We start from the raw sequence: 53,059 nt of genomic DNA on the forward strand, positions 1-53,059 counted from the left end.
GATTCACGACTTCAAGGCGCTTTTCGAAGGGGTATTTTGGCTTTGACATATCAGGGACTATTCCATTTCATCGTCCAACAAAATGGGTGCAGTACAGGTTAATTTGAAAAAATTACTCGGGGCTTTCTGCTTTTTACCACAGTCAAACAGTGATTCTGCTGGCTGGGGCAAAAGCCTCCAGCACCGAAGCCATTATACCACCCAGCCCCCTTCAAACGAACAGGTCGACCGCCTAAATATTTAATAAGTAAGTATTTCAGGTTTTGCTGCCTCGCAGGCCGTAACAGCGGACGGCTGACGTAATCGCTGACGAAACAGACGGATGCAAATCTCTACACTCAACGCCGCCAGCCCGTCCGGTCCCCCGCTTCTTTCCGGCTGTAATCAGTCAGTCTTCGAACCCGCGATCAGTGACAAACGGTGAGCACGAACACAACTGTGCATTAGGCTATCCGGGTAATGGGCGATTTTCTCCAGTTTCTCATCGAGGCGGGTATACGTCAGTCGCCTGATTTTCGTTAGTTCCTCGTGAAGCCAGCGTTTGATAAAGGGATTGCTGGAAAGCAGCACCAAATCGGAGTCCTCCACTTCATCAAAAAGCCAGACGGGTTTTGCCGGAGTAAGACGATAGAGCCAGGGACGCGAATAGTCCCCCGTCGCAATCAGGAACCAGACAACAATGCCAAGTGCGAGCTCCATGACCAGCATCAGGGTAAACTGAATATCCCGGACGTCAGGCTCTCCGGTAAAGCTCATCAGTCGGTCGCCAGTTGCCACACGCTGGATAATACATACCAGCATCAGCAGAGCAAGCAAAAGCCCCATGAGCAGCCCGCCATTCACCTCAAAAGTAGCTTTCTGGACGCGATCAGGCGGTACCTGTCTACGGTAGCGGCCGACCACTTCGCCGATCAGTTCCCTGATGGCCATGCGTTCTTCATCGACCGTTGTTGCGGTATATCCGGACGGGTCCGATTCAGTTTGGTTCATGTACCCTCTCCTCACTCTGAAAATTAATGGTCACAGACACGCTGATCATACCCGGTGAACGGGAGCTAGTTTGCGGGTTAAGGGCTCGAAAAAAACGGGATTAAAGAGGGAAATGACAGCAGGAAGGTGGGATGCAATGAGCTGTTTTGTTTCCCTACAGTTAAGTGGGGGGGGGAAACTGCCATCACCGGAATACGCTGAGAACGGAACGGGCCAAACCGATAAGATGGACGGGCGCTATTTTGATTCCAATATTCGGGATTTTTCTTCCCGCGTCGCCAAACGGGCACTTCCGGAACGGTCGCGGATGAGTAGCGGCTTATCTTTTTTCCAGCTACTTATCGCCGTTTCCCCGAACCGACGCGGCGCATTGCGGTTCCAGCTGGCGATAACGTGGTTATCGTAAACCTCCTGAATAACGACAGAATGAAGAGTTACTGTCTTAATGGTGGTATTGCCCATTTTGGTTCGGAAGAGTGACCAAACGGTCATCCCCGCCTCCAACTGACTGAGTTTCATCTTTGCTCCGGTGATATCGGGGAAGTCGACGTGGTGACGTATTTAATCATAATCACTCACAGCGGATAATGCCGCCAGGTAACAGGGTACTGTCAGCCCAGGCATGAGCAGTCCTTACGGCTATCGTGATTCGGCCAGTGTGCGGGTAATAGTCGCACGCTGACGCTGACGCTCAGCCTTACGCTGGCTGCGGCGGTAAAGCGGTTTCGCAGCAGCATAACGGCAATCCTCCGGGTAGTACCAGCAGCAGCCACAGGGCTCAGGCTGCGGTTTTCCGGCAAGTCCAAATGGTTTCATAATGTCACCTTTAAATGGAAATATTGTTCAGTTCCCGGCCTTCAGACACGGGTTCATTAATGAAGCGGCGTTGCATAAACAGGTACAGATAACCCTCTGTCGAGAACATACAAAGATTCTCAGTAATACAGGCATCGAGATATTCTGTGTCGCTCTGGAGTCGTTTAATGACGCTCATCTGGTTAGCCGCCGACTGAATCAGCGGATAGCCATTAACAGCACGATGAATACCTGAGCGGAATAACGAACGAGCCTTTCCAATCTTTTCCCGGGCAGCGGTCATTTCCATCTCGATAACCGACTGTCGCGCAAGATTAATAGCATCGCCGGATAATTCCGCAAAGCTGACCAGAGACTTATTCATCTAAAACTCCTTTCAGAAATGTGAACTCATTATATCAATACGGCCTCTGGCCCAAATAACCCGTGGTGAAATATTTTGACGAATATCTGAAAAGTGAAAATGGCAACCGGGAAAAGGACGGGTTTTATTTTAAGTGTGCCGATGACGTCTGACAGGGGAATTAAATTTGACGGTCTTTGATTTAAAAAAAGGTAGAAGGAGGTCACCTGGACACCTCCTTCTCCGGCGCTCAGTTTGAGAATACGTTAACGCTGTAGCGTCTACCGAGCACCTCGGCAGTGGTATCCACAATTTTCTGAATATCATCGGTAATCGCGGGTTTACTGAATGCGACAGTATGCAGTTCGCCAGCTTGTTCCGCCGTCGCGCCATCATGAAAGCGGCTGGCATCGTACAGCTGGACCCGGAGCGTCCGGGTGTGATCAACATGGGGCAATGTTCTTCTCCTGTTCAGCCAGTCGCCATAAGCGTTAATAATCACTTTCTTCCGGTTGCGGCTGAGTGACAAACTGGTACTTTACTCCATTAGGGACACCAACGGCTTTTGCTACGGATTCACACAGCAGCGACAGGTCATTCAGCGTCATCGGATATTCGATGTCGACTGAATATAGGGCCCCGGCATTCTCGGCGTCTTCGATGTTTTTAAACTGGGCGCTGAAAATGGCGACGGTAGAAATTTCAATGTTGTGCATGAGTCAGTCCTTATGAAAAAAAAGCCACCGAAAGGTGGCTGAGTAAAAGTTACTGCGCCTGGCTGGCCTTGTCCGCATTTTTGGTGTAACCAACTCGGGCAATGACGACGGCAATTGCAAGGAGAGCAGCGAGACCGCCGTAGAATACAGATCGGGAAACATCGGCGAACATATCGCTCAAGTTATCAACGCCGAGGAGAAATACACAGATAATGACGATAAAGCGAACTGGTTTGCTATAAAACAATTTCATCAGTAGCTATCCTTCTGGGGTGAAATGACAACAGCATTACACCACATCAGATACCGTTTTTTTTTCGCTAACGGGCCTATTTTGACCAGAAAAAAATAGCGCCTCAGGGTTGGCAATGGCGAGGTTCTTTTCGAGGTACCTGTGGTCATCCCGTCCTGATATCAGAGAGAAAAACGGTTCCAATTGAAAAATTTAGTCGCGTTCGATGGACCTCAGGAGATCACTCCCAGTGGCGCTCAGCTTGACCTGATAATAACTTCCCGGTAAAGGCCGCTGGGACGGATTGGCCAGCTCAACCAACCCAAGCCGAAAGAGGACCGGGGTGCTACGGCATCGCACATCATCCGATGCCCCCCTATACATCCGGCATTCCCGGGCCCGACGAAATTCACCGCAGATCTCATACTGCGTTCCGCTTGCCAGACGATGCAACACATAGATTTGGGCCTGTGTAAGCGGGGAAATAGGTCGCTTTGTGTCAGCCATAATACTCCTTTTAAGGTGGGTCTGTTCGGCTGGCTGAAAGATCAGGGACAGACCATGTTAGACCGATACAGCCTGTGACTCGTTTATCCATTCACCAGCGTTATTTTTGTAGGGGATACTTTGAGACTAAAAGCCTTAAGTTTCTTTTCGATTGCGAGTTCAAACCACTCAAGCGGTACTGTAACTGTACTATCATCTCCTCCCATAATCTGATCAGACTCATAATTCCAATCTTCATCAAGCGACGGATTCATTCCACGGGCATAGATAGCTGTATCTCGGGAGACAGGACTTCCATCCAGAGAAGCATTGGTAATCAGACAGACGCCATGGCCTTTTACCAGAGTAATCTGAGGGGTCAGACGGGTCTGAACCATATGCTTTGGCGATGGCCAGAAAACTTCCCCTGCCAGGCAAGCTTCTTTTTCCGTCTTACCAGCTTCGTTAAGAGGCACCCCCCCCGGATAATTTGTTGGCTCAAAAAGCTGATCAACGGTTGCAAGGAATTGATCCGCTGACTGGATTTCTTTAAGCAGTTTTTTTACCCCTGAAATCTCGAATGTTAATCTGCTCATCTGATTATTCTCCGCAATCCGGCGCTAGCATCAAATGCTTGGTTGCCAAGAGCAGCTCTTTGACGTCAGCAGGAGAAACCTCCCCATTGCCTTCGACAGCGTCCTGTAAACGCTGACGCGTCGCCTGAATCGTATCAGACGACAGAGATGCAAGTTTGCTCAATACCGCGTTAGCTTTTTCCACTGCGGGATACAGGGCTTCTGAGGTGGTATTGTCTACATCATTATCGAAGACCAGCTCAGACTCCATATTAATATTGTCTTCAAGCCAGCTAGAAAGAATATCAAGAAAAGACATGACTTTATTAATCTGCATTTTTTTGCCCTCGGTTGGTGTAAACCCAATATAACAAACCGACTCTCCCGGCTAATAACCCAAAGAGCAAAAAAAAAAAATAGATAAATTAGATAGGACAGAATTTAGTTTAAAAAGGTGTAAAGACAGACCCGCTATAAATAAACTCAGCACTGAAGGAAAAAACCTTCCATATCGGAAGGCTTATGGTGCATCAGGTAAAAAATACTGCTGCTTCTGGAACGCGACGAACGTCGCGAAAACAGCTATCAACACTGCCATGAAGTAAACCAGGTATGAGCCGGATTGCCAGATATTTACGCCGAAAAAAGAAAGTAACTTTCCGTCCGGGATAATAGAAAAAGCCAGGTTCCATAATCCGGTCAGTACAACCTGAGCGATAATCATTTTTCCCAGCGCACCCAGTTCCTGAGTTGCATACATTGCAGCCATTACAAATGTCAGAACTACCACAAGGAGAGCAGACAAAGCCACAACCGAAATGCTCAGTCCGACGGACGTAAATATAATGGCTTCTTTAAAAGCCAGACCTGTAAACCCCCAGATCAGAATGACTAAAATGAAAAACAACAGGATAAATTTCATTAAAATTGCGTCCCTCTTTCAGTGGTAGAATCTGGCTACGATGTCAAAGGCCAGCCTACCACTCGCAGAATGTATAACATGAGGTTAAATACAAATCCGTTCACAGGCCCGTTTCAGTGTTTCTTTGGTATGACATTGTGTGGCCTGATTTAACTGTGTCCGGATATGCTGCTCATCATGGCCGTCAGCAACAAAGAGTTTGATTTTACTTTCAAGACGGCTCATTGCTTCGTACAATTTTGCTTCTTTATTGTTCTTCATGAAGCGAAGAACGTAATCCGCAATAATATGCACAGGCGGTGTTTTTATTTCACGGGAGCGATTGCTGGTCATGATTCTTTCCAATTTTTTGTATTGAAAATACCGTTATACGGTGCCACCACATTTAAGCCAACCTTTTCCGGTTGTATAAGAAATGCGACCGTCCTTAATTAGCGATTGCAAACGGCGGTCAAGAATCCGCAATGGTTGCGGATTGCTTTCCCTAGCGGCAATCCTGTGACACTCTGCTTTGATTTCTCCGGCAAATAATGTCGCGAACGGCTTAGGAACCGGGGTTAGAACTTCGATGAGTGCCTTGTCCAGCGCCAGATATTCATCCATGTTTATGTCCTTACACATAATAAACTAACTATGATTTAACTAATTATACCGAATCGGGGTACGAACCGAATAACCTACAGGTTGGAAAATCAACTTCCCCGGTATATCCATTGAGAGTCTGTCAGCCTGTGCAACGACATCAGGCTGATCGCCACTCACCCGCTAATAACAATGGCCTGCTCCGGTTGTGGCTGGCGATCCCCCCGCAGTGCCTCAGACTCCCTGAGACGGGCTGATGGCATCGTCATTGCCTTAAACCCCTCTTCCCGCGTACGCACCAGCATCCCCCACGAATAGGTTTCACAGACATCGTTCTCTAAATTGGGTTCGGTCGACAGCAGGGACTCCATCTTCGGTTCGATGTGTACCGGCGCAATGTTTTTATAGACAGGGTGAACACGATACTCTTCAGACGCCTGTGCCCGGTAGCTCCCTTGCGCCAGCAGCACGTCATGGGAAACCAGGTCATATTCCGTATCTTCGACAAAGGTCTTCAGGGTGTGCGTTATTTTGCCGTATCCTTCAATATTCCAGACGGAGACCATCGTAAACTCTTCTAACGCTCGGGGAATTTTGACCAGAAATCCATTCAATGCCTTGCGACCCTTCAGCATACCCACCAGGTATTGCTTGTTCGGATAAGGGCGCATCGCAACCAGGTCATTTCCTGTCAGGTGAAGCGACAGTTCCGTGACGCTCACGGAATCCAGCGTGCAGAGATTTCCCATCGGATGCAGGATTTTAGGTACCAGGTGTAAAAACATCGTCATTATCCTCGTTTATTATGGTTTCAATTATTTCGGTGTCGCTTGATACATTTCGAACCAGAAGACAATCGGCTTCTCCGTGACTTCAATTAATCCAAATCGCTCTGCGGTCCTGAAGTTGACGCTGTATGCCCTGGCGCGTTCTACCTGGCGGCTTATTTCTTTCCGCATTCCTTCAACACTCAATGCACCTTTAAAGAGATTGCAGGGGGCGCAAGCCGGAAAAAGATTTTCGATTGCATGCAGTTCAGGATGCATGACCTTACCGGTACTTCGAGCCTGGTGTGTCACTCGACTTCCAGCGGGGGCTCTGACCATTTCAAAATCCCGCCTCACCGGTTCAACATGATCGGCATGCCAGCCTTTTTCCGGCAGAGTACAGCCGCAATAGGCACACCGACCACCAAATTTCAAACGCAGTTCGGCTCGTTGCTCTTTGGATATTTTATTTTTGGGCTTTGAAAATCGCCCATCATCAGATTTAACCTTCGGGAGGAGTTCTGAAAAATTGGGTAATTCGATTACTGAGCCTTTGTTATTTAGAACTTTCACCGGACCTCCCAACCATATTAAGACGGTTTTTTATTAAATTTCCTGAATTAGTTTTCGGATTTTAATCAGGTGTGGTCGGCTTAATTTACATAGCTGTTCGGTCGCGGCATCCAGAGTGGGGAATACATGGGCCTCATTAATATCCACTGTCCAGTATTTCGCCTTCCCTTCCCCCAGATCAGATTCAAAATAATTTCGCTTTACTCCGACCTGCTTTGGTCTTCCATTTATCCTGATAATCTCGTGCCGCTCATCGAAGATAAAACCATCACCGACTAACGTCAGAAGAACAAAAGGACCTTCGGGTTTTTCCGTACCCAGCGAACTCACCTCATTATTCATGCGACTTCCCCAGCAATGCGCTCAAAATTGATTACCCACACCCACGGGTTGGCCTGCCAACTGTCTTCTCCATAGGTGTCTTTCCAAAGGCTGCGGAAGCCAAGAAAATGCTTATCGCCAATAACACAACATTCGGTTGGGGCTCCTTCAGCTTTCGCATCCTCTTCGCTGATGCTGTTTAACCGCTCTACTCGCAAATCGGTGATTTCCAGTACTATACGGCTGGCCCAGCGAGGCATATGGATAGAAGGTGTCCACGCACCTTCGAACTTCATATTTTCTGTACGGGGCTTCCAGTCGGCCTCATCAGGGATCGACCACAGCCCATAATCCCCCGAACGCTGTTCACAGCTCGCACGGTAAATGCGGGCTGCTTCAGATCTGTCCATCACAATGTTGTCATTCCAGTCCACCGCGCACGCATCTTCATTCCCGAGCAAGGAAAACGCTTCACGTACAGTAATACGGTCGCCAACTACACCGTACGGACAGGCGCGAAGCGCCGAATTTGGCTGAGTTCCTGTTGGAAGCCACCAGTCATGCGTATGCCCACGATGTCGCGGTGTTTGCGCAGGCCTTACCGACCATTCAGGTGAACTGTACTGAGGCTCTATAATCCGCCGCGTCTGTGTTTTCTGGTTTGCCAGAATTGCCCTGACCATTTCATCTTTAAAAAGCATTCCACGTGTCTTCACTGTGGTTTCTCCTTTCACACATGGTTCACACATTGAGAAGCCTATCCATCTTTATTCGCCCATCCCTGGAAACGACAGTCGTTACACGGTCGCGGGACTCTACATCCCTTCCTGAAAACGTGGTGTACACACCCCGAATTAATCTTCATCCGCTTCCACTACCGGCTCGGTCGTAATTTCATATTTCACGCAACCAGGTGCATCCAACGCTTTCGCGACAGACTCACACAGCAATGACAAATCATTCAGGGTCATCGGATATTCAACTTCCAGGCTGTAAAGTGCATTGGCGCTGGAGGCAGTGGCCTTGTCAGCGTGGCAGGCATTAAAAATGAAAACGGTATTTTTTTCTTGAATAGTCATAGTGCAATCCTCTGGATAATTAGCCCTGTTTTCAGGACGGTTTTCGATTAAAATTATCTATTCTTTTTTATTACTTACTGAAATCTGTTGAACAGGTTCTGACTGATCATTTTCTCCGACCGGTGTTTTGTCGACAAATGACCATTCTTGTTTGGGTTCTTTATATAAAGCACTAGCCTCAGTATTCATCCATGATTCAAAAGCAACATAAGTCATGCCTTCCTCACTAACGCGGGCCTTAAAAACCTCCCAAGCTTGCAGATCAAGCGGCTGGTACTCTTTCAGCGACTGGTCAAGCCATCCCTTCCAGATTTCCTTACGATGTTTAAAATGAGGTATAGCCAGGTATGCATAACTACCCGCAACACAAATTAAATACAGGAAGCCGCTCCATAGAGAGGAATTGAAAAAAATCTGACTAGGGAAAATACATGCCACTATGGCAATAATTAATAGCAGGTGTTCCTTACCAGTGGGCTTATTAAATTCCCAGTTGATTGAAATGCCCCTTATCTTCCTTAAGTTCCTTTTTTTATCCTCTTTATCGGTCATATATCAGTCCCTAATAGTTTTAAAATGGATGTTGTTAGTCTGATGAAAAAAGTTACTTTTCAAACCCGCACCGTAACGGACTTCACCCCTGCGAGCATTACACCACACACATTTCATCTATTTTTCCGTTAACGGGGCTATTTTCACGCTTTTTTAGGTCTGTCTGATTGTGCTAATTGCCTCACGCCAGCAGGCGGACCAGACGATTCAGCAGAGGCCTTAACAGTGCCGCAGTACTCTCCCGGCAATCATCCACATGCCGGAATCCCGTCTTTTTCGAAGACTGGGGACCGGACAGCATCCTCAGCGCCCAAATAACCTCCCGTAAGGTTTCGTCGTACTCCTGGGAAATACACCTGGCTAACGTCGTCAGAAAGCGTTTTCTGACAGCCCGGTAATACAACCGTTCCTCCGGTTGCATTGATTGAGGCTTAATCCGCAGGTTACAGAGAGTCAGTACAGCGTCGAGCAGACCGGCTTTCAGTTCGTCACCCGTCCGGGCCAGATGTTGCTGGCGTTCGTTCTCCAGTTGCGTCGTGATCCATGCCCCAAGAGGCGTTCGGTTGTGGGTGTGCAGCGCCACACAGGCCGCAACACAGCACCAGAAGCGCAGTTTCTGCCGCTGCCCCCGCAGTTTACGGGCAACGAGCAGGCGGTAATCGCAGTCGGTCAGGATCTTGAAACGGTGGCTGACGAGCAGGGACGGCAGCGGCGTCTGGTCGTTAATGCCAAGACGTGAAAAGGCCTGCCCGCGTTGAGCGAGGCGGTGGTACACCGCACCTTTCCCCCGGGAAATTCGGACGGCGCCGTATCTAAGCAGGTACTGTGCCGCCGCCACGGGGGTAAACTCACCGTCAGACACACGCTGGCGTAATCCGTCATATTCATGCCAGATAATCCAGGACGCAGTGTCTTCATCGACCGTCAGCTCATCCTCTTCTTCGAATGCAACGATGTTCAGGCTTTCCCCGCTGCTCAGCAGGCTGCGGGAAGCACGGTCATCCTCCCGACCGTCAAAATAGGCCATTTCGGCAGACGGATCAGACAGCCCGTCAAATGACGTCCCGATACGGCCTTCCGGCAACTTCATCCAGCGTGGTGCTGGCATCGGCGTGCGGGGTACGGGTTGCATAGCTGGCTCATCGTCGAGCAGATCCAGTGCCCCCCCTTCCCACACCTGGCGGTAAAGTTCGATGGCGCGAAATGGTCGCGGGTTAAAGCAATGCAGTGACCAGAGAAAGTCGATATGCAGCACGTTGGCTTCCTGCACCAGTCGAAACTGCGGCTCCGCCATGCGGCGGTTATGCGCCGTATCTTCGACCTCGCCAGAAAGTAACTTTTCCCGCACCGCTGCGGCCCGCTGGGCCTCCACGTAATCGAGGCTGCAACAGATATGGAACAGTCGTTCGGTCAGGGACGACGAGAAAACATTGGGCTGAAGACGCACATACCCGCCCTCAAACACTTTGCGGCCGATATAATCCCGAAGGCTCCAGTCGTACTGGATTTTGGTCAGGAAACGCTGAAGGCGGTTTAGACCAGCCTGGTAGCCGTACTTCTCAGGATCAGTGCGGAGTAAGGTTTCCATCGAGTGGTCAATGCCGACGGCGCAGCATAGCGAGCATCCATAGCGAGCGCCGCAGGCAGAAGACCGGGCCGTGTATTTCTCCGGCGTCCAGATACATTCCCCGGTCGCGTCTTTGTAAAGCGTGGCGAGGCTGAAGTTGTCCGGCAAAAAGCTTGGCAGCGGAAATCGCGCCAGCGAACCACAGGCCATCAGAAATGACCAGATATCCTGTGTCCGCCACTCTTTCACCGGGTACAGTTCGCCGCCGAGCTCCGTGAGCGAGACGCTGTCCGACTGCCCGCCCATTCTGAGGATGTTGCCTGCCCGACGGGCGCTCTCATCATCGCGGGAACCCAGCATCAGGCACACTTTGTTGCGGACGGAAGCTGGTGCATTTTTTAAATAACGGGCTTTGGCCTGGCGCAGTGGAGAGCGTTTGAGATCTGTAGAGCATTGACGCGTATTGGAATTTGTCCAGGTCGGAAGTCCGCGCCCGGTCAGAATGCGTCCGACCCAGCTCTGGGTCATGGACGGGTGGGCCACCAGGACGGTCACGGGCAGTTGCTGTTCGGCAATAAAGGCTCGGAGCTGGCTGAGAACCTGCGTGGACTGATGATGCATCTCAGGGTTTTCAATCAGGGTGTTGGAGATCTGAATGAAGTGGTGCTGGCTGACGTTCGACCCGTTCCGTACGGCACGGATCAGGGCCATGAGGAACAGGTGCAGTAGCGAGTGGGAGTCTTTCCCGCCGCTGTAGCCGACGCACATGGTCCAGCCTTCGGTAATCGCATGATAAATGGCACTGGTTGCCGTCGTCACGCGCGATGCGAGACTGACCGGCTCACCGGCATCGGTATAATTCAGATCCGCATCGGTCTTCAGTGTTTGCCAGACATCGCCCCATTTATCCTGCGTCAGAATGGCAGCGTTAGCCGCCTCAGAAAATTGAATTTCTGAGGGTAATTCAAGGAATGTTTCTTTTATTTCGATATACATATTATTTCCTGAATTTTGGCTTTCGCTGCATTATCGCGTTATTTATTAAACCCATCTAATATCTTCAGTGCAATATGTGAAGATAAATTTAGTTAAATTGGAATTATGCCAATTTAACTAAATAGCACTGAATAAATAGAATTACGCGGCAATAAATATATTATCTTTACCACGCTCTCACGAATACTGCTGGGTAATTAAAACCGTCGTATTTGATTCCAGCTCTGCCAACGGAATTCTGGGGGTATTGAGCATCATGTCATCACCGCAATGGCGGGGTACAGCCGTCAGTTGAAATGATTCTTTCATGACCCGGATGGAAGTTGTTTCCGTGCGAGAGGACGGCATGACGTCCCGGAGCATGGTTTCCTGCCCGTTACTGTCACTTTCAATAAATGCAGCCTTCGCCATGAGTTCCTCAATGTCCTCTTCCGATGTTTCGGACCAGAGGCAGTCATAGAAGAAAAACTCTGCAACGTACAAATCATTCTCTTTCACGTATGCCGCCAGTTCACGGATACGCTGAGCCAGCGATGTATCAATGGAAAAGAAGACGCTTTGCGGGACTTCACTCGCAAATTCATTGATGCAGCTAGCGGACGCAATCAAAAGTTTATTGAACATTTCAGCTCTCCATGCCACCGGCTGTCCCGGTGGCAATCTAGGGTTATCAGGCAGTCACGGGGCACAATACGTCCAGCGAAGGCAGCAATTTGCTCAGGCTGTCGTACACGACGGGCGTCAGTTCGGTGACGCTGTGAAGCGCCATGCTGGTGTTGTCTTCTTCGCTGAGAATGATGACTCCATCCTCATCAGGATCGTCAGAAGTACTCTCGTCCGAGGCCAGGCGGTGGCGTGCAACGTCATAAGGCGATTCAGACGCTTTGCAGCTCATCAGATAGCATTCTGTGTATGTGTTTTCGTGGTTATACTGGTTCACTTTCACCAACGCATACTGAACACCGGCATCATGGGCTTCGTTCATCAGGCGGGAAAAATTAAAGCCTTCCTCATAGTGGTGTGTATCTTTAGTCACCACGATTGTCGCACCGCCGAACTCGTTTTCGCGTGGTCGGTCGCAGACGAAAGCGGCATTGATTGTGACCATTTCAGGCAGGTTAAACACCGACAACACGGCAGTTGTTACCGCGATTGCGTGGTCGAGGTTAATGCTTTCATCATGGCTGATTGCCAGACCGCTACCGGTGATTTCCGCTTTGAGTTCCAGCTCGTAATTGTCTTCTGGTGACTCCGGCTGACCAAAAGTCGGCTCAAACGGATCGCACTCCGGGTGGTTCTGAATAATACCCAGGACCAGCAGTTCAGTGAGGGAACACTCTGAAGCAGGTTTAGACAGCAGGTGATCACCTTCCGACACATCCGTGTCCGTAACATACGCAATCGCGTCCAGAGCCATCTGAGCCTGTTCCTGTGAACAGAGAATTGTGAAGGATGCCTGAGTGTAATTATTTGCCATTGCATAACTCCTTATTTAATTAAGTGTGATTGCTGTCTGTGAATAGATAATATCAAAACAGATACCCGCACCTAATAACCCGAAATGAAATATTTTCGAAGTTTTTATAGAGAAGACAGGCGCCATATTTATTAATCCAGCCATTATTTAGAGGGCGGCATTAAGTAATTATGCGGAAAAAATAAAAAACCGCCACAAGGGCGGCATTTATTAAATGGGAAAGATTCAGTTATAAGGTATGTGTCAGGGCGGAAACAATGATCCGGTCTGGTAACAGTGATTGAAGGGACGCCGACGAAATGACAAGTGCCTTTTCAATGTGTGCCTCTCTGTCGGCGATATGTCGCCGGAATGCCGCTTCTGCTTCACCGGAGGAGTCGGCTTCAACCAGCATCACTTCTTCCTCATCATCAAACATCATGCGGCCTGAGATAATATACAGTCGGCTTAAGTCCGGGAGATTTACAGCGTTGCCCTGTTTGTTAATCATCATTTTTCTCCGTCTGCAATTTTTAAATTTGTCAGTTCTGCTACGGGTAAAATACACCATCAGCCCTGTAAACCCGGACAGGTATCAACGTAGCTCATCGGTTTGCCAATCGCGGCGCTTAGGCGAAGGATTTCGCCGATGGAGACGTACCGCAGCATTTCAGAACGCCCGTGTTTCTGGTATTCATCCACCGACATGGTGCGCCAGTCCTTGTGCGGTGTGTTTTTGCACAACTGCCAGTTGTCGACAGTGGTCGGGCGACGCAGGACATACACACCCAGCGAAGGCGTGAGGCCTAAGCCAAATGACTGCTGCACCACAATACGCACTTCAGAGCCGTCGGGGCGTTTCAGTGTCTGAGTAATTTTAGTGATGAGCTGTTCGGATTCCATACTATTAACCTCGACCGTCAGTTGGGTTGCTGTAGGGATATTTTAGCAAAGTCGGTTCACTGGCTAATAAGTACAAAGCGAAATTTTTAAAAATAGAGGAATAAAACAGGAAGAGAACAAATCTGGAAACAGCAAAATCACATTATCCGATTGCAATTCATTTCACATTTGACATATTCGGAATTAAGTACGCAACGAACCTGCATCGTCTGGTATAAAAGTATATTTCAAATATTCAGGTTATTATCTGAAGTAAAATACTCTCTGCCCCGGTTGCAATACCAGACGGAACACAAGACGTTATGAAGAGCCTGTCCCGGTTCAAAAGCTGCGGCTAATTTTTTCTGACCCACTTAACGAGAATGCCAGCCAGAGTCACAGTCAGCATCAATGCCCATACTGAAGAAATAAAGTTAAGCAATGGAATACGCTCAGAATAATCACAGGTACTGGATGGGTCACTGGCAAATTTACAGATAAATTCGGGATCAAGCCCCCAGTAAACGAAAGAAAATAACACAACGAGCGATACACTGATTTTAAAGATTTTTTCGCTTGTCATCATTTATCATCTCAATCCAGGAGGTTATATAAACCTGAAACTATTTCAGCCGTGTGTCGTACTGGTAAGGAATTTTCTGGACGGTTTTCATCAGATCAAAAATCGCCGGATGAGCCGGATTTAAAAGGTAGTTAAACTCCACCGGAGATAATGCACTGGGAATACGCAGGGCAACAGAAGAGCCACTTTCAGCCCAGTTATCGCCATACAGGGCAAGTTCTGCGGGCGCATCTTCACTTGCCCAGCCCGGCGGCAGCAGGTTCAAGTCAAAGGCCTGGATCTGGTCATCCGGGACATCAATGCTCAGCAGCGTGTAAGCGTCCAGAAGCTGCGGGGCATTGATATGCACCAGCGTCTCCAGCATGGTCAGAGAGGCCGTCTCGGACAGATAGACAAGTGCTGTGCCGACACTGTTCCAGCGGCCTCCCGCTTCTTTCGCACCTAATCCCGACCATGCAGTCGTAATATAGCGGGTCTTGGTCATCCGATACAGGATCACGAATAGACTCCGTGTTCAATACGGGTGATCAGGCGCATCACTTCGAGTGCGCCGGTTTCCGAAGAGACAACATCTGCCGGAGTCTTCCAGCTCAAGCCACGGTTTGGCTCGTTCATCCATTTCTGTGCTGCCTCTTTGTCGCCTTCGAACAGCTCTACAGCCCGTTCAATGACGCGAATAATACGCACCAGACGTTCGCTCTGATCCGCAGTGAAACGGGCTTTTACGCTGCGATTGAAGGTGGTGTTCGGAATGCCGGACATTTTGCGCAGTTCCGACGGCGTGATGTTCGCCCATTCAGAAATGGAATGAGCGACTTTACCTTCCAGTCCGTGGCTAATTTTGTCCATCAGCGCAATGCCGTCATTATCCAGACCCACCACCTGCCATAAGCCGTGCGGGTTCATTTTGGATAAATCTGGAGAAAAAACTTTCATAGTCATAACCGACCCTCCCATTTGGTATGTCAATTATACCATATGGGTGACTACTGGCAATATTTTCACCTTTCTCATAACGTCAGTTCGTCACCCGGCTGACTCTGGCATGGGCATTGCCCTGAATGTTCCAGTACAGCCCAGCCGGAAGCTCTGCGGCCCAGGTTGCCCCCCGTTCCGACATTTGTTCGGGCGTTTCCAGCCATCCACGCGGAATAGTACCGGTGGTGTCACCGATAACCCGCGAGACGCAGGCGGCAACGCGGACGCCGCCGGGGACATCACAGCCGGATTCAACGATGTGCATCACTTCCATTAATGCGCCGTACGCTTCAACACGGTCGCCCTTTTGCAGTTCAATGGGGGAAACCTGTTCAGTCAAATTCTTCATGCTCACACTCCCTTCAGTGATTAAAATTGTCGCCGTCGTTTTTAAGGCATCCGGGAGAAGAATCCTGGTGGCCATTACGCCGGTATGTTGCTGAATCATTTTCTGTCAGCGCCGTCGCCGCAGGACATCCCCGCTGGCGTCACTTCCGGCTGCTGGCCAGGCTAAACCGCCCAGCTCATCCCCCTTCCCGCAGTTCATCACGGTAAAGGGCAACCAGGTCATCGAGTATCGGGCTGCTCTGGTATCCCGGCATTTCTGTAAACAGGCTGCGCGAGATCCCGAGCCATTCCATTATTTTGTCCGTTGCATACCAACGTCTGCCGAGCCGCTCAGCGGCAACCGGTACTTTGTGCAGACCGGCAAATGGCTCAACTACCAGATCACCAGGCCTGGTGAGGAACTCGATCAGGAATGCGGCGAGTCGAGTGGGTGACGTTGCACCGTGCAGCGGAAACCCCAGTTCGCGGGCGATGCGATGGCAGAGCCGCGTATCCGGGCAGGCATTGCCAAACATAAGCGTATTTTTGGAGATAGTCCCTTCTGTCTTATTGCCGAAGGCGCCATTTTTAAGCTGGTAAGCGCCATCCCCGTAAAATGTAGTGCGGTTTTCGCCGCCGGACGCCTGCAATTTCTGATGCTGCTCTGAATGAGGCTGGAGAACGCGCATGTTGTTCGAACGAACCTTTTGCGCGTCATTAGTAAACCACAGCACCGGCTCGTAAGACGAACAGAGCTGAACACGCTGTTTACACGCCCAGTGAGTCGGCGACGGGGGTTTCGCTCGGTTCACCCAGTTCAGTCTGTCCATCAGCTCAAGACCCAGCTTATCGCACAGCGCCAGTGTCAGTCTTTCCAGATACAGAGAGCGCGATGGCCTGCCTGGATTAAAGCTGTCCTGCGTCACATTGAGCGCCACGCTGCCCCCCGGCACGAGCTGCTTCACGATAGGCTCAAGAATCCGCAGCAGCCAGTCAATATACGCCTGCTCACCGCGTCCGCCGCCGTGCCCGTAATTTCGGGCATTACGCAGCAGGAACGGGGGCGACGTAAGGCAGAGATGGATTTGCTCATTGATGTTGCTGAAGAACGCGTACGCATTCCCGAAGACCGATGCCCCGAGCGAAGTTGAGAAGCCAACGACGCACAGTTTGTCCCAGGACTCATGCAGCTTCTTGTCATTTTTGAAGGCATAGCGCCAGACGCCCCGCTTTTCCGGGACACGCTCGATCACCCCGGCCTGCCGCAGCGTCTGCTGATACCAGCGAACCTGATGCTTGACGCCGCTGGTTCGCATTTTGTCCGAGCCGAACGCCTTCATTTTCTGTAGTTCTGCATCCGACATCCCCGTTTCGCGTTGTACCTCGCGATACAGCTCTTCGTTCGTTAACGGGGTGTCTGACGCGGCATAGATCCGCGCAATCAAATCGCTGTTAAGGTTGCTCATCAGCCATCCTTGAAAAACGGACCAGGGCGGCTTCACACTGCTCTTTACCCCACGAGTCCTGCCAGTCGCACAGGTGGAGATATTTGCGTTCGAGTGCTTCCATTTCATCGAGATTTGAACTCGATAATCCCGCCCAGACGTCGTGCCAGCACACATCGTAAGTAACGCCTGCCGGTGGGCAGTATTCCAGAGCATCCGCATGGATGATTTCAACACGGGGATCGTGGGCAAAGGCCTCGGCAACTAGGTTAATCACATCCTGCGACTTCTCAATGACAGTCACGTTGTTAACTTCCGGCTTCTGAAGAATGGCGTGCAGCACCATCCCCAGCCCCAGTCCGTTGATCAGGACGTGCCCTGTCGCTCGCTTTATGAACTCCTGACAGAGTTGGATTTCGTATGGCAAATTGGTCATCACCACATTTCTGCCATTTGAAAGGCGGCGATAGTTACCGGGCTGTAAAACCGCGTCGATATCCTCCGTAGCGGCACGGAGGAAAAGGCTAACCGCCTTATCTTTGGAGATTTCGAAGCTGTCCAGTGTCCAGGCACCGGATGTTCCATCTTTAACAGGTAAATTAGAAAAGCAACTCTTCATCAGTCATCCTTAAAATGGATTCAGTTCAACGTAAGTGGGCGCAGGAAGACGGTGAAGCAGGTCACTTCCCTTTCTGCATCAGGGACTCCAGTGACGATTCCAGCGCCGCGAAACGAATCAGGGCAGCTTCACACTGCTCTTTACCCCACGAGTCCTGCCAGTCGCACAGGTGGAGATATTTGCGTTCGAGCGCTTCCATTTCATCAAGATTTGATCTCGAAAAATCTGGCCAGATATCATGCCAGCACACATTGAAGGTAACGCCTGCCGGTGGGCAGTATTTCAGAGCATCCGCAAGGATAATTTCAACGCGGGGATCGTGAGCAAATGCTTTGGAAACCAGGTTCATCACATCCTGAGACTTCTCAATGACGGTCACGTGGGTCACGTCAGGCTTCTGAAGAATGGCGTGCAGCACCATTCCCAGCCCCAGTCCGTTAATCAGGATGCGTCCAGTTGCTCGCTCAATGAAAGCTTCACAGGTACGGATCTCCATCGGCGTATTGGACATCACCACTTCGTTATCACAGGACAAACGCCGGTAGACGCCTGCCGGGATATATTCATCCTGATCCTTTGTATATTCGGCGCGAAGCTTCAGGGTCTGCGCTTTTTCTGGCGTAATCACAAAGGAGTCCAGCGTCCAGTTACCGGATTTCCCGTTTTTCACCGGCAGCTCAGCAAATTTACTTTTCATACTGATAACCTTAATTTCGAATCATTCTGTTGCCGGGAAATTACCACATAACCCTCGGGCTGGGCAGGCAAGATCGCGTTACAACGGACGGCGGCTGACGCAACCGTCCACGGGTTCACAGGTAACGAAGTAGGATCTCCGCATCCTCCGGTGGCAGCTGTTGGCAGCTCTTCACTTGATAGAAGAATTCCCCGCCAAGATCATACACTCCGCCGTCTTCAAAACTCAGTGCTTCGACCTCGTCGCGACACTCATTCAGTAATGCCGTCTGGCTGGCGTTTGCCTCAGTATCGCTGGCGACAAGCTTCACGCTGGAATGCTCATACTCGCCATTCCGGCATACAATTTTGACAATGAAGTTTTTTTCAGGCATCTGCGCCTCCCGGCTGGTTAGGGGTTTATTCAGCGTTGCCCCGGCGTCCGGGGCAAGACTCAATCAACCCTTGATGAAACTCTGGCCGAAAGAAGGATTGGCTTTAAACTGGTGCTCCTTTATGATTTTTTTCATCATCTGAGAGCATTTCTTGATCGATTTGGTGCTGGCATCCGTGACTTCAGCCATCTTGCGGATAAAGCGATTCACCTGATACTGCGCCTCAGCATCTTGGCTGAGGGCTTCACTGTGGATGCGGTCTTCATGCTGCGCAATCAACAGCACATAGCAGCGGAGACCTGTGGCGGTGCTCACGCGCTGGCTGATCGTGATTTCCGCCGAGCGGGTAGACTGGACGACAGAGAGAGAGACTCTCGATAATTCGCCGTCCCGGAAAATAGCCGGAGTAAGACCATTAATATCCTCGCGGGAATAATTCAGAGAGTCCAGAATGGAAAATAAATCACAGGTGGTAAAATCGAATTCCTGAATGCTCATATCGCCTCCGACGCTTCATTATTTGTTGGCATTGCCTGTAGATATATAATACCAGGTTGGGTTCAAAACCTAATAACCCGGAAGAGAATATTTTGAAGAAAATCTCAGGCATCCATGCCGTGAATTAAGCTGGCACTATTCTGAAATAATATCACCAAGGCTGGTGGTAAATTCTCTTTTGACGGATTCAGTAAACGGCACTCGCTCAATATATTTATAATTCGTGGCATAGGTGTTGGTGTCTAAAGTCCGGGAGATCTCATCATCAATCGGGTCTTCAAACATATCAATGCGCACATCGATATGCTGCGTGCCTTCTGCGGTAGGATGTGACAGGCTGCACGACACTTCGATATAGCGATCTTTCTGCTCCGCGACAAACGTCCAGAAACCTGCATTAAAGTCGGTTGATGCACCGTGACGTTTAAATACAACATCAGATACGGAATAACCGACAGCATTAAGAAGGGAAATGAAATTAAGCTGACTGGAAATGATATCTAATTTATTCATGATGTCTCCTGTTGGTATGTGGCAATTATACCAGGACGCGCTCGACGGCTAATAACCTGCGGCAAAATTTTTCCGAATAGTTGATGATGTGATTGATAGCTTTAAAAATTAGGAGGATTGTTTATAAGAAGGAATATAACCAGAGGATTTGAAATTTAATACACCATGCCGACTGACCACGTCTAATTTTTCAAAAGTTACTTTTCCCGGCTGCCCTGATCCCACGTCGCTAAGACCCGGTATACTCAGGCATTCTGCCCGGAAGGCAATTGGCTTCGGTGATCGGGTATTAAAATAGGGCCAGTCTGTTTTTCTGCGAGTTTCGCGCTCTGTTGATGGCGTGAAATCACCTTTTCCGGATGCCCTCCCTGGCTGTCCGGTGCGCTGGCGCTACGCCCAGCGGTATGGGGTAAAATAGGTCTCGTTAACTTCAAGAAATTCGGTCAGGGAATTCATCGCTCTCGTGTCGTATGCAGTCACAATAAAACGGTAACCGTCCACCGTTTCGATGTAACTGATCCCCCGTGGCGTGCTGCTGGCATTCACCACTTCCGCCGTCATCATAAACTGGCCTTGCGGGAATTCCTGTGACAGGTAGATAAATCCGGTGGTTGCTGATGACGGGGTGGCATTCATCAGCACACCGTTAAATTGCTGGCCGTGTCGCGCCGGGATCAATGTGCTGTCCGCCGTCGCCTGATTCAGCAGCTGCCGGATCAGGGTTTCCTCTTTATATGAGCTGTAAGCGCGGACATCGTCTTCAGCCCCGGAGCGTGAGCAAACACCTACATGTGCAAGCCGCCGGTATTCGTTACGCATGTAGGCATGACAGGATGCACCCGCTCGCCCCTGAAGGGTGACACCAAAATCTTCACACAGCATCAGAACCTGGCGCAGATTGTTGTCATATACCGTCGCAGTAAGGGCCAGGTTATAACTGACGAATGTCAGCTCAAAAACCCGTGTATGCATGTCACTAACGTGTGCCTCCATCCGGATCAGCGGCTTTTCAGTCAGCGGATATGGAGTGCCGTTCACGCAGTACGGGGTAACGCCGCTAAAACACTCGCCGATCACGCTTGCAATGACTACGTCGGCGTCAATGACAGCCGGTGCCGGGACATAGATCTGAAACTGTCCTTCCGTGCCAGATTGGGTAAGGACGGGGAACAAACGCGGGGAATTAAGCTGCTCAAGGTCAGCATTGATCAGTTCTGTCCAGCTGGGTTTCCCGGTGGGTGCATCGAGGCGCAGGCCCAGGTTATCGCAGAAGTCGACGATCTGCCGGGAGTGTTCCACCATCACTGCCCCGGAGAGAGTCAGACCGTGCGTCGTCATCTTCAGCTCACTCGTCCGTGTCTGGGTATTCTGGGACCAGGGCTGTAAAGAAAGTGTCGTCCGGCTTAGTGAAGGTATAATTGTTTCATTCAGTGGGTCGATCAGTTGGCAATGCGCATTCAGCCGGGGGACAAGGGCATCAAATATGAAGCTTGCCTGTTGTTTAGTGCTGGTCTGAATATAAAACATCGCATCCGTGCCTGCATCCCTGGATAAAATACCGAAAAGTTTCATTTTTTACCTTAATGGATTAGCGATTTATAATCATGCGCCGACAGGTGAACGTTATGTACGCCATCATTCCACACAAAGAATAACCGATATTTTGAATTAACTCGAATGGAAGAGTACCGGTTTGCGGTCATCCTTAAGCGTTCGTAACGCAAACTACTTGATAACAATTCGCGTTCGTTTTTTACATTATTTAACGTTTTCAGTCTGCATGAAATCGCATTTAACAGATCAGCAGGAATACCTGCTGTGGACTTTCCATTACGGAAAAAGCTTTCCAGCCGTCTGTCTTTAAATGAATGGATCATATCTTCCTCCGTAATGGAATGAGTAAAATTAAATAAGAATTATAAAAGCCTGAAGCTGATTTATTAAATCCCGAGAATTCTGGCTGCGACCGTTAGTTGTTTATCACTTAATGGATATTTCCGTGATAACGTCGATTTCAGACTGTTCAGAAAGCTGTTCTCCCCGTCTTGCTGTGTGATGGCGTCAACCAGTTCCTGATTGCTCTTACACCACAGATTGAACGCGGAAGTCTTTGATTGTACAGCACGCTGACGCACTACTGCCTGAGCTGCTGAAATCTTGCGTGCCGCTTCCGGGTATGTGCGATATAACGCGGAAAGGGTGTAACATGTACGGGTTGTGACCAGGCTATAGCCCGTACCATTACATGCCATGCAGCGGCTCCTATAAAAGTGTTTACGCTCACCACGGCCTTTGCATTTATTGCAAGTGACCCGATAAATATATTCCCCGGTGCCTTTTACTGAATCAATACACTGAATCTTAGCGTTGTCGATTTCAATTCCGCTCTGGTCAAAGTATTTATCCATTTTTGATTCCTCAGGTTTGGTCTGAAGTAATCATGACAGATTGGTCTCGCTGGCTAATAACCTGAATGAAAGATTTTTAAAAATAATTTTGCAGCACTGCTAAAGGCAGTTTATATATGCAGGATTCAATTTTACTGAGAAATATTTTCGGAATTGTCTGTTTACAAATACCAAAAAAAAACCAATGAGGTCTTAATTACATCCTTAATGGGCATGGTTATTTTACATCCTTATGAGTAGCAATGCTTATGTGTTAATTTAAAAACACCATATGCGTCTAAGGAACTTCCTATCCGCCTTCATGAAGCTTTTTTCCGGTTACCAGTAAGGGCCATATGACTGGCAAATATTCCGCTCGCGGTATACCGAAGTTCCGAGAGGATGGCGAAACGGCAGAATGCTACAGTAAAGGAGAAATGTTAGCTATAAAACGGTGGCACAGGGTCGGGATACTCGCGGGCTGAAATGGCAGATTCAGTTTGTCTTCCGGCTGTAGCGTCCCTTCCCCACTCACAAGACCCATCTTAACCGAAGGTGTCGCAGCCTTTCTCCCAGACGCTCGACGATTCCTGGGTTTAAGGTCACGAAACAATGGTCATGCACACCGGCTTTCAACTGGCACAAATGTGATTACGAAACACTCGTTAATGCCCTCCCGGTAAGCCTTTAGAAAAGTTACTTTTCTGAGATTAAAATGGACTATTTTAATTATAGTTTGGATATGAATTTTTAAAAAAATAAATGCCTTCAACTTATTTGGAAAATAAGCCGGAATGTTAGAGTGTTCTCATTCAAAAAAGAGGAGAACCAACCATGCCAAAATGTCTATTACCTGCCGAGCTTGCGGAAATTGTCTGTGGATTACTGGTGCAACCCACATTAATGAATGAATTAAAAACACCGGAGTCGCATAAAGCATTTATGCAGGATATCGCTGAGCTGGTGGCGAAACATTGCGGAGGAGAGATTGACGGTGTGATCATGCCGGTGGATCGCGATGAATCAAGCCAGGCCGATTATCTGACCTCTCCGGATGTAACCCCTTATCTCGTCGTATCTCCCGGCGCGGACATGCACTCCCTCACCGATAATGTCTGGCGTCACCATGCCCGAGATGGCTGGCTTGACCATATCAAAGGCAGCGACGAAGAAAGCCCTGATGAATTGCCGACGCATAAAGAGTGCTCAGTTCGCCGCTACGCCCTCCAGCGGATGCTCCTTCAGACACAAACCAACCATGCTAATCTTCCCTCGCAGGTGGTACGAATGCGTGATTACTGCAACCTCGACGACGAACAGCCCGGGTCTTCAGCAGAGTTTATCGTTACTATGGCGCTCGGCGGTCATGCCCAGCTGGCAGTACAGGATGTGGAATCACGCCTGGTAATGGCCCTGACGTTGTTAATTGAAAATGGTGTTCCCTCGGTCCATGTAAACGCGGGTGACACTGATCCTTCAGTTCTGCACGTCCAGGCTGCTCACGGCGGCATGGTCCTTTCAACTGACTCCCTGAATCATGAATTCGGTATTTCGCCGCCTGACAGGTATACCAACGGTCGCCCTGGCTTATTAGTTAAAGCAGCCTCCTGATTCATTAATTACAAATTTGTCCTTTTTTAATTCCATTGTTCGCTCTTTGTTTAAAGGGCGAATATATTTTTAAAAAACTTCACGCCGGGTTATTAGCCAGCAAACCGAAACTGTTAGAATTAACACATCAGATGAAAGGATGACTATCATGGCTAAATTAATTTCAACTCGTGAACTGGCAACAATTATTACTGCATTACTGGTAAAACCGGAATTATTGGGCGAGCTGGATTCTCCAGAAAAACATCGCGCACTGATGGAGGATCTGGGGCGTGTTGTGGCAGAGCATTGCGGCGGCAATGTCACGGAAATCGCATTGCCGGAAACCGATGGTACGGCAGTTGATGAAGCTTTGCTGGATGGCCAGCCTGTCCGCTATCTGGAAACAAAAGAAAGCTCCCCATATCTCATCGTACACCCTGACGACTCACTACCGTCTCTGACGCATAACGTTTGGATGCACGCTGATCCTGATGGCTGGGAAGAACATTTCGATGGCGAGGACAATCCCCTGATGGAGGAGTTGAGCCAGCAGTTCCGCCAGCAGGTGTATGCGCTTCTGACGCCGGAATCGCAGGCAACGCCTTCAGAGATTATCCGGACGTTACAGGACTGGCAACTGGGTGAAACCCAGCTGCCAGAAGAAGACTGTCAGTCCTATCAGGTGAAGGTGTTGTTAGAAGAGAAAAACATTCAGTGTGAAGTGGTGAATGAATCCGGCACGACTTGTTTCGGCCTCATTTTTGAGATCGATCGGGGTGTACCGACGCTGCACATCGACACGGGCAGTGATTCACTGCTGCATATTCACGCGGCACATGACGGCCTTGTTCTGACACCAGATGCGCCGAACCACGGATTTGAAGATGCTCCAGTAGACCGCTTTTCTTATAACAGCCCGTCCCTGTTGGTGCCAGGGGTGTAACCTGGCAAACAACACAGCGGTATTTTGGCCCCGAGTGAAATAATTCAGGACAGGAGTCAGGCAGATGGGCGATGTTGCCACACTACCACCGAAAATTAACGATGGCGTACTTCGACGCTGGAATGCTCAGCGCGGGCAACGAAATGGCCGAGGCGGAAGGTATAAGCGCCTTCCGTCACAAAGCAACCTAAGTAACTGGGTTGTAAGACGTCTGATTGAAGAAATCATAATGGAGGACCGACGAAGAGCAGCATCAGGTTGAGCAGTATGTTGATCAAGTTACCACTACTGGCGCAGGAGAAGTGGAAGGTATGACCCGCGTCCCGGTAGTTCCCACGATGGAACAGCTAATTGCAGGCCGGAAGCAGATAACTTCGGCCACTGGAAAAATGTCTCGATTAATGAGCCAGCGTCTTGCAGATGTTTACCGTGCAATGGTCGCAACTGCAAAGGGGGAGTGAGATGCGTGAATTACTTGGAAAGACAGGGGCAGAACATCAAGCCTCCGTAATGTATCAAACGTTTGGACACCTCGATGCGAAGCCAGGCGAAAAGCATAAAGGTCACTTCGTTTTTATCAACGGTCAGCACGGCGATCTGTGTGTTGTGCATAGTGAATTTTCATCCTTTGACGAAGGTCCTGGCTATTTCAGTGACCGTGCCGATTTCATCTGGGAATTGGTTAAAGACGGAGGACCCTGCTCTAAGGTCGGCATCTACCGGTTTGACGGCGAATACTCGCTTCCTAAACGCCGGAACGGGAAAAGGTTTTCGGGAAGCGTGACGTGCCTTCAATCATTCTAATTTCGTAGTGCATGAGCACCGACAGGTTATCAGTAAAACGGGGAGCGCCACAGTTCGCGTGCAACCTTCCCTATCCATCAACTCGAATGAGTACATAATAATGACGAACGCTGACGCATCTAACGTTAAGACCAGTCCAGAATTACCAACTCTCGAACGTGTCTATGCTCTGCTCAAGGACAACTATAAACCCGCAAGATTTGCTGATCGGGATGGGGAAATCTGGGGGCATGAGTATTCATGGAATCTGGCAAAATCAAGCCTGCAAGACCTGGAGAAGTACGGGAAATCGTATGTATCGAAGCATTCCGACCGGATGGGCGATGGATTCAGTTTTGGTCCTGACCTGGTCATTATTCGCTGACATGCGCACGGAAGTGAGTAAGATGGCTGGCTGCACCGGAGGACAAGAGTGATGAAGGGTAAAAATATCGTGGCTCGTGTCGTGCGGGAAGCGACCTATAAGTGGGAAACCCGCCACAAGTTAACGCCAGAACAATGCTCTGAAATTAATCAACTGATGCGTCGGCTTTCAGAACACCTTGCCTGCCCCGTTTGCAAAGCAATGTCCTTAAAGCAACTCAGGCACGCAGAATACATTTTGAAATGCGGAACGTGCGGTGAAGAGTTTCTTATCAATAAACGTAAAGAATCGGCTCACGCGAGTTAAGCGCGGTGAATGAGCACAACAGTAAGGTGACAACCATGAAAGAACTGATTTCGGTAGCTCAGGCGGCTCTGGACTATATCGATGCCTTACCCAGCGACATGGTGGCATCACTCCATACGATGCCTGGCTTTGATCGCGATTGGGCAACAGAAGTCATTGCCGATGCTATCGTCGAAAGTAACGAGTCCCGGGAACAGATACAGCAGCAGTCGCAGGCAATTCAGTTGCCCGAGACCTGTTTCTTTGATGGCCCGGGCAACACAACAGAAACGTATTTCCTGGCAGACGATGTCAGAGAGTTACTCCGGTCAGCGGGCGTCCAATTTAGCGAGTGATACGGGTAAAGTTCCCAGGCAGTCCGGTCTCACATCGGTATTACGCCAGACGCTGTCAACATTAATTCGATTCAGGGCATGACAATGGAAAACACAGTAATACCGACGGTAACAGAAAACGAGATGGAAGAGGTGATCACCCGTCACACGGCATACGGGCAGGTATCGGTAAGCCGCACGACAACGACGGGGCAGCGCTTGTATGCCTCCGACCTCATTCATAAAGAGGTGATTACGCTGACCTTCAGTGAATCAGAGCAGGTTGAGCGCGATGGAGTGATCCGTCATCGGCTGGCGGAAGGCAGACGCCGTTCCCCACTTCTGAAAGTCAGTCTGTCTCCGGCTCAGTGGGCCTCAATGATCACATCGTTCGGAATGAGTGACGGCGTGCCGTGTACCATTAACAGTTTGATTCGCGGCGACTATGAGCGCCAGCCGGAGATTGGCTATATTGAGTCGACACGCGAACGTTATGAGCGTCAGATCCGGGAAGCCTCTGAGCGCGAGATGGCGAAAGTGAATGAAAAGCTGAAAGCACTGGCTTTGCTGGTGGCAAAAGGCAAGGCAGGAAAGCGCGAGCTTGAAGAAGTATATCAGTCTCTGTCCGGCGCAATCGCCAACCTGCCGGTTAATCTGGCCTTCAGCACCCAGTTGATGCAGGAATCCATGGACAAAATCGTCTCACACGGCAAGGCCGAACTCGAAGCCTCCGCCATGGGCGTGGCCGCTCGTCTCGGTATGAAAGAAATTAGCCGCTTGGCCTCGTTGGAAGACAAGAAGTAACCGGTACGATCACCCATAAGCATACCTGCTGCACACATAAGCGGCACAAAGCTCAGTGGCCAATTCATAGCGTGTTGACATAAACCGTACACACAAATGTGCTTCGTCGTGGCGGGTGCCTGATATGCGGTTCCCGACGCGGCCCCCTTCTCTCTTTAGCGGTCCACAGGACTCCAGGTAATGCCGGTGGGCTGTATCCAGGACGTTTTCCAGTAGCCGACAGTGGTCGGCGTCATACCCCTTAAGAAGGTGTTCCAGTTCTGCCATGGCGAGTGCGGGTGGTAACCAGGTGACGCCAAGACGCAAAAATTGGAGCTGCATTTGAATTTGATGGCGATCGGGCGTGAGACCCTGCACCCGGGGAGCGCGATAGCAAATTCTCTCCAGTGGAGCGAAATGCGTGATAAACGTTTTCTCAGCAATCTCTGACATTCGACTAAATCAGCCTGTTCCGTTTCTTTCTGGCTACGTTAAGACACCATGAAAAGGCCCCGTATGACGGGGCCGGTTCTGTGGTGTTTATTGGATTTGCGGCAGCTCGATCATGAAGCGGGATTCGCCAACTTTGCCGCTGGTGGCCGGGAAGATCGGGATCAGGATGCCATCCCCTTGACCGAAGTCTATTGTGATGTCTTTCGAATCTCCGGGAATGACAGTCGCCCCATTCATACTGACCGCAAAGGCCGCATCTTTACGAACCACGGCAGCCTGGCGGCTGCAAATTGAAAACCGCCCCGGTTCGTCCTGTTGTTGCCGCACGCCCCGCAGAATATGTATGCTCTGAGGACCTGTTTTATTAAGGACTCATCCCCTTATGTTGACCCGCAAAAGTATCGATACAGTTCTGCTCTCTGTTGGTGCTGAGAAGCTCTCACAACGAGAATGGGACTGGATGAAAATGCTCAAACCCATGGACCCACCACCTGCGATGGTGACGACCTCCATCCTGAAGCGCCGTGGCGATACAGCAGCCCTTACCCTGCTACAGGATACCGGGGTTTAATCCATCCTCATGTTGTCCGGTTTTACTCCCCGCCCTCTGAAACGTCTGTTCACAGCCAACCAGTGCTGGACGTCCTTCCTGGATGCGGGCGGTCTGCGCGATATCGAGGTTGAAGCCGTCACCAAAATGCTGGCCTGCGGCACACGGATACTGGGTGTAAAAGAGTTCGGGTGTGATAACCCGGACTGTCAGCACGTAAAGTACCTGACCAACTCATGCGGCAGCCGTGCCTGCCCGTCCTGCGGAAAGAAGGCCACAGACCTGTGGACAGCAACACAGCTGAATCGTCTTCCTGACTGCGACTGGGTACATCTGGTCTTCACCCTGCCGGACACGCTGTGGCCGGTGTTCGAAAGCAACCGCTGGCTGCTGAATGACGTGTGCCGTCTGGCGGTGGAGAATCTGCTGTATGCCGCCCGAAAACGGGGGCTGGAACCCGGTATCTTCTGCGCCATCCACACGTATGGCCGTCGTCTCAACTGGCATCCGCATGTACATGTGTCTGTAACCTGTGGAGGTCTGAATAAGCATGGTCAGTGGAAAAAGCTGAGCTTCCTGAAAGACGCGATGCGTTCACGGTGGATGTGGAATATGCGGCAGCTGCTTCTGAAAGCGTGGTCAGAGGGGATGGCAATGCCGGAGTCGTTGTCACATATCACGACGGAATCACAGTGGAGAAGCCTGGTGCTGAAATCCGGCGGAAAATACTGGCATGTGTACATGTCGAAGAAGACAGCCGGAGGGCGGAATACGGCACGCTACCTGGGTCGTTATCTGAAGAAGCCACCAATAGCGGCTTCCCGACTGGCTCATTACAACGGAGGGGCAAGCCTGAGCTTCCGTTACCTGGACCACAAAACGGGAGAAACGGCGACGGAAACGCTGACACAGCGTGAGCTGGTCGCGAGGCTGAAACAGCACATCCCGGAGAAGTTTTTTAAGATGGTGAGGTACTTCGGGTTCCTTGCCAACCGTGTGTGTGGAGAGAAGCTGCCGCAGGTGTACCGTGCACTGGGGATGGATAAACCGGAACCAGTGGCGAAAGTGTGCTATGCACAAATGGTGAAACAGTTCCTGAGTCGTGACCCGTTCGAATGCGTGCTGTGTGGCTGCCGGATGGTATACCGCCGGGCCATTGCGGGGCTGAATGTATCAGGGCTGAAGAAAAACGCGCGGGATATCAGTCTACTGAGGTATATGCCGGCCTGACACAGGCTAAGTGTGCCCGGGAATCGGTGAAAGTATAAAAAACAGCCTGTTACGGTATAAAAATCGACCATACAGAGAGGGAAACCACCGGAGTGGTGGGAAAAGCAGAAAGGCTCACGTGGCATAAGGCGTGGACAATGGTATCGACTGGTTTTTCAATTTCCTATACGTCGAGCAGTGGGTTATGACACGCTGGAACAATCAAATCGTCCCAGAAATTGGTGAGATCACCTACAGCCCGACATCTAAGATACTGACTGTTGAAGCTCATCTCAACAGAGATAATGATTGGTTCGACGGATTCAGACTCCTCGGATTCTATCTTACCGATAAGAACTCCAAACAGCGCATGACGCCTGTGGGAGTCGAAAAGTCCAGAAACGCGGGTAACTACACGATTGAGTATGACCTTTCCCGGCAGTCTGAAGGGCAATACAACGTTGAAGTGAATATTCAGGATCGTTTCGGTAACCAGACAAACAAAACCTATGGCGTGATAGCTCTCGATGCCACACCCCCAACGGTTGCTATTACCTTCGAAGGGAAGCCGGTAAAGGATGACACCGTCGTCTATGGTCTGGAAAATCTGCGCATTGCACTGAGCGATAACCTGACCACACCTCGCATTACTCGTCTCCAGCTAACTGGCGGACCGACATCAGACAATGTTGAACTCAGTTGGTCACCTGCTGGTAAAGACATATACTCGCCGGAATATCCGCGCATATTCCCGAATTTCGAGCCCTCTGAAAACTATGCTCTCAGTGTGACAGTGTCGGACAGCCAGTCCAACACAAAAACTTACACACAGAAGTTCAGTTATCTCCCGAATAACTTGGTACAGCTGCATAACCTTCGAACCCTTGCAGTAAAGTCGGCGCTCAAAACCTCTGATAACGTGCCACTTGCCTATCTGTCTACAAACATGCTCCGCAAGACTAACGGTGAAATAGCCAAAGGCTTACAGAACGCGACCCTCTCAGTACGTAAGGATGCCAACTTCGGGATAGTGTTTAATGGAGCGGAGGCAGCTCCTGGGGAGTCTGTAAATGTTAATATCGACATGGGTATGGGTGATAATCTTCTCATGCCGGTTTATCCATCAGAGAACGGCAAGACCGGAGCCGCTGAGTTTATGATCCAAATTGATGAGCTGAAGTAACCATAAAAAGCCGTCAGTCACTCTGGCGGCTTTTTTTCGTGACGCCATTTCCTGCATTTTCTCCGCTCTCTCTCCTCATAACTCTGTAGCCGCTTGCGTCAAAAAAGTAACTTTTTCTACAAGGGAAGAAGTGTGCTAGTGCGGTTCTTAGAACGGATCGGAATTTACTCACATTTCGATCGTAATGCTTCATGACGTCTCTGTGCATAGTTATCAACAGGATAGAATAATAATAAAGATCAATATAGGATCAATAGCAGATCAAAAAGGAATAACGATCCTCGCAGGCCAGTAATATCGGGGCTCTCAGCGGATCGCCATCCACTGTACAGGGGGCGAAATACACTATGTCGGGTAATCCATCCACTATACAGGGTGCATAATCCACTATACCGGGTGGATTCGATACACTATACCGGGTAGGATGTAGATCTTATGCACAAAACGGATCTTTCTATATGTCTAGTAATAACAACAAGTTATCTCTTGTCATTGAAGAGTCCCTAAAAGATTCCGGGGAAGTTATCCAACTGCTTCCCACGCTAAGACAGACCATTCAGCCGAAAGTTTTACTCCGTCTGGGTGTGTTTGTGCCAACACTGAAATCCACGGATAAGGGTGGCCGGAAGAGTCACCGCATCGATGCCACCGAACCCCTTTCGAGACTATCCATTGTCGAGGGTGAAGGCTACAGCCAGATCCAAATTTATGGCCCGCGCCTCGACATGGACTCTGACTTCAAATCATGGTGTGGGATCGTTTATGCATTGTCTAACCGTCCGCTCGACTCGGAAGGTCAGCTGGAGCTGAATTTCCCGGAGTTTGCTAAGTTCTGCGGTTTTGACACTAAGCGCATTGATAGGCAATTGAAAGAGCGTTTTGATGCTTCATTGACGCGTATTGCCCGAACCAGTATCTCGTTCATTAAGAAAATACCCGGTACAGACGATCAGATAACGATAAACATGCACCTCGTGGAATCCACGTACTACGACAGTTCCACCGGGAAAATCGTCATCAAGCCAAATTCGAAGCTCAATACGCTGTATCGCGTCGACGGTAAAACCCGACTCTACCTGAAGACGTTGCAGAAACTGGCCCGTAAGGAGTCCGCACAGGCCCTGTATCTGTATCTGGCTGAGTTACCGAGCACCTTTTACCGTATCGGATTTGACCGGCTGCGTGAACGCCTGCAACTGTCCTCACATCTTGGCAACCAGAATGCCACAGTTAAAAAGGCGCTGGGCCAGCTTAAAGAGATCGGTTTTCTGGAATACTCCATAGACAAAGAAAACGGCGATTATGTACTGAATATTCTGAAAAGAAACATGAAGCCATGATAGATGCCGGATAATGCAGCTGCCTGCCGCGTGGGTGGCTGCATTACCCGGAATAGTGGATATTCTTCTCCTTTCCGCTCTGTTTTTACCCGGTACAGTGGATCTCCACTACACCGGGTAATGTCAGCCCTAAAACTCCGATGCAGCCCTTTCTCTTCAGCCTTACCCTGACGATTCTGTGTGTTTTTCAACCAAAATGTGAACTATACCCGGTACAGTGGAGCCACGAAAATGTGATCCATACCCGGTATAGTGGATAAGGCCCCTTGCGAACCAGGCACCGGAAATGTGGCGGCACTGGTTGGCAAGTTTTACCCGGTATAGTGGAGCCCGTTACTGCCTCCGCCCCGGATGGCGTGATGTCACGGGAAGGAAGATATACCCGATAAAGTGGTTCGTGAAGGGTGAACGGCCCTGATAGCACGATGAGGCTGAAGTGGAAACTGTACCCGGTATAGTGGAGCCACTAAGATTGCGTACCCGGTGGCTGAGAGGGGAATCTTTTCCCGCCACAGTGGAGTAGCTGATATCGTCGAAAATGTCTTAACCACAATACGGCCATTCTGTTGCTGCACTAAAGAAATGCATCATCGAGTCTCAGGTGTTTTAAGTTGGTAAACCCCCTTCCACCAGGTGTCGAAAGAGACGCTATCATCGCAGCGCATAAACATGCCGTTATGCCTTGCGACAACGCTGAGAGAACCTTTATTTTTACCGCAGGTCTTCTCAAAAGACTCTGTAGCTTTAATAAAAGTTTCACCATCCGTGATGGTCGGGGAATCCAGTTCCTTCGCCAGCCATGACGGATAGCTGTCAGCATTAACCCATACAAGGCGTTCCACAACTGAAAAGAGTACGCCGACAAGGCCAACCGCCCAGAGCGTAATAACCAGTAAACGTAAAATTCGCAGGACTATGAATTTTGAATGCTGTAAAGGCGAGACAAGAAATGGCAACGATATCATGACTGTGAGCATGACTGATGACGCCAGCAACGTGTATAACAATGCCCATGATTTCACATAGGCCGAAAACGCGATCATCAAGCCAATAAGAACAAAGAGCGGTGCAGCGCTTTTCAGACTACCCATGTTTATTTTCATTATTTTGATGCTCCATTTTGTACGAGTTTAGAGATACTACGTTTAAAATCATCTACGGCCTCAAAAAAGGTTCGTGGATGACGTTATTGGTTTTTTATATTGTACCATTGGTGAGCGTTTACCTTTTTACCCTTTAATTAAGGCACCAGGATTCGCCCCTGAAAAAGCGAATTCCATGAGGTTAATGTATGTCACACAATATTTTTATAGCTGAGTTTGATGATGGACTTCGGATGTACGGTATCAATGACGGTACAGCCTGCCATATGCATGCTTTTTTGTTTCAGACCCAGGCGCAAGTAGAACACTGGCTGGGAAGCGGTGATCGTGATACCCGCAAGTTACCTGTAATGCCAGAAAACGCCTCATTGACGGAGGAAAACGTCACTATCGGCCCTGACGAAACATGGGCTTTTCGCTCCCGAGCTTCACGCACCGCACAATGGATCACCGGCCCCCTTGAACATGACAGTGAGTCATGGGAAGACCAGTCTGTATATGGCCACAGCACGTGAACTTCACGCCTCCAGTCCTGCTGACCGACATAGGCAGGACAGGGGTTTACAGTACCCGGTACAGTGTATCGCCTTGCTGAACCCGTGTTTGCTGCTGCTGGCCCAGCGGACGGATGCTGGGAAAGTCAAAGATGATCAGTTTTAGATCCGCGTTCGCGGGGATAATTATTCCTACTGGAATGTTAGCTACAGCGTTAGAATCCATTTTGTTGCCTCACCTTACAAGGGCGATTAACCGTCTTAATGGCAGCATTCGCCCGATCAGGCCGCAGGGGTAACAACTTGTGGTCTTTTTCGTACACAAGGAGTGTTTATGCCTTACATCCCCGAAACACTGGAAGGAACGTTTTTCCGCAAGACTATTGAAACATCACCGGAAGGTGAAAGCCTGTACTGGTTTCGCCGTGCAGATGGCATAGAATTCGCCGTCATTGAGTCGGCTCGCTACCCAGGCAATGATGCCGTGGTAATTTGCGGGGACGGGCGCCCAACAGGCAACACGATTTCAGAATCGCTTTTTGTCATTACTGATGACATGCGGGCGCTTCCCCGTGGCGTGTATGAACAGGAGGCGCATGATGCCTAACCAGATCCCGAACAACCCTACACTTCCGAAGAATTTCGACATTACGCCTAACGAGAAGCGCAGCAAGGCCCAGCTCGATGCCTGGTGGGATCATCCTTACTGCGTCACCCATAACGAGAAATTTCACGTGTACTGTCTGAACGGCGGGGCGTGGGATAGGCCGACATGGCTGGCTCAGGCTGACACGTATGATGAGGCCTGTGAACTGGCAGAACGGAAACAAGCTGAGTGGGTGGCACGCCGGGAACAGCCTATTTACTATATGACCTTTGAGCCGCCTTTTCAGATGGTGCGACAGCCGCAACGCCCTGATCATGATGCTGTAGTAGTTGTGTCGTTCGAAACGAAGGAAGAACTGGACGCCTGGAGCGCAGCGCAGCAATAAAAAATGTCCGCAGTCAAGCGATTGTTGAAATCAGCCTGATGGCCGGAAGTCTATATGGGGTGCGGGTTTGGCTCTACTTCGGGCCGCCTTGCGGGGCTGTGGCGTTGTGGGCTGGGAGCCACATAGGAGCTTCGCGGTAGAAAGCCCGAGCGTGCTGCATCGGGGGCGGTTGCCTGCAGGCGGTAGCCGCGTTTGGTCTTCATAGCCCAATCGGTCGCCGTCCTCCAGAATGAAGAACGCGCAGCCTTGGGCTGCGCGTTTGAGGGATGGCCGCCAGCGGAAACCGGCATCATCAGCTTGGCTTCGGCGGCGCGGCCTTGCCCGCGCCTCCCTTCCTGAATCCCCGATCTCCGACCATGAAGGCTTCTAGCATGTGCGGAATTAGCACCGTGGCATCGACCGCCTCGCCGTAGGTCTGCGCGTGCAGCGTAGCGTAGCGGTCGAGGTCGGCTTTCAGGCTGGCCGGGCAAGCAAAAGTCAGCTTCGTGGATTCCGTTTTCGGCAGCGGCCCGAGCCGTAGCTTGCGCGTCGTCATCGCGAAGTCCCCCTGTTGAAGAAAAGTGGCTGGTACGGCCGCAGCACCAGATCGCGGTTGACGATGATGCGAACCGGCAAGCCGGGGCGCTCCGTCAAGGTGGGCTGGATGTTGAGGTTGCGCCGGGTCATCTCCTGACCGACCTGATTGATGCTGTCCTGGGCGCTATCGCGGCCGGCGATGATGACGCGATCACCGTCCTGCCGGTTCTCCGGCGCAGCCAGTTCGGCACCGATGCCCAGTAGCGTCGTCAGTGCCGCACCGGCAAAGACGCGATCCCAATGCCAATCCACATCATCTTCCAAGCCGGCGTAGCCGGCCGGATCGGTGCCGGCCAAGTTGTCGAGCTTGAGCGAAGACGTGTCGGGCAGGATGATCCGGTTCCACACCACTTGCACGCGGCTCTGCCCGTAGCTGACCTGGCTGTTGTATTTGCCCAGGATGCGTGACCCCTGCGGGATCAGCAGGAACTTGCCGGTAGCCGTGTCATAGACCGGCTCCGTCACTGTGGCGATCACATCGCCCGGCAAGTCCGACTTGATGCCCGTCACCAGCGCCCCGGCGACCACCGTTCCGGCCATGACCTGATACGGCGACGCCGGCAGCGTCAGGTTGCCGGAATCACGGGCTTCCGTGGTTCCGGCTTTCTGGAATGCCTCTTTCTGGTCTTGCCGGTTCTGCACGGCGGTCGGGTCGGCGGGCTGGGCCGCCGTCGACGCAGGCCCGGCCGCCAGCGGGTCGAAGGCCGCATTGGCGGTGAAGCCCGGCGCAGCGGCTACCTGTGTCTGCGCCACCGGCGCGGCCTTCTGCGAACCAGAGCGGAAGAACACCGCCGATGCCGCTGCTGCTTCGGCTTCCTTGCGCAACGCGTCGTTGGGGTCGTTGCCGGGGGCCGCGTAGGCGGCCGTCACCGGCTGCTGCGACTTCACAATGGCCGGGCCAAGATCGCCTGGCAGCGGCGGCCCCAACTCCGGCACGGATGCCGCCAAGGGGGGCGGCAGCTTCGAGTAGTCCGCCGGCAGCGCGTCCAACCCTTCGGACTTCGAGACGCGATCGACGTTGTAAAGCTCGGTCTGCTCGCCTGCACCGCGCCGCTGCGGTTGCAGCGACCACATCAGCGCGCCGAGCACAGCGACCGAGAGACCGCCGACGAGGATGGCCAGCGTGCGCCGGTTCAGGCGCGTGACCGGGCGCGGTTGGGCGCGCAGCGCAACTGCCTCGGGTGCCACCTTGCCCGCATGCGGCGTGGCGAGGTCGGGAGTGTCGTCCTGGCTCATGGTCAGTTCCTCCGCGCCAAGCCATCCGTGCGTTCGATACGCACCACGTCACCCTTGTCGCCGCCCAGGCGCAGTTCGGCCGCGCCGAACAGCCGATCCACGATGTAGTAAGGCGAGCGAAAACGGTAATTCACCAGTTGTCCGTCGCCCTGCGCGCCGATGACGAACAGCGGTGGCAGCTCGCCTTGGGCGATTCCCGGCGGGAACTGGATATAGACCTTCTCGCCATCGTCGAAGGCGCGCAGCGGCTTCCACGGCGGATTGCTGCCTGAGACGGAATATCGGAAGCGGATCTTCTCCAGCGACAGTCCGGTATCGACCGGTGCGGCGGCGCTAGCCGCCTGCGACTGGCGCTGCAAGGCCAACATCCGGTCTTTTGGGTAGTCCCAGGACACCGACGCCATCCATGCCTTTTCCGTCGAGGTCAGTTCCAGCAGGTATGTTCTGCGACTGGTGGTGATGACCAAATTCGTCTTGAGGCCTGAGCGGATGGGCTTGACCAGCACATTGATGCGCATCGCGTCGCCGCTGCCGCTGGACGTGTCACCGACGATCCAGCGCACGGTATCGCCGGCTGCGACCGTCACTAGTTCCTCGCCCGGCTGCAAGGAAACCACGGTCACGCGTCCCGGCGCGGCATAGACTTGGTAGAGCGCACCATCGGTGAAGGGCCACACCTGAATCGCATTGACGTAGCCCTCGCGCGTGGGCGCGATGCGCGCCTCGGCATTGGCACGGGAAACGCGCACCTTCTCATCGGCCGGCTCCGGCTTAGCCGGGGCCGCGTCCAACTCGTGCAGCGGCTTCAACTGCGCTGGCAGCGCCAGCGGCTCGGGCATGGCGACGACTTCCACTGGAGCAGGCGGCTCCGGCAGCGGCTGTGCCTGCACCGGCTCATCGAGCGAAATGGACGGAGGCGGCTTGCCCTGCGAAGCGCAGCCCGACAGGGCCACCACGGTCAGCGCGAAAGCGTATAAGCGGAAAGACAGGTTCATGGCTTGGCTCCTTCAGAAGAATCCAGTTCGCGGCTCCACGACAGGCCGTTGACGTAGATACCCAGCGGGTTCTTGCGCAGGCGCTGTTCGGTGCGCGGGGTTTGCAGGACGGTGGAAAGCACCGCGTTCCATCGCTCGGTCCCGGCGGGGGCACCGTTGATGAACCGTTGCTCCGTCCAACGGACGTTGAACGAGGCATCGCTGGCGCGTACCACGCTGGTGATCTGCACCGTCACCGACTCGCGGCCAACACGGGCGAAAGGATCGTTCTTGCTGGCGTAGTCGTTGAGCACCGCCGCGCCTTTGTCGGTGGTGTAGTCGTAGGCGTCCAGCCAGTTTTGCCGCACCACGATGGGATCGATAGACAGCGAGCGCACCAGCGTCACGAAGCGCGCCAGGTGGTGCGCGATCTGCGCATCGGCGGGCCGGTACGGCGTGGCGGCTTCGCCGACGGCGCGCACCTGCCCCGACTGATCGACCTCGATGACGTAAGGGGTGACGATGGACTGCGCCGAGCGCCACACCAGGCCACCGGCCATCAGCAGCGCAAGCGTGAGGCAGCCGAAGGCCATAAAACGCCAGTTCTTGGCCTGGACGCGGGCCGAGCCGATGCGCTCGTCCCACACCTGCGCGGCGGATTGGTACGGGGTGGCAGGCTGCGGCGTGTCGGCATAGCGCACCTGCGGGCGTTTGAATCGCATAGGGTTCTCCTTGGTGGTCAGGTATCGGGTCACGCATCGGGGCGCAGGCTTGGGCCTTGCCCTGAGCCGCCGCCGTCGCCACTGCGCAGCGTGTGGGCTGCGGTGGTTGCGGCATGGGTGATCTGCTGGCGGCGGTGCATCCGCTTTGCCCAGGCGGGTTGCTCTTGCTTCGGCGCGCTGGCTGCGCCTTCGCCTGCGGCGGCCTGGCCGGAACCGGCAGCGCCGACATCCGCACCGTTCCATCCTGCCCGGAAGGAGTCGGCCACCTTCTGACCGGCAGCGGAAGCGCCCGATGCAGCTCGGCGGCCTGCCGCTTGCGCGCCGGTCTTGGCGACATTGCCGAGGCCCGCAGCCGCGCCTTTAGCCCCGCCGCCCGCAGCGGCGGAACCGGCCTGGAATGCGGACTTGGCGCTGCTGGCCGCCGACGTGGCGGCGCGTGCGCCGCTCCCGGCCAGCTTTGCGGCGGCCGGGGCCATGCGTGCGCCCGCCATGACGGCACCGCCCACGCCGGTCGCGGCGGCACCGATGGCAACACCCGTGCCTACCGCGCCGACGGCAGCGCCCGCCATCGCACCCGCGCCGAGCTGCGGCGCACCGGACACAAGGCCCGTGGCGATGCCGGGGCCGAAGATGCCCAGCGCCAGCAAGGCAAGCGAAGCCAGCATCACGACAAGCGCATGGTCGATGGAAGGCTCGTCGGGATGAACCTGGAACTCCGCGAACAGGCCCGAGCCGATGCCGACGATTACCGCCAGCACCAAGACCTTGATGCCTGACGAAACCACATTGCCGAGCACCTTTTCCGCGAGGAACGAGGTTTTGTTCCAGAGCGCAAACGGGATCAAGACGAAGCCGGCAAGCGTGGTCAGCTTGAACTCGATCAACGTGATGAAAAGCTGAACCGCGAGCACGAAGAAACAGAGGATCACCACCAGCCAAGCGATGAACAGCACCACGATGGGGTCGAGGTTCACGAACACTTCGGGGAAGCCGGCCATGTCACCGATCTGGTCGAGGATCGGCGCAGCGGCGTCGATGCCGGTCTTGGCAAGCCGACCCGGCTGCAAGAAGTTCTCCATCGTTATGGCCGAGCCAGTGGCGGTGATGCCTAGCCCGGCGAACGAGCGGAACACGATGCTCGACAGCCAATTGAAGTTACCGATGATGTAGGCGAAGGCACCGACGTAAAGCACCTTGCGCAGCAGCTTGGCGATCACGTCCTCGCCCTGGCCGGTCGCATGGCTCATGGCCCAATACAGACCGGCAATGGTCATGTCGATGACAATGAGAGTGGCCGTCAGGAACGCGACTTCGCCTTGCAGCAGACCGAAACCGGAGTCGATGTAGCGCGAGAAGGTATCGAGGAATCTGTCGATGATCGTTACGTCGTTCATGGCGTGTCCTCCGCAGCGGCGAGCGACGCATCACCTTCCGGCGCGTCGTCGGTTGGCGTGTCGAAACTCGCCGGAATCGGCGGCAGTTCTGCCAGCGTCCGGTATTCGTCCGGCCCAGTCTGGCCGGTGAAGAAGCGCCGCCGGAAGGCTTCGGCAGCGGCGCGACAGGTGTCTTCGCCTGCGGTTTGCCGGTCGGCTGCGCATTGGGCGCGCAGCGCCTTGAGCCGCACGGGATCGGCGGCCAAGGTGGCGGTCAGGTCTTCAGCCGGCTGCTGGCCGCATGCGGTCAGCAGCACGGCCAGCAGGACAGGAACGCATCGCATGGCCGCCTCCCGTCAGTTGTTGTAGAAGTTGACGGACTGCGGTGTGTACGGCGTGCCGGTGCCCAGGAAGCGCCGCCGCACTTCGCGGGCGCGCTCGGTGGCCGCTGCCTGCCGCGCCAGCTCCAGCGAGGCCGCCCTGTCTTGTGTGATCTGGAGCTGCTGGGCCTGGATGGACTGCTTGGCCTGCAAGGCGAGAAGCTGGTTCGTTGCCTGCATCGCTTGCAGCGCACCCGTGGCCGATTGGCTTTGGCTCACGAGGTCGGCCAGCGCGCTTTCGTCTTGCGTCAGGTTCTGCGACACCTGCGCCTGCATCCGCATCGCGGTGTGCAGGCCGTCGAGCGTGTTCTTCCAGCGTTCGCGTGCGTCCTGTGCCATGCGGTCGCCGCTGATGGTGGCGGCGTACTGCTCCGGGTACAGGCGCGAGAACGTGGCATCCATGCTCTGCACGTCGTAGGCCAGCCCTTGCGCCTCGGCAATCAGGCGTTCAGTCGTGGCGAGCGTCGAGCGCAGCCGGTTGACGATGTTGAAGTCGAGATTCGCCAGGTTGCGCGCCTGGTTCATCAACATCTGCGCTTCGTTCTGGAGCTGGTTGATCTGGTTGTTGATCTGCTCCAGCGTGCGGATGGCAGTCAGCGTGTTCTGCACCAAGTTGACGGGATCAACGAAAGTGAGCGCCGCCGCTGGCTGAGCGAGCATCAGCGAGCCGGCCAGCGCGGCGGCGAGCGAAACGGAAAGTACACGGGTCTTCATGGCGAAATCTCCAGGGGTTGAGTAGCGAGGAAAGAAGCCGCCGACGGCGAGGACGGCAGCAGGTCGGCGGCCCAATCGAGGCCGCGATGGCGTAGCCACGCACCGGCGAAGCCGGGAGCGCCGGCCTGCGTCAGCACTCGGTCAATGTCGCGTTGGTCTTGCGGTGTGGATGCGCCCGAGAAGGCGAGCGCGGCTGGCCCCAGGTCGAGGTCGAACAGACGATTGCCCAGGCGCGATTGGTAGTAGTAGTCGCGCTTGGGCTGCGCGGTGGCGACGATTTCGATTTGCCGACTGTTGAGGCCAAAGCCCTCGTAGACCGTGCGAATCTGCGGCTCGGTCGCCTGCGGGTTGGGCAAGAAAATCCGGCTCGCGCAGCTTTCGATGATCGCGGGCGCGATGGTCGAATCCTTGATGTCGGCAAGCGACTGCGTGGCGAAGATCACCGACACGTTTTTCTTGCGCAGAGTTTTCAACCATTGCCGGATGCGTGCCGCGAAGGACGGTTCATCAAGGAATAGCCAGGCTTCATCGAGAATCAGCAGCGTGGGAGCACCGTCGAAACGTGCATCGAAGCGGGCGAACAAGTAGCGCAGCACCGCTTGCACGGCGGCGGGGCTGTGCATTAGCTCTTCCATCTCAAAGCCCTGCACGTCGCCGCTGCCGAGCCGGTCGCGGTCGGCATCCAGTAGCTTGCCGTGCGCGCCGCCCAGCACATACGGCGACAATGCCTGCCGCAGCGCGTTCGATTGCAGCAGCACCGAAAGCCCGGTCATCGTGCGCTGCTCCACCGGCGCACCAGCGAGGCTGCCGAGCGCCGACCAAATGGCGGCTTTCTCGTCGGGGCCGACGGTCACGCCTTCATGCAGCAGGCGGCCTTCGATCCACTCGGCGGCCCAGGTGCGATAGCCTTCGCTGTCGATACGGGCCAAGGGCTGAAAGGCAATGGCGCCGTCCGCGCCGAGGTCGTAGTGTTCGCCGCCCAGGCCCAGCACCGTCGCCCGCATGGATCGCCCCATGTCGAAGGCGAAGATGCGCGAGCCGCCATAGCGGCGGAACTGCAAGGCGAGCATCGCCAGCAGGACAGATTTTCCCATGCCCGTCGGCCCCGCGACCAGCGTATGCCCCACGTCGCCGATGTGCGTCACCAGCCGGAACGGCGTCGCGCCATCCGTGCGCGTGACGATCAGCGGCGGGCCGTCGAGATGGGCGTTTTTCTCCGGCCCAGCCCACACGGCGGACACCGGCATCATGTGCGCCAGATTCAGCGTCGAGACGATGGGCTGGCGCACGTTGGCATAGGCATTGCCTGGTATGGACGACAGCCACGCATCGACTGCATTTAAGGTTTCGGGGATGGTGACGAAGCCACGTCCTTGGATGACACGTTCCACCATGCGCAGCTTTTCGTCGGCTACGGCAGGGTCGTCATCGAACACCGTCACCGTGGCGGTGAGGTAGCCGAAGGCGACTTGATCGCTGCCAAGCTCTTGCAAGGCGGCATCCGCGTCGGCCGCCTTGTTGCTGGCATCCGTGTCCACCAGCGGCGATTCCTGCTGGAAGATGGTTTCGCGCAGTAGCGCAATGACATTCTTCCGTTTCGCAAACCACTGGCGACGCAGGCGGCCCAGCTCCTTTTCCGCCTCGGCTTTATCGAGGCAGAGAAACCGGGTACTCCAGCGATAGGCAAAGCCCAGGCGATTGAGGTCGTCCAGCAGGCCCGGCCAGGTCGAGGTCGGAAAGCCCCGCACCGACACCACGCGCAGATGCTGGTCACCCAGCATGGGCGCAAGGCCGCCGACTAGGGCGGAATCGGCCAGCAGTGCGTCGAGGTGGAAAGGCACCTCGGGCACGGCCAGCCGGTAGCGCCGCGTGGACACCGTGGCGTGAAGATAAGTCAGCGTCGCGGCATCGTCCAACCAGACGATTTCTGGCATCACGCCATCGAGCAGGTCGAAAACCCGATCCGTTTCTGCCAGGAAGGCGTCAAGCCGACCGCGCCAGTCCACACCATCGCCCGGCGCGTGCTCGTAGAGCAGCTTGGCTGCACGAGCGCGGGATTCCTCCGGCGGCAGATAGGCTAGCGTCAGGTGATAGCTGCTTTCGTAGTGGTTCCCCGATTCCTCAAAGGCAGCGCGGCGTTCTTCGTCCACCAGCCAGGACAGCGGTTCGGGAAAGTCGGAATGCGGATAGTCCGCGGCCGACTGGCGCTCGGCTTCCACGAACAGCGCCCAGCCCGAACCCAGCCGGCGCAACGCGTTGTTTAGCCGTGCCGTCGTGGCGATCAATTCGCCCTGCGTGGCGCTGTCCAGATCAGGCCCGCGAAAGCGCGCCGTGCGCTGAAACGAGCCATCCTTGTTCAGCACCACGCCCGGCGCGATCAGCCCAGCCCAGGGAAGCCAGTCGGCCAGCAAGGCGGGCCGCTGGCGGTATTCGGCAAGGTTAAGCATGGCGGCGTCTCCTACACGTCCAGCAGCGGCTTGTGCTTGATGTGCCGGGCGAAGACCTGCATGAACTGCGGATCGACCCTCGCGCCCCACACGGCCAGCGAGTGACCGACGATCCAGAGCACTACGCCAGGAATCCAGAGTTGCAGGCCCAGCCCGACGGCAGCGGCTAGCGTGCCGTTGGCAATCGCCACCGTGCGCGGTGCGCCGCCCATCAAGAGCGGCTCGGTCAGCGAGCGATGTAGCGGCACCTCGAAGCCGGCCGCGAAGCTATCCGGGCCACTCATACGACAGCCCCGCCGGAGAAGCTGAAGAACGACAGGAAGAACGAGGACGCGGCGAACGCGATGCTCAAACCGAACACGATCTGGATCAGCTTGCGAAAGCCGCCCGACGTGTCGCCGAAGGCGAGCGCGAGGCCCGTGGCGATGATGATGATGACCGCGACGATGCGTGCCACCGGCCCCTGAATCGACTCCAGAATGGATTGCAGCGGGCCTTCCCACGGCATCGAGGAGCCGGATGCCTTCGCCGTGCCCGCCGTCATCAGCATGACTGCGGCCAGCAGCAGGCCGTGGTGCGCGGGGCCGGCCAGCCGCCGCAGGCGTGCGATGGTTGAAACCGGATTTACGGAATTACGGAAAGCGTGAACGTGCATCTGCGTCATGGCAGTTCTCCAGGTAGGTCAAGGGACGAGGAAGGCGCAGCGGCATCGGCTGCGAGAGGAACCGGCATCAGCTCGGGAAACGGTGTTTCCAGCGCGTCCGCCAGGCGATAGCCGGTGCCGTCGAAACCGACGACACGGGCGATGCTTTCGACGCGGCGCTTGCGGCCACGCCCGGCGATGTGGATCACGACGTTGACCGCCTCGGCGATCAGCGCACGCGGTGGGTTCACCGCCACTTCAAGAATCAACTGTTCGAGGCGCAGCAGCGCGCCCAGCGCGGAACCGGCGTGGATGGTGGCGATGCCGCCGGGGTGGCCGGTGCCCCACACCTTAACCAAGTCCAGGGCTTCGCCGCCGCGTACCTCGCCGACGATCACGCGGTCGGGGCGCAGGCGCATCGTGGCCCGCACCAGCTCGGTCATAGACACGACGCCAGCGCGGGTGCGCAGCGGCACATGGTCGCGGGCTGCGCATTGCAGCTCGATGGTGTCTTCGAGCACAAGCACGCGGTCGCCCGTGGCGGCGATCTCCGCAAGCAAGGCATTGGCGAGTGTGGTTTTGCCGCTGCTCGTCGCCCCGGCGATCAGGATGTTCTGGCGCTCACGCACGGCGCGGCGCAGGAACTCGGCCTGGCCTGTGGTCAAGATGCCGTCGGCCACATAGCGATCCAGCCCGATGATGCTCACGGCGCGCTTGCGCAGCGCGAAGGCTGGGCCGGGCGCTGCGGGCGGCAAGATGCCCTCGAACCGCTCGCCGGTTTCGGGCAGCTCGGCGGTCAGCAGCGGCCGCCCGCGATGCACCTCTGCGCCGACGTGCGCAGCCACCAGCCGGATGATGCGTTCGCCATCGTCTTGGGACAGCTCCACGCCCAGCGGCATGCGGCCCGATGACAACCGATCCACCCATAGGGTGCGGTCGGGGTTGAGCATGATTTCCACCACGTCGGGGTCGGCCAGCGCAGCGGCGATGACTGGCCCCATTGCCGTGCGCAGCATCTGGATACGGCGATCCAGAGAGGTTGCGGCGGATGAGAGTTCGGGCGGGGTTTGCGGAATGGCGCTCATGAGGCACGCTCCTGCGCTTCAGCCAGTGCCTCCGCGTCATCCATTCGCGCCGGGTCTGGGTGCAGTTCTTCCACAACGTCGCGCACCAGGCTGCGGCCACGCAGCAGGTGGCGGCCGAGCCGCTCCACGAATTGCTCGAAACGCGCTTTGCCTTGGGCGCGAGCTGCGTCCTGATGGGCTTCGGGAATCGGGGTGCTGACGGTCAGGAAGTAGCGGATGAACAGCGCCAGTGTTTCGATCTGGATGTTCTGGTCGCGCTCCATGCGCTCGGCCTGCCGCGACAGGCGATCGAGCCGCTTGGCGATGGCCGCCTCGCGCTGGTCGCCAGCATCGGGCGATAGCCACGACGCGAGCGCCGCCGCGACAATGGACGACTTGGACACGCCTTTCTTGGCGGCCAGTTCTTCGAGACGCTTGGCGTGCTCGGGCTGAATGAACAGATTGAGGCGGTATTGGCTCATAAGTCGATTCCGTCGTTGGGGTCGAGGGAAGCCAGCCGGGCCGTGCGCTGCATGGCCGGGTCGAGCTGGCCGGGAAGCGGCAGCGGCAGGTCGTCGTCGTCATCGAGCAGAGTCAGGTCATGGCCGGCGAGCAGCGGTTCGGGGCTGTATTCGCTGACTTCGGATAGCTCCGGCTGTCGGCGTGGGCCGCCGTCATCGGCGGTGCCTGTGCCATCGCCGGACAGGCCCGCAGCCCGGACCGTTGACACGGCTGGGATCGATAGGCCGCTCCAGTCGTCGGGCCGGGCCGGTGGCGCGTCCGCGTATTGCCCGGCCGCGAGCACAGGCGGCGGTAAAACGCGGTTCTTGAAATTCGCGTCGGCGTAGTAGCGCAGCTTCTTGGCCTTGATCGGTGCCACGCTGGACACCATCACCACAGCTTCCTCAGTCGGAAGCTGCATCACTTCACCGGGCGTCAGTAGCGGGCGGGCCGTCTCCTGCCGCGACACCATGAGGTGCCCCAGCCACGGTGCCAATCTGTGCCCGGCATAGTTGCGCTGCGCGCGCAGTTCGGTAGCGGTGCCAAGCGTTTCGGAGATCCGTTTCGCAGTGCGTTCATCGTTGGTGGCGAACGTCACGCGGACATGGCAGTTATCCAGAATCGAATGGTTCTGGCCGTAGGCTTTGTCGATCTGGTTGAGCGATTGGGCGATAAGAAAACTGCGGATTCCGTAGCCCGCCATGAAGGCAAGCGCCGTCTCGAAGAAGTCCAGGCGGCCCAGCGCCGGGAACTCATCGAGCATCAGCAGCAGCTTGTGGCGGCGTTCGATGCCGTCGCTGCCGTCGAGCGATTCGGTGAGCCGTCGGCCGATCTGGTTGAGGATCAGGCGAATGAGCGGTTTCGTCCGCGAAATATCCGAAGGTGGCACTACCAGATAAAGCGACACCGGATGCTCGGACGCGATCAGGTCGGCGATACGCCAGTCGCAGCGCGAGGTGACTTCGGCCACCGTGGGGTCGCGGTAGAGGCCCAGGAACGACATGGCGGTGCTCAACACGCCGGAACGCTCGTTGTCCGACTTGTTGAGCACTTCGCGCGCCGCCGAAGCGACGACTGGATGCGGGCCACCACCTTCCACGTTCACGAGGTGCTGTGTGGTCATCATCCGGTGCAAGGTCAGCTCGAAGGGGCTGGCCGGATCGGAGAGGAAATTGGCGACGCCGCGCAGCGTCTTGTCCTCGCCCGCGTAGAGCACATGCAGGATGGCCCCGACCAGCAGCGCGTGCGAAGTCTTCTCCCAATGGTTGCGCTTCTCAAGCGCGCCTTCTGGATCGACCAGAATGTCGGCTATGTTCTGTACGTCACGCACTTCATGTGCGCCGCGCCGAACTTCTAGCAGCGGGTTGTAGGCCGCCGACTTCGCATCGGTCGGATTGAACAGCAGGCAGTGTGAGTAGCGTGAGCGCCAACCTGCGGTGATCTGCCAATTCTCGCCCTTGATGTCGTGGACTACGGCGGATGCAGGCCAAGAAAGCAGCGTCGGCACCACAAGGCCGACGCCTTTGCCTGAGCGCGTGGGCGCGAAAGTGAGGATGTGTTCCGGGCCTTCATGCCGAAGGTACTTGCCATCGTGCTGACCGAGGAACACGCCGATCGGCTGCGTAAGGCCGGCTTTGCGAATGTCCTCCGTACTTGCCCAGCGTGCCGAGCCATAGGTCGTGACTAGGCGTGATTGACGAGAGCGCCAGATCGACATGCAGACTGCGACCACCACCGCCAGCAAGCCACTGCCACCCGCTATGGCACCGCCCGTGTCGAAAACGCGTGGCGCGTAGGCATCGAAGAAGAACCACCACTCAAACAGCTTCCACGGGAGGTAGATCGGTGTGCCGAGGAAATCAAACCAGGGGGAGCCAAGGCGTACCTGATAGCCAAGGGCTGCTGCCGTCCATTGTGTGGCGCCCCACACACCCGCGATCACGATGCCGAATACCACGGCTATCTGACCGAACAGCACATTCGTACCTTGCATAGCCCCGCCTCCAATCTCTCCTACGCTGATTCCCTTGGGAAACGCGGCTTAGAAATGTGCCGCAGGCGTCAGGATCGGTGCTGGCTTAGTGCCGGTCAAAGACCGTTTGGGGCAGAAAGGTCGATAAGAAAGAATGAATTCGCGCTGTGTCTAGCCAGGGAGTGACTCCGTAAGCGCCGGCGAATATCAGCGTGCCGAACAGAAGATTCAGGCAGACTAGCGAATTGCTGAATTGCTGAATTGCTGAATTGCTGAATTGCTGAATTGCTGAATTGCTGAATTTCAGAATTTGGGGGATTCTTTGGGCGGTGTGTATGGCGTTTTTCCGTCACCGTAGAACCGCTTACGTGTTGCCTCCGCTACCCGGTTGCAAAGCAGTTCGCCCAAAGTAGGCCGATCCGTCTTGCATTGCTGGCGCAACTTCTTGAGCTGTTCCGGGTCTGCCACCAGCTCTTCTACTGTCGGGGTTTTCTTTTCTGCACTAGTGGCTTTGTGCGGTTTATCAGATTGACCGCATGCGACTAGCATTGCAGCGACGAGCGTGATGGCGAGTCTCATGGCATCAATTCCTCCGGAAGATCGGGATTTCGGCTTTTTGTTGACCTGAGAAACTCTGGCAATTCGATGGCCTGTACTCGCTGAATGAAGCGCGCAAGCTCGTCAAACGGATCGCCTTCAAGTCTGAGTAGATAGGTCGTCAAAGGTGGTACGCGTGTCGAAAGCGGCCTCGCCACGACTCCTGGCTCTCGGGAGGCTGCAATGTGTGCAGCCCCTGTAAGTCCGAGTGCAAAACCGGCAGATACCAACGCCATCATCAGGTCGAAAGTGGTAACCCGCTCGGCAACTAGAGGCTGCATTTCAGCCCGGCTAAGTACTCGCTCAATGTGCTTGGCGTGGCCCTCGCACACTTGAGGATCAGATAGCACTAGCGGGTAGCGCAGCAGTTCATCCAATGGAATTCGCTTAAGAGCCAGCAACGGATGCCGAGCTGGCAGCGCCACCATAAGCGTGTCAGTCCACGCGGGAAGTGCGACGATTCCATCACCTACGTCGTCGGACTGTGCAAAGCCGACGTCATACAGGTCGTCGTGCAATCCTTTGATTTGTTGGGATAGTGGCACCTCAAAAAAGCGAATCTCAACCTCGGGCTCCTCCTCGCGACACAACGCCAATAGGGCTGGTAAGCACAGTAGTGTTGCGCCGTCTGACAAGGCGACGCGGAGTTGTCCATGAAAGCCATTTTTTGCTGCCTTCACGCAGTCCCGCGCCTGTTGCAAGGATGCGAACACCCGAGGTGCGTGCTCCATGAGCATCAACCCAGCTCGTGTCAAACGCGTGCTTCTCGTGTTCCGAATAAAGAGCTGTGCTCCTAACTCCTCTTCGAGTTCTTTGATCGTGCGAGACAGTGGGGACTGCTCAATATGCAGTTTCGCAGCGGCGCGAGCGAAGTGAAGTTCCTCGGCGAGCGCCATAAAACAACGTAGATGTCGAATTTCCATGCGTCCCCTACTAATCGTCGATCTATTCAGTATTTAAAACTCGCTGCCATGCTGCGTTCTTCCAACTCAAGGACTCAGGGTGAAGATTGCAGATTCACATGCTCTGGCGAACCAGAAAGCGCTTTAGCGAGAACACCCCATTGCACGGCTGCGTCGGCGCGAGCACGGACCAGAGCCGCTCGCTGGGACAAGGTGCCACGCTCCGCTTCTGCAACAACGGTCGCATCCACCTGTCCCGCCTCAAAGAGGCGTCGACTGCGGTCAAGGAGTCGATCAGCGACGACAAGACCATCGACCTGATGCTGCAGAGAAGTCCGCTGGGTCTGCCAGCCCAGATAAGCGTTCTCCACATCCTGAAGCGCAAGCAAAACCGTGCGTTCCAGGTCAGCCTGTGCGCCGCGACTGCGTGCTGAGCCCTCGTCGATTCCCGCTTGTATTGCTCCACCGTCAAAGATCGGAAGCGTCACACCCAAGCCCAGAGAGAAAATGTTCCCTGCCACACGTGTTCCGTTGTTCTCGAAGCGTTGGCGCCCACCACTCAAATCGAGCACAAGTTTGGGGAGCCGCTCGCCTTCTGCTGCGTTCCATCGCGCCGTCGCCGCTGCAAGACGCGCCTGCGCGGCTCTGACGTCGGGGCGCTGCTGCAGCAATTCGCCTGGCACGCTTCTGGGAGTCCAATCGGGCATGGTGAGAGAGGCAAGCGCAGGACCGCTGCCAAGCGCCCCCGGAATCCGGCCAACGAGCACATCCAAGGCATGCGTTGCTTCGCCGCGTACGCGTCGCAACTGCTCTTGCTCCACCCGGAGGGCGATGACCTCGGAACGCGTGCGTTCAATGTCAAAGCCCGTAGCTTGACCTGCCTTGAACTTCTGCTCTGTCAGACGCTCAAGGCGCTCGGCGACTTGAAGTCGCTCTTTTGCCAGATCTTCCAGCTCTGCCGCCTGCCGCTGCTGCAGTGCAGCGGACACTGTCTCAAAGGCGATCTGCCAACGTGTCGCGAACCAGTTCTGTTCGACAGCAACTGCGTCCATCCGTGCGCCATCAGCGGCATGCGAGAGGCGGCCCGCTAGATCAACTTCCCATGAAGCCGACAGCGGAAGCCTGGCATCGCTGCTGATGGTCGGTGCCAAAGAAAAGTCGCGCGCGCGCGTTGCTTGGGGCGTGAGCGCCAAGCTAGGGAACATTGAAGCGCGTGTACGTCGGGTGATCGCCACAGCTTCATCAATCCGCGCTCTTGCAATAGCGAGATCGGTGTTGTGCTCCAGCGCGTTGCGCACCAGCGCGTCAATCAGCGGATCACCGTACGCCGTCCACCACTCGGCCGGGAGTGCTTGTGCTGGCACCTGCTTGCACAGCCAGACCCGCTTCGTTCATGAATTTGGCCGGAACCTCAACGCGTGATGTCTCCACCCTGTGAGGCGAGTGGCTGCACGCGGCGAGAAGCGTGATCGATAGGAATGCAACAGCAGTAAGGCCGCGGCGGGCGTAGGGATCGGACATGTTGAGCCACTAGGTTGTGAATTGAGGAGGCCGTCTTGACGGGCATAGTTCATGGCGTGTACTATACCGTCCAGACGATTCAAAAATCAAGCATCTTTGGAGTTTCACCATGGCAACTCGTATGAAATCAAGCCCAGAGGAGTCGCATTCGGCGGACAACGGCGCTGAAGCCCCCTCCATCTCTAAGAAAGCGCAACAAACACGGGAGCGCATCCTTCAAGCTGCGCGTGACGTAGTCATGGAGGGAGGTGCCGGGCACCTAACGCTTGACGCGGTCGTTGCACGGGCAGGAATGAGCAAAGGTGCGTTCCTGTACCACTTCAAGACCAAGCGCGATCTGCTCCTCACGATGATTGATGACCAGGTCTCGGCGTTTGATGGCGGGCAGGAAGAGCGAGAGCTGCCATTCGTCGGCGATCCAGACCCTTGGCTATCCAGCCAGGTCTCGGCTATGCCTGACGGCGGGATGCAAAAGATGAGCGCTGCATTGCTGGCGGCCGTGGCTGAAGACCCCACGCTGCTTGAGCCTGTGCGCGGCTGGTACCGCAGGCAGTACGAGAACGCGAGCAAATCTCCACGCGGCACCGATATCGCCGGAATCGTTCTATTTGCCTTGGACGGAGTCTTCCTCGCCGAAATGATGGGTTTTCCGACGTTTGCTGCCGAAGACCTTTCTCGACTCATGCACACCCTCCAGGCGCTCGCCCGCGGCGAACTGGAACTCACCCCTATTGATAAACGCTGATGAAAGGCCTTCCCGTGTCTTGCACTCCCTTTAAATCCCAGTCCTGGCAAATGCAGAAAGTCGGCCTCGCGTTTGTTCTGCTCGCATCGCTTGCCGGCTGTGATAGTCAGAAGGAGCCTGCTTCCGATCCACCGCGAGCGGTCAAGCTGCTCACGGTGGGGGATGTAGGTTCTGTGGCCAATCGCATTGAATTGAGTGGTCTAGCTCGCTCCAGTGAGCGGAGTACCTTGGGGTTCGAGACTGGCGGGCGTATCAGCAAGCTTCATGTGGACGTGGGAGATCGCTTCTCTCGCGGACAGCTTCTGGCTGAGTTGGATGTTCAGCCCGAGCAACTCCGCCTAGAACAGGCTCGGGCGACACTCGCTGCTGCGGAAGCCGCATTGGCAGACAGAATCGTGCAGACAACGCAGCAAAGGGGGCTGCTTGAGGGCAACGTAATCTCCCCGGCTGCATTCGAGAGTGTGAAAGCACAGTTGGTTGCAGCTGAAGGCCAGGTGCGCAATGCAAAGGCCGCATTCGGCCTTGCCGAGCGTGCGCGAAGGGGGGCCGCCATTCATGCGCCATTCGACGGCGTCGTCGCGGAGAAACTCGCTCTGCCGTTCACAGATATTGCAGCCGGAGCGCCGGTGCTTCAAGTGGATGGACTACGCAGCGGCGTAGAAGTCCTTGCGACTGCATCGACGACCCAGGCGGCAAATATCAAAATTGGGCAGGTCGCCGAACTGCGCCTGAGCGAGTCAGCAAGTCCCGTTCGTGCTTCGGTACAACGCATCGGCTTGCGTGCTGAAAATGGCTCACTTTTACCTGTCGTGCTCGTTCCTCAAGATGCTACTCTTGCGCGCAGTCTTCGACCCGGGTCTGCCGTTCAAGTATTGCTGAAGGCACCGGAAGCGAAGGATGCCTCACCAGATCGTCTGATGCTTCCCTATTCGGCACTGGTGCTCAGTGAGAAAGCAGGACAAGCCGCAGTGTTTGTATATGACGTGACCGGAAAGAAGGTGCACCGCCGGGAAGTGCAATTCCAGAGCGAGCCAGGCGGCGACAACGTTCGCGTTGTGGGCGGCCTGAAGCGCGGCGAGATGGTAGTCGCGGCTGGCGCGAGTTGGCTGACGAACGAGCAACAAGTCACCCCACTCAAGGCCACGACCCAATTGGCCGGACGCTGACCCGCTACAGGAAGACTTCGCTATGAAGATCACAGAAATGGCGCTGCGCGCCAGCAGACTCACCTACCTTGCCGCGGTCATCATTCTTGTTGCCGGCATTGCCACGTTTCTCAATTTCCCTTCGCAGGAAGAGCCATCGGTCACGATTCGAGATGCGGTTGTTGCCGTTCTGAACCCTGGCATGCCAGCCGAACGTGTTGAGCAGTTGATCGCGCGTCCGATCGAGGAGCGTTTGCGGGAGCTGGCCGAGGTCAAGCGTGTAACCACAACCGTTCGCGCGGGCGGGGCCGTCATACAGGTCACGATCTGGGAGCGGTACACCGACCTAGCCCCCATATGGCAGCGCGTTCGCGCGAAGGTTGCCGATGCTCAGCCTCTGCTTCCACAGGGTACGTTGGGGCCATTTGTCAACGACGACTTCGGCCGTGTTGCCGTGGCCTCCATTGCGGTGACCGCGCCGGGCTACTCCATGGGCGAAATGCGTGTGTCGTTGAAAGAGATGCGCGATCGCCTATACGCGCTTCCCGGCGTTGATCGCATCAGCTTCTACGGCTTGCAGGAAGAGCGCGTCTATCTCGAATTTGATCGACCAAAACTAGCCCAGCTTGGATTGACCCCACAAGGGGTGATCGATCAACTCGTTAAACAAAACGTCGTGCTTTCAGGCGGGCAAATCGCCATCGGTGGCATCAACGCTTCGCTGGCTGTTAGTGGAGAGGTTCGCGACGCCGCTTCGCTGCGCGCGTTGCCGATCATGATGGCGCAAGCTCAGGGTGCGCGCGGTGCTTCGCCTGCTCCTTCAATCTCACTGGGAGAGCTT

General features: G+C 54.4%; 71 protein-coding genes (1 of these 71 cut by a window edge). 17 read left to right on the forward strand and 54 right to left on the reverse strand.

The annotated features are described in order from the left end of the window. Positions 1 to 384 precede the first annotated feature (384 nt). The 36 genes from ACMWLG_RS19370 to ACMWLG_RS19545 all read right to left on the reverse strand — a co-directional run bounded on the left by ACMWLG_RS19370 (position 385) and on the right by ACMWLG_RS19545 (position 22,296). The gene (locus tag ACMWLG_RS19370; RefSeq protein WP_015063019.1) at positions 385 to 990 is read right to left on the reverse strand and encodes a hypothetical protein; all 606 of its coding nucleotides are present in this window, start codon (positions 988 to 990) and stop codon (positions 385 to 387) included. Between the two features lie 237 nt (positions 991 to 1,227). Beyond that, entirely contained in the window at positions 1,228 to 1,509 is a 282-nt protein-coding gene (locus ACMWLG_RS19375) for a hypothetical protein (RefSeq protein ID WP_022652345.1), read from the reverse strand. Between the two features lie 120 nt (positions 1,510 to 1,629). Next, entirely contained in the window at positions 1,630 to 1,806 is a 177-nt protein-coding gene (locus ACMWLG_RS19380; protein ID WP_162859439.1) for a hypothetical protein, read from the reverse strand. Between the two features lie 10 nt (positions 1,807 to 1,816). Then, complete coding sequence (locus ACMWLG_RS19385) at positions 1,817 to 2,170, reverse strand: hypothetical protein (protein WP_022652347.1); 354 nt, start codon at positions 2,168 to 2,170, stop codon at positions 1,817 to 1,819. Positions 2,171 to 2,399: 229 nt separating this feature from the next. Further along, positions 2,400 to 2,606: a hypothetical protein gene (locus tag ACMWLG_RS19390; RefSeq protein WP_032610492.1), complete on the reverse strand. Its 207-nt coding sequence runs from the start codon at positions 2,604 to 2,606 to the stop codon at positions 2,400 to 2,402. Positions 2,607 to 2,640: 34 nt separating this feature from the next. Beyond that, complete coding sequence (locus tag ACMWLG_RS19395; RefSeq protein ID WP_022652349.1) at positions 2,641 to 2,865, reverse strand: hypothetical protein; 225 nt, start codon at positions 2,863 to 2,865, stop codon at positions 2,641 to 2,643. A gap of 49 nt (positions 2,866 to 2,914) precedes the next feature. Continuing rightward, on the reverse strand, positions 2,915 to 3,118 hold the full coding sequence (locus ACMWLG_RS19400; protein WP_022652350.1) for a hypothetical protein: 204 nt from the start codon (positions 3,116 to 3,118) through the stop codon (positions 2,915 to 2,917). Between the two features lie 569 nt (positions 3,119 to 3,687). Continuing rightward, positions 3,688 to 4,179: a DUF3085 domain-containing protein gene (locus tag ACMWLG_RS19405; protein WP_015063020.1), complete on the reverse strand. Its 492-nt coding sequence runs from the start codon at positions 4,177 to 4,179 to the stop codon at positions 3,688 to 3,690. A 4-nt stretch (positions 4,180 to 4,183) separates the two neighbouring features. Continuing rightward, positions 4,184 to 4,495, reverse strand: coding sequence for a DUF957 domain-containing protein (locus ACMWLG_RS19410; RefSeq protein ID WP_022652352.1), 312 nt, complete (start codon positions 4,493 to 4,495; stop codon positions 4,184 to 4,186). Between the two features lie 183 nt (positions 4,496 to 4,678). Beyond that, positions 4,679 to 5,080, reverse strand: a complete 402-nt coding sequence (locus ACMWLG_RS19415; protein WP_022652353.1) for a hypothetical protein — start codon at positions 5,078 to 5,080, stop codon at positions 4,679 to 4,681. An 84-nt stretch (positions 5,081 to 5,164) separates the two neighbouring features. After that, the gene (locus tag ACMWLG_RS19420; RefSeq protein WP_022652354.1) at positions 5,165 to 5,413 is read right to left on the reverse strand and encodes a hypothetical protein; all 249 of its coding nucleotides are present in this window, start codon (positions 5,411 to 5,413) and stop codon (positions 5,165 to 5,167) included. A 33-nt stretch (positions 5,414 to 5,446) separates the two neighbouring features. Then, positions 5,447 to 5,683: a hypothetical protein gene (locus ACMWLG_RS19425; RefSeq protein ID WP_022652355.1), complete on the reverse strand. Its 237-nt coding sequence runs from the start codon at positions 5,681 to 5,683 to the stop codon at positions 5,447 to 5,449. A 155-nt stretch (positions 5,684 to 5,838) separates the two neighbouring features. Beyond that, positions 5,839 to 6,447 carry a DUF6012 family protein gene (locus ACMWLG_RS19430; protein WP_022652356.1) on the reverse strand — a complete coding sequence of 203 codons (609 nt, stop codon included), beginning with the start codon at positions 6,445 to 6,447 and terminating at the stop codon, positions 5,839 to 5,841. A 30-nt stretch (positions 6,448 to 6,477) separates the two neighbouring features. After that, positions 6,478 to 7,002 carry an HNH endonuclease gene (locus tag ACMWLG_RS19435; RefSeq protein ID WP_022652357.1) on the reverse strand — a complete coding sequence of 175 codons (525 nt, stop codon included), beginning with the start codon at positions 7,000 to 7,002 and terminating at the stop codon, positions 6,478 to 6,480. Between the two features lie 33 nt (positions 7,003 to 7,035). Beyond that, positions 7,036 to 7,344: a hypothetical protein gene (locus tag ACMWLG_RS19440; protein ID WP_022652358.1), complete on the reverse strand. Its 309-nt coding sequence runs from the start codon at positions 7,342 to 7,344 to the stop codon at positions 7,036 to 7,038. Continuing rightward, positions 7,341 to 8,039, reverse strand: coding sequence for a hypothetical protein (locus tag ACMWLG_RS19445; protein WP_022652359.1), 699 nt, complete (start codon positions 8,037 to 8,039; stop codon positions 7,341 to 7,343). Before ACMWLG_RS19445 ends, ACMWLG_RS19440 begins: the two co-directional genes overlap by 4 nt. A 138-nt stretch (positions 8,040 to 8,177) precedes the next feature. After that, positions 8,178 to 8,402, reverse strand: a complete 225-nt coding sequence (locus ACMWLG_RS19450; protein ID WP_022652360.1) for a hypothetical protein — start codon at positions 8,400 to 8,402, stop codon at positions 8,178 to 8,180. A gap of 57 nt (positions 8,403 to 8,459) precedes the next feature. Continuing rightward, entirely contained in the window at positions 8,460 to 8,954 is a 495-nt protein-coding gene (locus ACMWLG_RS19455; RefSeq protein ID WP_015063025.1) for a hypothetical protein, read from the reverse strand. A 181-nt stretch (positions 8,955 to 9,135) separates the two neighbouring features. Continuing rightward, positions 9,136 to 11,517, reverse strand: a complete 2,382-nt coding sequence (locus ACMWLG_RS19460; RefSeq protein ID WP_044713534.1) for a phosphoadenosine phosphosulfate reductase family protein — start codon at positions 11,515 to 11,517, stop codon at positions 9,136 to 9,138. Positions 11,518 to 11,694: 177 nt separating this feature from the next. Further along, complete coding sequence (locus ACMWLG_RS19465) at positions 11,695 to 12,141, reverse strand: hypothetical protein (protein ID WP_015063027.1); 447 nt, start codon at positions 12,139 to 12,141, stop codon at positions 11,695 to 11,697. 46 nt (positions 12,142 to 12,187) lie between these two features. After that, the gene (locus tag ACMWLG_RS19470) at positions 12,188 to 12,994 is read right to left on the reverse strand and encodes a hypothetical protein (RefSeq protein WP_015063028.1); all 807 of its coding nucleotides are present in this window, start codon (positions 12,992 to 12,994) and stop codon (positions 12,188 to 12,190) included. 229 nt (positions 12,995 to 13,223) lie between these two features. Continuing rightward, entirely contained in the window at positions 13,224 to 13,487 is a 264-nt protein-coding gene (locus tag ACMWLG_RS19475) for a hypothetical protein (RefSeq protein WP_032610382.1), read from the reverse strand. Between the two features lie 56 nt (positions 13,488 to 13,543). Further along, positions 13,544 to 13,876 carry a hypothetical protein gene (locus ACMWLG_RS19480; RefSeq protein ID WP_022652118.1) on the reverse strand — a complete coding sequence of 111 codons (333 nt, stop codon included), beginning with the start codon at positions 13,874 to 13,876 and terminating at the stop codon, positions 13,544 to 13,546. 334 nt (positions 13,877 to 14,210) lie between these two features. Further along, a complete protein-coding gene (locus tag ACMWLG_RS19485) occupies positions 14,211 to 14,441 on the reverse strand; it encodes a hypothetical protein (RefSeq protein WP_022652119.1) in 231 nt (76 codons plus the stop codon). A 37-nt stretch (positions 14,442 to 14,478) separates the two neighbouring features. Continuing rightward, positions 14,479 to 14,937: an RES family NAD+ phosphorylase gene (locus ACMWLG_RS19490; RefSeq protein WP_022652120.1), complete on the reverse strand. Its 459-nt coding sequence runs from the start codon at positions 14,935 to 14,937 to the stop codon at positions 14,479 to 14,481. Continuing rightward, positions 14,934 to 15,374, reverse strand: a complete 441-nt coding sequence (locus tag ACMWLG_RS19495; protein ID WP_032610495.1) for an antitoxin Xre/MbcA/ParS toxin-binding domain-containing protein — start codon at positions 15,372 to 15,374, stop codon at positions 14,934 to 14,936. The genes ACMWLG_RS19490 and ACMWLG_RS19495 overlap by 4 nt, the downstream gene beginning before the upstream one ends. An 82-nt stretch (positions 15,375 to 15,456) precedes the next feature. Beyond that, entirely contained in the window at positions 15,457 to 15,765 is a 309-nt protein-coding gene (locus tag ACMWLG_RS19500; protein ID WP_022652122.1) for a hypothetical protein, read from the reverse strand. 175 nt (positions 15,766 to 15,940) lie between these two features. Continuing rightward, entirely contained in the window at positions 15,941 to 17,209 is a 1,269-nt protein-coding gene (locus tag ACMWLG_RS19505) for a DNA methyltransferase (protein WP_022652123.1), read from the reverse strand. Then, the gene (locus ACMWLG_RS19510) at positions 17,196 to 17,807 is read right to left on the reverse strand and encodes a hypothetical protein (RefSeq protein ID WP_022652124.1); all 612 of its coding nucleotides are present in this window, start codon (positions 17,805 to 17,807) and stop codon (positions 17,196 to 17,198) included. Before ACMWLG_RS19510 ends, ACMWLG_RS19505 begins: the two co-directional genes overlap by 14 nt. A gap of 61 nt (positions 17,808 to 17,868) precedes the next feature. Next, entirely contained in the window at positions 17,869 to 18,504 is a 636-nt protein-coding gene (locus ACMWLG_RS19515) for a hypothetical protein (protein ID WP_022652125.1), read from the reverse strand. A 115-nt stretch (positions 18,505 to 18,619) separates the two neighbouring features. Then, positions 18,620 to 18,877: a hypothetical protein gene (locus ACMWLG_RS19520; RefSeq protein WP_022652126.1), complete on the reverse strand. Its 258-nt coding sequence runs from the start codon at positions 18,875 to 18,877 to the stop codon at positions 18,620 to 18,622. Positions 18,878 to 18,940: 63 nt separating this feature from the next. Then, positions 18,941 to 19,375 (reverse strand): hypothetical protein, encoded by a 435-nt coding sequence (locus ACMWLG_RS19525; protein ID WP_015063073.1) that lies wholly within the window; start codon positions 19,373 to 19,375, stop codon positions 18,941 to 18,943. Positions 19,376 to 19,510: 135 nt separating this feature from the next. Further along, the gene (locus ACMWLG_RS19530) at positions 19,511 to 19,888 is read right to left on the reverse strand and encodes a hypothetical protein (RefSeq protein WP_015063074.1); all 378 of its coding nucleotides are present in this window, start codon (positions 19,886 to 19,888) and stop codon (positions 19,511 to 19,513) included. 390 nt (positions 19,889 to 20,278) lie between these two features. Continuing rightward, positions 20,279 to 21,460: a hypothetical protein gene (locus ACMWLG_RS19535; protein ID WP_022652127.1), complete on the reverse strand. Its 1,182-nt coding sequence runs from the start codon at positions 21,458 to 21,460 to the stop codon at positions 20,279 to 20,281. Positions 21,461 to 21,468: 8 nt separating this feature from the next. Next, a complete protein-coding gene (locus ACMWLG_RS19540) occupies positions 21,469 to 21,765 on the reverse strand; it encodes a type II toxin-antitoxin system RelE/ParE family toxin (protein ID WP_015063076.1) in 297 nt (98 codons plus the stop codon). 63 nt (positions 21,766 to 21,828) lie between these two features. Beyond that, positions 21,829 to 22,296, reverse strand: a complete 468-nt coding sequence (locus tag ACMWLG_RS19545; protein ID WP_022652128.1) for a hypothetical protein — start codon at positions 22,294 to 22,296, stop codon at positions 21,829 to 21,831. A gap of 813 nt (positions 22,297 to 23,109) precedes the next feature. Here ACMWLG_RS19545 and ACMWLG_RS19550 point away from each other — a divergent pair. The 7 genes from ACMWLG_RS19550 (at position 23,110) to ACMWLG_RS19580 (ending at position 27,403) form a co-directional block, all read left to right on the forward strand. After that, a complete protein-coding gene (locus ACMWLG_RS19550) occupies positions 23,110 to 23,886 on the forward strand; it encodes a hypothetical protein (RefSeq protein WP_022652129.1) in 777 nt (258 codons plus the stop codon). Between the two features lie 148 nt (positions 23,887 to 24,034). Continuing rightward, on the forward strand, positions 24,035 to 24,811 hold the full coding sequence (locus tag ACMWLG_RS19555; protein WP_022652130.1) for a hypothetical protein: 777 nt from the start codon (positions 24,035 to 24,037) through the stop codon (positions 24,809 to 24,811). Positions 24,812 to 25,273: 462 nt separating this feature from the next. Further along, complete coding sequence (locus tag ACMWLG_RS19560) at positions 25,274 to 25,615, forward strand: hypothetical protein (RefSeq protein ID WP_032610383.1); 342 nt, start codon at positions 25,274 to 25,276, stop codon at positions 25,613 to 25,615. A gap of 100 nt (positions 25,616 to 25,715) precedes the next feature. After that, positions 25,716 to 25,979: a hypothetical protein gene (locus ACMWLG_RS19565; protein WP_022652132.1), complete on the forward strand. Its 264-nt coding sequence runs from the start codon at positions 25,716 to 25,718 to the stop codon at positions 25,977 to 25,979. A 51-nt stretch (positions 25,980 to 26,030) separates the two neighbouring features. After that, on the forward strand, positions 26,031 to 26,285 hold the full coding sequence (locus ACMWLG_RS19570) for a hypothetical protein (RefSeq protein WP_022652133.1): 255 nt from the start codon (positions 26,031 to 26,033) through the stop codon (positions 26,283 to 26,285). Between the two features lie 35 nt (positions 26,286 to 26,320). Further along, positions 26,321 to 26,620: a hypothetical protein gene (locus tag ACMWLG_RS19575; protein ID WP_032610385.1), complete on the forward strand. Its 300-nt coding sequence runs from the start codon at positions 26,321 to 26,323 to the stop codon at positions 26,618 to 26,620. An 84-nt stretch (positions 26,621 to 26,704) separates the two neighbouring features. Next, entirely contained in the window at positions 26,705 to 27,403 is a 699-nt protein-coding gene (locus tag ACMWLG_RS19580) for a hypothetical protein (RefSeq protein ID WP_022652135.1), read from the forward strand. A gap of 519 nt (positions 27,404 to 27,922) precedes the next feature. On the opposite strand, the gene ACMWLG_RS19585 is transcribed toward ACMWLG_RS19580, so the two are convergent. After that, a complete protein-coding gene (locus tag ACMWLG_RS19585) occupies positions 27,923 to 28,105 on the reverse strand; it encodes a hypothetical protein (RefSeq protein ID WP_200442493.1) in 183 nt (60 codons plus the stop codon). 112 nt (positions 28,106 to 28,217) lie between these two features. Between ACMWLG_RS19585 and ACMWLG_RS19590 the strand changes: the two genes are divergently transcribed. From ACMWLG_RS19590 to ACMWLG_RS19605, 4 genes are all read left to right on the forward strand, one after another. Beyond that, positions 28,218 to 28,406: a hypothetical protein gene (locus tag ACMWLG_RS19590; protein WP_000957857.1), complete on the forward strand. Its 189-nt coding sequence runs from the start codon at positions 28,218 to 28,220 to the stop codon at positions 28,404 to 28,406. Positions 28,407 to 28,415: 9 nt separating this feature from the next. Further along, entirely contained in the window at positions 28,416 to 29,615 is a 1,200-nt protein-coding gene (locus tag ACMWLG_RS19595) for an IS91 family transposase (RefSeq protein ID WP_000948429.1), read from the forward strand. A gap of 130 nt (positions 29,616 to 29,745) precedes the next feature. After that, positions 29,746 to 30,777 (forward strand): Ig-like domain-containing protein, encoded by a 1,032-nt coding sequence (locus tag ACMWLG_RS19600; protein ID WP_259409762.1) that lies wholly within the window; start codon positions 29,746 to 29,748, stop codon positions 30,775 to 30,777. 458 nt (positions 30,778 to 31,235) lie between these two features. Beyond that, complete coding sequence (locus ACMWLG_RS19605) at positions 31,236 to 32,117, forward strand: RepB family plasmid replication initiator protein (RefSeq protein ID WP_015063085.1); 882 nt, start codon at positions 31,236 to 31,238, stop codon at positions 32,115 to 32,117. Between the two features lie 587 nt (positions 32,118 to 32,704). Here the strand turns inward: ACMWLG_RS19605 and ACMWLG_RS19610 are convergent. Continuing rightward, positions 32,705 to 33,220 carry a hypothetical protein gene (locus ACMWLG_RS19610; protein ID WP_015063086.1) on the reverse strand — a complete coding sequence of 172 codons (516 nt, stop codon included), beginning with the start codon at positions 33,218 to 33,220 and terminating at the stop codon, positions 32,705 to 32,707. 188 nt (positions 33,221 to 33,408) lie between these two features. Between ACMWLG_RS19610 and ACMWLG_RS19615 the strand changes: the two genes are divergently transcribed. The 3 genes from ACMWLG_RS19615 to ACMWLG_RS19625 all read left to right on the forward strand — a co-directional run bounded on the left by ACMWLG_RS19615 (position 33,409) and on the right by ACMWLG_RS19625 (position 34,706). After that, positions 33,409 to 33,735 (forward strand): hypothetical protein, encoded by a 327-nt coding sequence (locus ACMWLG_RS19615; RefSeq protein ID WP_015063087.1) that lies wholly within the window; start codon positions 33,409 to 33,411, stop codon positions 33,733 to 33,735. Between the two features lie 313 nt (positions 33,736 to 34,048). Further along, positions 34,049 to 34,321: a hypothetical protein gene (locus ACMWLG_RS19620; RefSeq protein ID WP_022652138.1), complete on the forward strand. Its 273-nt coding sequence runs from the start codon at positions 34,049 to 34,051 to the stop codon at positions 34,319 to 34,321. Beyond that, positions 34,311 to 34,706, forward strand: a complete 396-nt coding sequence (locus tag ACMWLG_RS19625) for a DNA-binding protein (RefSeq protein ID WP_223203170.1) — start codon at positions 34,311 to 34,313, stop codon at positions 34,704 to 34,706. The genes ACMWLG_RS19620 and ACMWLG_RS19625 overlap by 11 nt, the downstream gene beginning before the upstream one ends. Positions 34,707 to 34,998: 292 nt before the next feature. On the opposite strand, the gene ACMWLG_RS19630 is transcribed toward ACMWLG_RS19625, so the two are convergent. From ACMWLG_RS19630 to ACMWLG_RS19705, 16 genes are all read right to left on the reverse strand, one after another. Further along, positions 34,999 to 35,241, reverse strand: a complete 243-nt coding sequence (locus ACMWLG_RS19630; protein WP_004883121.1) for a DUF2274 domain-containing protein — start codon at positions 35,239 to 35,241, stop codon at positions 34,999 to 35,001. Then, positions 35,238 to 36,518, reverse strand: a complete 1,281-nt coding sequence (locus ACMWLG_RS19635; RefSeq protein WP_004883119.1) for a TrbI/VirB10 family protein — start codon at positions 36,516 to 36,518, stop codon at positions 35,238 to 35,240. Before ACMWLG_RS19635 ends, ACMWLG_RS19630 begins: the two co-directional genes overlap by 4 nt. A gap of 2 nt (positions 36,519 to 36,520) precedes the next feature. After that, positions 36,521 to 37,513: a P-type conjugative transfer protein TrbG gene (gene trbG, locus ACMWLG_RS19640; protein WP_004883112.1), complete on the reverse strand. Its 993-nt coding sequence runs from the start codon at positions 37,511 to 37,513 to the stop codon at positions 36,521 to 36,523. After that, positions 37,510 to 38,214, reverse strand: a complete 705-nt coding sequence (gene trbF / locus ACMWLG_RS19645; protein ID WP_004883108.1) for a conjugal transfer protein TrbF — start codon at positions 38,212 to 38,214, stop codon at positions 37,510 to 37,512. The genes trbG and trbF overlap by 4 nt, the downstream gene beginning before the upstream one ends. A gap of 29 nt (positions 38,215 to 38,243) precedes the next feature. After that, complete coding sequence (gene trbL / locus ACMWLG_RS19650; protein WP_004883106.1) at positions 38,244 to 39,608, reverse strand: P-type conjugative transfer protein TrbL; 1,365 nt, start codon at positions 39,606 to 39,608, stop codon at positions 38,244 to 38,246. Continuing rightward, on the reverse strand, positions 39,605 to 39,931 hold the full coding sequence (locus ACMWLG_RS19655; RefSeq protein ID WP_004883103.1) for a hypothetical protein: 327 nt from the start codon (positions 39,929 to 39,931) through the stop codon (positions 39,605 to 39,607). Before ACMWLG_RS19655 ends, trbL begins: the two co-directional genes overlap by 4 nt. Before the next feature lie 12 nt (positions 39,932 to 39,943). Continuing rightward, entirely contained in the window at positions 39,944 to 40,681 is a 738-nt protein-coding gene (gene trbJ, locus ACMWLG_RS19660) for a P-type conjugative transfer protein TrbJ (protein WP_004883101.1), read from the reverse strand. Beyond that, entirely contained in the window at positions 40,678 to 43,128 is a 2,451-nt protein-coding gene (gene trbE / locus ACMWLG_RS19665) for a conjugal transfer protein TrbE (RefSeq protein WP_004883099.1), read from the reverse strand. The genes trbJ and trbE overlap by 4 nt, the downstream gene beginning before the upstream one ends. 11 nt (positions 43,129 to 43,139) lie before the next feature. Then, entirely contained in the window at positions 43,140 to 43,412 is a 273-nt protein-coding gene (locus ACMWLG_RS19670; RefSeq protein WP_004883097.1) for a VirB3 family type IV secretion system protein, read from the reverse strand. After that, positions 43,409 to 43,792 carry a TrbC/VirB2 family protein gene (locus ACMWLG_RS19675; protein ID WP_004883090.1) on the reverse strand — a complete coding sequence of 128 codons (384 nt, stop codon included), beginning with the start codon at positions 43,790 to 43,792 and terminating at the stop codon, positions 43,409 to 43,411. The genes ACMWLG_RS19670 and ACMWLG_RS19675 overlap by 4 nt, the downstream gene beginning before the upstream one ends. Further along, positions 43,789 to 44,856, reverse strand: a complete 1,068-nt coding sequence (gene trbB / locus ACMWLG_RS19680) for a P-type conjugative transfer ATPase TrbB (protein ID WP_004883088.1) — start codon at positions 44,854 to 44,856, stop codon at positions 43,789 to 43,791. Before trbB ends, ACMWLG_RS19675 begins: the two co-directional genes overlap by 4 nt. After that, complete coding sequence (locus ACMWLG_RS19685; protein WP_004883086.1) at positions 44,853 to 45,317, reverse strand: ribbon-helix-helix protein, CopG family; 465 nt, start codon at positions 45,315 to 45,317, stop codon at positions 44,853 to 44,855. Before ACMWLG_RS19685 ends, trbB begins: the two co-directional genes overlap by 4 nt. Next, the gene (locus ACMWLG_RS19690) at positions 45,314 to 47,329 is read right to left on the reverse strand and encodes a conjugal transfer protein TraG (RefSeq protein ID WP_004883083.1); all 2,016 of its coding nucleotides are present in this window, start codon (positions 47,327 to 47,329) and stop codon (positions 45,314 to 45,316) included. The genes ACMWLG_RS19685 and ACMWLG_RS19690 overlap by 4 nt, the downstream gene beginning before the upstream one ends. A gap of 282 nt (positions 47,330 to 47,611) precedes the next feature. Further along, entirely contained in the window at positions 47,612 to 47,887 is a 276-nt protein-coding gene (locus ACMWLG_RS19695; protein WP_004883082.1) for an EexN family lipoprotein, read from the reverse strand. After that, entirely contained in the window at positions 47,884 to 48,828 is a 945-nt protein-coding gene (locus ACMWLG_RS19700) for a LysR family transcriptional regulator (RefSeq protein WP_004883081.1), read from the reverse strand. The genes ACMWLG_RS19695 and ACMWLG_RS19700 overlap by 4 nt, the downstream gene beginning before the upstream one ends. Positions 48,829 to 48,902: 74 nt before the next feature. Further along, positions 48,903 to 50,105: a TolC family protein gene (locus ACMWLG_RS19705; RefSeq protein WP_247666382.1), complete on the reverse strand. Its 1,203-nt coding sequence runs from the start codon at positions 50,103 to 50,105 to the stop codon at positions 48,903 to 48,905. Positions 50,106 to 50,437: 332 nt separating this feature from the next. On the opposite strand from ACMWLG_RS19705, the gene ACMWLG_RS19710 reads away from it, so the two are divergent. The 3 genes in view from ACMWLG_RS19710 to ACMWLG_RS19720 are tightly spaced (at most 50 nt apart) and all read left to right on the forward strand, a layout consistent with a single transcriptional unit that may run on beyond the window. Continuing rightward, positions 50,438 to 51,073 carry a TetR/AcrR family transcriptional regulator gene (locus ACMWLG_RS19710; protein ID WP_022652140.1) on the forward strand — a complete coding sequence of 212 codons (636 nt, stop codon included), beginning with the start codon at positions 50,438 to 50,440 and terminating at the stop codon, positions 51,071 to 51,073. Between the two features lie 50 nt (positions 51,074 to 51,123). Next, positions 51,124 to 52,239 (forward strand): efflux RND transporter periplasmic adaptor subunit, encoded by a 1,116-nt coding sequence (locus ACMWLG_RS19715; RefSeq protein ID WP_044256783.1) that lies wholly within the window; start codon positions 51,124 to 51,126, stop codon positions 52,237 to 52,239. 22 nt (positions 52,240 to 52,261) lie between these two features. Next, a protein-coding gene (locus ACMWLG_RS19720) for an efflux RND transporter permease subunit (protein WP_004883075.1) crosses the window boundary here: on the forward strand, positions 52,262 to 53,059 show its 5' end (the start). 2,319 nt of this gene lie beyond the right edge of the window; only the first 798 of its 3,117 coding nucleotides appear in the window; its start codon is at positions 52,262 to 52,264; its stop codon lies beyond the right edge, outside the window.

The sequence above is a fragment of the Enterobacter sp. 01-M-02-SI-ECC genome (genome assembly GCF_047530595.1).
GTDB classification, from domain to species: Bacteria; Pseudomonadota; Gammaproteobacteria; order Enterobacterales; family Enterobacteriaceae; genus Enterobacter; species Enterobacter cloacae_M.

What these genes read in the sequence shown, in the direction of transcription:
- trbG (WP_004883112.1), bottom strand. Translation starts at nt 37,513, where the DNA reads ATGAACCTGTCTTTCCGCTTATACGCTTTCGCGCTGACCGTGGTGGCC.
- ACMWLG_RS19410 (WP_022652352.1), bottom strand. Translation starts at nt 4,495, where the DNA reads ATGCAGATTAATAAAGTCATGTCTTTTCTTGATATTCTTTCTAGCTGG.
- ACMWLG_RS19675 (WP_004883090.1), bottom strand. Translation starts at nt 43,792, where the DNA reads ATGACGCAGATGCACGTTCACGCTTTCCGTAATTCCGTAAATCCGGTT.
- ACMWLG_RS19610 (WP_015063086.1), bottom strand. Translation starts at nt 33,220, where the DNA reads ATGAAAATAAACATGGGTAGTCTGAAAAGCGCTGCACCGCTCTTTGTT.
- ACMWLG_RS19530 (WP_015063074.1), bottom strand. Translation starts at nt 19,888, where the DNA reads ATGAATAAATTAGATATCATTTCCAGTCAGCTTAATTTCATTTCCCTT.
- trbB (WP_004883088.1), bottom strand. Translation starts at nt 44,856, where the DNA reads ATGAGCGCCATTCCGCAAACCCCGCCCGAACTCTCATCCGCCGCAACC.
- ACMWLG_RS19590 (WP_000957857.1), top strand. Translation starts at nt 28,218, where the DNA reads ATGTTGACCCGCAAAAGTATCGATACAGTTCTGCTCTCTGTTGGTGCT.
- ACMWLG_RS19690 (WP_004883083.1), bottom strand. Translation starts at nt 47,329, where the DNA reads ATGCAAGGTACGAATGTGCTGTTCGGTCAGATAGCCGTGGTATTCGGC.
- ACMWLG_RS19575 (WP_032610385.1), top strand. Translation starts at nt 26,321, where the DNA reads ATGAAAGAACTGATTTCGGTAGCTCAGGCGGCTCTGGACTATATCGAT.
- trbJ (WP_004883101.1), bottom strand. Translation starts at nt 40,681, where the DNA reads ATGAAGACCCGTGTACTTTCCGTTTCGCTCGCCGCCGCGCTGGCCGGC.
- ACMWLG_RS19415 (WP_022652353.1), bottom strand. Translation starts at nt 5,080, where the DNA reads ATGAAATTTATCCTGTTGTTTTTCATTTTAGTCATTCTGATCTGGGGG.
- ACMWLG_RS19555 (WP_022652130.1), top strand. Translation starts at nt 24,035, where the DNA reads ATGGCTAAATTAATTTCAACTCGTGAACTGGCAACAATTATTACTGCA.
- ACMWLG_RS19695 (WP_004883082.1), bottom strand. Translation starts at nt 47,887, where the DNA reads ATGAGACTCGCCATCACGCTCGTCGCTGCAATGCTAGTCGCATGCGGT.
- ACMWLG_RS19420 (WP_022652354.1), bottom strand. Translation starts at nt 5,413, where the DNA reads ATGACCAGCAATCGCTCCCGTGAAATAAAAACACCGCCTGTGCATATT.
- ACMWLG_RS19385 (WP_022652347.1), bottom strand. Translation starts at nt 2,170, where the DNA reads ATGAATAAGTCTCTGGTCAGCTTTGCGGAATTATCCGGCGATGCTATT.
- ACMWLG_RS19465 (WP_015063027.1), bottom strand. Translation starts at nt 12,141, where the DNA reads ATGTTCAATAAACTTTTGATTGCGTCCGCTAGCTGCATCAATGAATTT.
- ACMWLG_RS19655 (WP_004883103.1), bottom strand. Translation starts at nt 39,931, where the DNA reads ATGCGATGCGTTCCTGTCCTGCTGGCCGTGCTGCTGACCGCATGCGGC.
- ACMWLG_RS19540 (WP_015063076.1), bottom strand. Translation starts at nt 21,765, where the DNA reads ATGATCCATTCATTTAAAGACAGACGGCTGGAAAGCTTTTTCCGTAAT.
- ACMWLG_RS19625 (WP_223203170.1), top strand. Translation starts at nt 34,311, where the DNA reads ATGATGCCTAACCAGATCCCGAACAACCCTACACTTCCGAAGAATTTC.
- ACMWLG_RS19620 (WP_022652138.1), top strand. Translation starts at nt 34,049, where the DNA reads ATGCCTTACATCCCCGAAACACTGGAAGGAACGTTTTTCCGCAAGACT.
- ACMWLG_RS19595 (WP_000948429.1), top strand. Translation starts at nt 28,416, where the DNA reads ATGTTGTCCGGTTTTACTCCCCGCCCTCTGAAACGTCTGTTCACAGCC.
- ACMWLG_RS19605 (WP_015063085.1), top strand. Translation starts at nt 31,236, where the DNA reads ATGTCTAGTAATAACAACAAGTTATCTCTTGTCATTGAAGAGTCCCTA.
- ACMWLG_RS19430 (WP_022652356.1), bottom strand. Translation starts at nt 6,447, where the DNA reads ATGTTTTTACACCTGGTACCTAAAATCCTGCATCCGATGGGAAATCTC.
- ACMWLG_RS19495 (WP_032610495.1), bottom strand. Translation starts at nt 15,374, where the DNA reads ATGAAAGTTTTTTCTCCAGATTTATCCAAAATGAACCCGCACGGCTTA.
- ACMWLG_RS19565 (WP_022652132.1), top strand. Translation starts at nt 25,716, where the DNA reads ATGACGAACGCTGACGCATCTAACGTTAAGACCAGTCCAGAATTACCA.
- ACMWLG_RS19400 (WP_022652350.1), bottom strand. Translation starts at nt 3,118, where the DNA reads ATGAAATTGTTTTATAGCAAACCAGTTCGCTTTATCGTCATTATCTGT.
- ACMWLG_RS19425 (WP_022652355.1), bottom strand. Translation starts at nt 5,683, where the DNA reads ATGGATGAATATCTGGCGCTGGACAAGGCACTCATCGAAGTTCTAACC.
- ACMWLG_RS19480 (WP_022652118.1), bottom strand. Translation starts at nt 13,876, where the DNA reads ATGGAATCCGAACAGCTCATCACTAAAATTACTCAGACACTGAAACGC.
- ACMWLG_RS19510 (WP_022652124.1), bottom strand. Translation starts at nt 17,807, where the DNA reads ATGAAGAGTTGCTTTTCTAATTTACCTGTTAAAGATGGAACATCCGGT.
- ACMWLG_RS19370 (WP_015063019.1), bottom strand. Translation starts at nt 990, where the DNA reads ATGAACCAAACTGAATCGGACCCGTCCGGATATACCGCAACAACGGTC.
- ACMWLG_RS19375 (WP_022652345.1), bottom strand. Translation starts at nt 1,509, where the DNA reads ATGAAACTCAGTCAGTTGGAGGCGGGGATGACCGTTTGGTCACTCTTC.
- ACMWLG_RS19580 (WP_022652135.1), top strand. Translation starts at nt 26,705, where the DNA reads ATGGAAAACACAGTAATACCGACGGTAACAGAAAACGAGATGGAAGAG.
- ACMWLG_RS19525 (WP_015063073.1), bottom strand. Translation starts at nt 19,375, where the DNA reads ATGAGCATTCAGGAATTCGATTTTACCACCTGTGATTTATTTTCCATT.
- ACMWLG_RS19670 (WP_004883097.1), bottom strand. Translation starts at nt 43,412, where the DNA reads ATGAGTGGCCCGGATAGCTTCGCGGCCGGCTTCGAGGTGCCGCTACAT.
- ACMWLG_RS19475 (WP_032610382.1), bottom strand. Translation starts at nt 13,487, where the DNA reads ATGATGATTAACAAACAGGGCAACGCTGTAAATCTCCCGGACTTAAGC.
- ACMWLG_RS19460 (WP_044713534.1), bottom strand. Translation starts at nt 11,517, where the DNA reads ATGTATATCGAAATAAAAGAAACATTCCTTGAATTACCCTCAGAAATT.
- ACMWLG_RS19710 (WP_022652140.1), top strand. Translation starts at nt 50,438, where the DNA reads ATGGCAACTCGTATGAAATCAAGCCCAGAGGAGTCGCATTCGGCGGAC.
- ACMWLG_RS19545 (WP_022652128.1), bottom strand. Translation starts at nt 22,296, where the DNA reads ATGGATAAATACTTTGACCAGAGCGGAATTGAAATCGACAACGCTAAG.
- ACMWLG_RS19550 (WP_022652129.1), top strand. Translation starts at nt 23,110, where the DNA reads ATGCCAAAATGTCTATTACCTGCCGAGCTTGCGGAAATTGTCTGTGGA.
- ACMWLG_RS19380 (WP_162859439.1), bottom strand. Translation starts at nt 1,806, where the DNA reads ATGAAACCATTTGGACTTGCCGGAAAACCGCAGCCTGAGCCCTGTGGC.
- ACMWLG_RS19405 (WP_015063020.1), bottom strand. Translation starts at nt 4,179, where the DNA reads ATGAGCAGATTAACATTCGAGATTTCAGGGGTAAAAAAACTGCTTAAA.
- ACMWLG_RS19485 (WP_022652119.1), bottom strand. Translation starts at nt 14,441, where the DNA reads ATGATGACAAGCGAAAAAATCTTTAAAATCAGTGTATCGCTCGTTGTG.
- ACMWLG_RS19470 (WP_015063028.1), bottom strand. Translation starts at nt 12,994, where the DNA reads ATGGCAAATAATTACACTCAGGCATCCTTCACAATTCTCTGTTCACAG.
- trbL (WP_004883106.1), bottom strand. Translation starts at nt 39,608, where the DNA reads ATGAACGACGTAACGATCATCGACAGATTCCTCGATACCTTCTCGCGC.
- ACMWLG_RS19615 (WP_015063087.1), top strand. Translation starts at nt 33,409, where the DNA reads ATGTCACACAATATTTTTATAGCTGAGTTTGATGATGGACTTCGGATG.
- ACMWLG_RS19515 (WP_022652125.1), bottom strand. Translation starts at nt 18,504, where the DNA reads ATGAAAAGTAAATTTGCTGAGCTGCCGGTGAAAAACGGGAAATCCGGT.
- ACMWLG_RS19440 (WP_022652358.1), bottom strand. Translation starts at nt 7,344, where the DNA reads ATGAATAATGAGGTGAGTTCGCTGGGTACGGAAAAACCCGAAGGTCCT.
- ACMWLG_RS19570 (WP_022652133.1), top strand. Translation starts at nt 26,031, where the DNA reads ATGAAGGGTAAAAATATCGTGGCTCGTGTCGTGCGGGAAGCGACCTAT.
- ACMWLG_RS19685 (WP_004883086.1), bottom strand. Translation starts at nt 45,317, where the DNA reads ATGAGCCAATACCGCCTCAATCTGTTCATTCAGCCCGAGCACGCCAAG.
- trbF (WP_004883108.1), bottom strand. Translation starts at nt 38,214, where the DNA reads ATGCGATTCAAACGCCCGCAGGTGCGCTATGCCGACACGCCGCAGCCT.
- ACMWLG_RS19560 (WP_032610383.1), top strand. Translation starts at nt 25,274, where the DNA reads ATGCGTGAATTACTTGGAAAGACAGGGGCAGAACATCAAGCCTCCGTA.
- ACMWLG_RS19635 (WP_004883119.1), bottom strand. Translation starts at nt 36,518, where the DNA reads ATGAGCCAGGACGACACTCCCGACCTCGCCACGCCGCATGCGGGCAAG.
- ACMWLG_RS19535 (WP_022652127.1), bottom strand. Translation starts at nt 21,460, where the DNA reads ATGAAACTTTTCGGTATTTTATCCAGGGATGCAGGCACGGATGCGATG.
- ACMWLG_RS19700 (WP_004883081.1), bottom strand. Translation starts at nt 48,828, where the DNA reads ATGGAAATTCGACATCTACGTTGTTTTATGGCGCTCGCCGAGGAACTT.
- ACMWLG_RS19500 (WP_022652122.1), bottom strand. Translation starts at nt 15,765, where the DNA reads ATGAAGAATTTGACTGAACAGGTTTCCCCCATTGAACTGCAAAAGGGC.
- ACMWLG_RS19395 (WP_022652349.1), bottom strand. Translation starts at nt 2,865, where the DNA reads ATGCACAACATTGAAATTTCTACCGTCGCCATTTTCAGCGCCCAGTTT.
- trbE (WP_004883099.1), bottom strand. Translation starts at nt 43,128, where the DNA reads ATGCTTAACCTTGCCGAATACCGCCAGCGGCCCGCCTTGCTGGCCGAC.
- ACMWLG_RS19450 (WP_022652360.1), bottom strand. Translation starts at nt 8,402, where the DNA reads ATGACTATTCAAGAAAAAAATACCGTTTTCATTTTTAATGCCTGCCAC.
- ACMWLG_RS19715 (WP_044256783.1), top strand. Translation starts at nt 51,124, where the DNA reads ATGCAGAAAGTCGGCCTCGCGTTTGTTCTGCTCGCATCGCTTGCCGGC.
- ACMWLG_RS19520 (WP_022652126.1), bottom strand. Translation starts at nt 18,877, where the DNA reads ATGCCTGAAAAAAACTTCATTGTCAAAATTGTATGCCGGAATGGCGAG.
- ACMWLG_RS19455 (WP_015063025.1), bottom strand. Translation starts at nt 8,954, where the DNA reads ATGACCGATAAAGAGGATAAAAAAAGGAACTTAAGGAAGATAAGGGGC.
- ACMWLG_RS19505 (WP_022652123.1), bottom strand. Translation starts at nt 17,209, where the DNA reads ATGAGCAACCTTAACAGCGATTTGATTGCGCGGATCTATGCCGCGTCA.
- ACMWLG_RS19630 (WP_004883121.1), bottom strand. Translation starts at nt 35,241, where the DNA reads ATGACGACGCGCAAGCTACGGCTCGGGCCGCTGCCGAAAACGGAATCC.